This is a genomic window from Clostridium estertheticum subsp. estertheticum (assembly GCF_001877035.1).
In the GTDB taxonomy this organism is placed as follows: domain Bacteria; phylum Bacillota; class Clostridia; order Clostridiales; family Clostridiaceae; genus Clostridium_AD; species Clostridium_AD estertheticum.
Genome location: NZ_CP015756.1, coordinates 1,268,428 through 1,326,098 on the forward strand (window position 1 = coordinate 1,268,428; position 57,671 = coordinate 1,326,098).

Genomic DNA, 57,671 nt, shown 5'->3' on the forward strand with positions numbered 1-57,671 from the left:
TTTTCGTAAAGTAGTTTATCTAGATCAGATATATGATTTTTATTGCTCAGATTTTCTTCAGTATAAAAAGTTTTATTACGAGAAGGTTTATTCTCATAATTTTTGTTACTTAACATTGTAATCATAACACAATTGTTACCTTTTTCAACTTCGACTAGCAAATTTTTATAGGTAGCTACATTCATATTTTTATTCCTCCTACTTTATCGATAGTGTAAACACTATCTTTGTTCAATTAGTTTTATAATTCTAATTGTATCAATAATTATAGAAGTTTTAAACAAAAAACAAATAAAAATAATAAGATTACAAGGTAAGTTGATTAAAAATGTGATAAAATAATCATGTAATAAAGTTAAATTTAGTAATAATTAAAGAAAATTTAATTTTTTGTTCAAAACTGTAAACGATTAGTGATGTTTTTTTATACAAGATATAAAAGTGATGGATTCTAGTAAAGAATATAAAGAAAATGTAGTATTATACATACAATTAAATTCGGCAAATTTTAAAAATGGGGCGATGAAAATGATTAAAACAGCAATATTAACCATGAGTGATAAAGGTTCTCGCGGAGAAAGAATTGATGGGACAGGTCCTGCAATAAGAAGTGAATTAGAAGGCAAGGGATATGTTATAAGTTTCTATAAAATGATTTCTGATGAAAAAGATGAAATAGAAAAAGAATTGATTTATTTATGCGATGATCTTAAAGTGGATTTAATTCTAACTAATGGAGGTACAGGATTTTCACAAAGAGATGTCACCCCTGAGGCAACTCAAAATGTTATTGAAAAATATGTACCTGGATTTGGTGAGGTTATGAGAATGAAATCACTCCAAATTACTTCAAAGGCTATGCTTTCAAGAAGTATTGCAGGAATACGTAAAAAAACTTTAATTATAAATCTTCCTGGTAGTCCTAAAGGCGCTGTAGAAAATCTTCAATTTATAATTGAAGCAATTCCACATGGTATTGATATACTTAAAGGGGAAGCTAATGAGTGCGCTAGAATCTAGCAAAAATAATTGAATTTTAGGAGATGGTTTTGTGAGAGATAGTCATGGGAGAAATATCAATTATTTAAGAATATCAGTAACTGATAGGTGTAATTTAAGATGTATATATTGCATGCCAGAGCAGGGCATAAAAAAATTAGAACATGTGGATATACTGCGGTTTGAAGAAATTTTTAAAATAGTAAAAGTCTCAGAAAAATTAGGAATTAACAAGGTAAGGTATACTGGTGGTGAACCACTGGTGATGAAAGATATAGATAAACTAATATACGAAACTTCAAAACTACAAGGGATAGAGGATATTTCCATAACTACAAATGGTATTTTACTCGGGGACATGGCAAGTGACCTAAAAAAAGCTGGACTTAAGAGAGTTAATATTAGCCTTGATACATTGGATGATGTGAAGTTTAAAAGTATAACAAGAATAGGAAATCTTGATAAGGTAATGAAAAGTATAGATAGATGTTTAACACTTGGGTTAAAACCAGTAAAAATTAATACTGTATTGATGCGAGGGTTTAATGATACAGAATTTGAAGACTTTTTAAATTTAACTCGCGAAATGCCAATAGAAATAAGGTTTATTGAACTAATGCCTATAGGTGAAGGTATAAAGATTTATGATAAAAGCAAAATCAGTTTTATGGAAATACTAAAAAACCATCCTGAGTTAACTCAAATTGAGAATGAAAAAAGTAGCACTGCTCAAATGTACAAGATTAAAGGGGCAAAGGGAAAGATTGGCTTCATTAGTCCAGTGAGTTGCAAATTTTGCGCGGATTGTAATAAAATAAGACTTACATCCACGGGAACAATTAAGCCGTGTCTTCATTCAAAAGAAGAGATAAACCTTAAGCAATACCTAAATAATGAAGAAATGCTTACAAATACTTTAAAACAAGCAATTTTTGATAAGCCACTTGAACATCATCTTGAGGAAGAAAAAATTAGTAGAAGTGAAAAGATGATGTACCAGATAGGGGGATAAAAGAATGGAATTTACACATATAAATGAAGAAGGAAGAGCTAAAATGGTAGATGTATCTGAAAAAATTGACACTGTTCGCGAAGCTATAGCAGTTGGGTCAATTTCAATGAAGACAGAAACTCTAGAAAAAATAAAAAATGGGTCTATTTCAAAAGGAGATGTATTAGCGGTAGCGCAGGTAGGCGGAATTATGGGGGCTAAAAGCACTTCGCAAATAATACCAATGTGTCATGCCATAATGATATCAGGCTGTAATATTAGTTTTAAAATCGATTTCGAAAACAGTAAAATTGAGATAACTGCAACGACGAAGACTGTAGGGAAGACTGGCATTGAAATGGAAGCACTTACGGCGGTATCTGTTGCAGCACTGACTATATATGATATGTGTAAGGCAATTGATAGAGGCATGGTTATAAATAATATTATGCTTGTAAAAAAAAGCGGGGGAAAATCGGGAATATTTGAAAGGAAGGGATTGTAATGGCAAAGGTTATTGCAGTAAATATAAGCGAGAAAAAAGGTGTAGTAAAACATCCTATCGAAAAAGGTTTCTTCAAATTCAATTATGGATTAGAGGGAGATGCACATGCAGGTGATTGGCATAGACAAGTTAGTTTTCTTGGGGTTGAGAGCATTGATAAAATGAAAGCAAAGGGAGCTCAAGGATTAAGTGCAGGAAAATTTGCTGAAAATATTACTACAGAGGGAATAATCTTGTATGAACTTCCTATTGGAACTAAGCTTAAAATTGGAGAGGTAGTTTTAGAGGTAACACAGATAGGAAAGGAATGTCATGCTGGTTGTGAAATAATGAAACTTGTTGGTGATTGCATAATGCCAAGAGAAGGTATATTTGCTAAGGTGCTAGAGGCTGGTTATATTCAGGCCGGAGATGATATACTAGTACAAAAATAAATTTTTTTAAAATAAAATAATAAAGTAGCAGAAAAACTAGAGCGTTAACCCTAGTTTTTCTGCTACTTTATATAGTTTTTTGTTAACAGTAAATTTAAGGACAAAATTACTAAAGAGTGAATTTTTCAATCTGCTTTATCATAGAAGCAGTTTTATCATTTAGTAACTGAGCCGATATTGCGACCTCATTTGATGAAGTTGTCATTTCCTCGGTAGCGGCAGATATTTGCTCAGCAGCTGCAGAATTTTCTTCTGATACTGAAGATGTACTCTCAGCAGATGCTATTATGGTATTTTTACTGCTATTTATACCGAGTATTGAATTATTTATACCTGCTATTTCAGGTAATATATTTTCAATAGAAGTTATTATTTCCTTAAAGGAAGATATAGATGTATCTACAACAGAGATTTGTTTTGTAAGTTCTCCATTTGCAGTATCCGTAGTTTCAGTAACAATTTTAGTTTCTTGTTGTATGGATTTTAATAAATTATTTATATCATCTGAAGAATTTTTAGATTGCTCAGCTAGCCTCCCAATCTCATCAGCTACAACTGCAAAGCCTTTTCCAGACTCACCGGCCCTTGCTGCTTCGATTGCTGCATTTAGTGCAAGTAAGTTTGTTTGACTTGCAATAGCATTTATTAAATTTGTTATTTTTGTTATCTCATTAACACTATTAGTTAAGTTTGATATTTTGATGCTAACATCTTTAAAAGAAACTGCTATATCATTAATTGAAGTAGCAAGATGAGTTAATTCATTATTGCTATTTTGTGCTTTAAAGTTTATAGCATTTGTATTCTTATCAACCCCAGTTATTGATAAAGTAATATCTTCTAGCGTTTTACCAAAAGAATTTAGTGAACTACTCATATCCATAAGCTCTTGGGCTTGGCTAGAGGAACCTTGTGCAACTTCATTAATTGAACTTGATATTTCTTTAGTTGATGCATTCATTTCTTCAGATAGTGAAGATAATGACAGTGCTTGCTCTGAAATATATACCGAATCATGATTAATGTTAGTTAAAATATTTGAAATTGAAGTTATAGTTTTTAATAATGCAGTATTCATTGTACCAAATTCGTTAGTTAGTTCTGTATCAATTTTTACTGTAAAATCTCCATTAGATAATATATGCAGTTTATCTGTAAATTCTTTAATAGAATTTTTTAATACTAAAATAATGAGTAGAGATATAGCAGACAAAATTAAAATAGATAATAAAAATATAATTCCGAATGTAATACTACTACTATGATATAAGTTTCTAGACTTATCATTTTGAAGACCGGCAATGTGTTTTTGATAATCTACAAGATCTGTAATGTTTTTGGCAAGAATTGTACCAAACACACCCATATCAACATTTGTTATTTGTTTATCAGGAACAAGATTTCGTCTTCTTTGATCAATTATACTTGGAATGAATGAGTAATAATGTTCATAAGCATCCTTTGCTGATTTTACTAAAGCAGCTTCTGTTGAATCACCCCTCGATGTTATGACTTGTCTATTAATAATTGTAGTAATCTTACTGTTTAAATCTAACATCCCAGTTTCATTTTTTTTGTCAAAGGGTCTATCAATTATTTTAGTTAAAGTATTTCGAAGGACACCCATATATCCATTAACATCACCCCAATCCTTAAGTTTTGGAATAACGGTACTGTTAACATCATTACTAATAGCATACATTTTACTAGTATTAGTATAACCAATAGCGCCTACTGAGAGTGTTGCAAGCAATGATATAATCCAAATTATTATTATGTTTGTTGTAATTTTTGTGTTTTTCATTCTTTTTAAATTTATTTTCACGTATTATCCCACCTTTTATATATATTATCGTCTAATTATAGAATATCTTAACTATTATGATAATAATTTCTTTAATAGGGAAGCGTTAAACCATGCATTTGTACAATAATAGGAATATTTGGTATAATTAAAATATATATATTTATTTAAGGAGATGAGTAACATGCTTATTGTACAAAATCTTACTAAAAAATACTCTAAAGAAATAGCTGTAAACAATATTAGTTTTGAAGTTAACGAAGGTGAAATTGCCATTCTTTTAGGCCCCAATGGGGCTGGAAAAAGTACTACAATAAAATCTATTGCTGGATTATTAAAATATAATGGGTACATTGAAATTTGTGGGCACCCAAATAAGAGCATTGATGCAAAAAAAATATTTTCTTATGTTCCGGAAGTTTCAGCTATGTTTGATTTGCTAACGGTCTATGAGCATATAGAATATATAGCTGCGGCTTATGGAATAGAAGACTATAAGGATGAGGCTGAAGAATTACTTAAAAGATTTGATTTAAGTGATAAGAAAGACAAACTTGGGAAACAATTGTCTAAGGGTATGATGCAAAAGGTAAGCATTTGTTGCGCTCTAATAATAAGACCAAGGGTAATATTATTTGATGAGCCATTAATGGGACTTGATCCTAAGGCAATTAAGGAATTAAAGAAAGCAATTGTTGAGCTTAAAGAAAAAGGTTCAGTTATTTTAATAAGCACCCATATAATAGATAGCGTTGATGATTTCTGGGACAAGGTGCTTATAATGAAAAATGGGAATATAGTTCTATCTGGTACAAAGCAGGAGCTTAAGAGTAGAAATGAGACATTAGAGGAACTCTTTTTTGATGTAACGGAGGGAAATGTATGAAGCCATTATTTTATATAATAAGAAAATCTATAAAAAATTGGTTGCTTCAGTTAAAGCATGAACCATTAAAGCTTGTTTTATACATATTATGTTTAATATCTTTGTGTTTTGTATTTTTTGTTAATAAAGATACTAGTAGAGCAAAAAGTATTTTGGATCCAATGTTATATAGTACTATTGTCGGATGTGTTATTTTAATATTTACGGCTCCAGATATCTATTCATCAATAAATAAAGGAGCTACTTTTTTTAGAGGTGCGGATATAAATTTTATATTTACAGCTCCTATTAGCCCCCAAAAGGTCTTAATATATGGATTTATAAAACAAATATATTCTTCATTTATAGCAGTGGTTTTTGTTCTATTTCAAGGATACACTCTTAGTCGTTATAGTAACATTCAGTCCTATGGAATTTTAGTAATTGTTTTTGGATTATTTATTATGCTTATTTTCACATCAATACTAAAAATATTATTGTATTCCACAGCTTCTAAAAGTGTAAAAAACAAAACAATGATAAGAAATATTTTTAAAGGCTTAGGAATAGTTATATTAACAGGCTATTTTATAGAATTATATGTAACTATGTCACCAGGTAAGGCTATTATATCAATGCTAAATAGTCCTATAATCCCTTATATTCCAGTATACGGTTGGGTAAGAGAAATTATAATGGCTTCAATGAATGGCATTAGTACAGTGTTTATTATTTATACTATTTTAATAATAGCATTAGGTGCTATTTGCTGTTACATAATTTACTCTATGAAACTTGACTACTATGAAGATGTTTTAGCTTCAACTGAGTATAAAGAAACTGCAATCTCTGCATCAAGGAATGGTGAGCAAATATTTTTGAAATCTGGTAAAAAACCTAGAGTTAGAAAAGTTCAGTATACCAGAAAAGGAAAGTTTGCCTCCGCTATATTTTGGAGACAAATACTAGAGTATAAAAAAACAGGGTTTGGATTTATAAATATAGGGACCGTTATTTATGTTGTTATAGCAATAACTGTTGGCCTATATGGTCCAACTAAGGATCTAGCAATGATCTTAGGGGGAATGATATATCTTCAATTAATATCTAATTTTGCAAGCAAATGGCGAAAAGATTTATCAAACCAGTATATATATATGCTGCCTGATCATACGTTTAAGAAAATTATCTATGCAACTGTAGTTGATAATATAAAAAACCTTATTGATGGGACTATAGTGTTTTTGATAACAGGAATATTATTTAAAAGTAGCATTATGCTTATTATTCTTAATATAGTAGCATTTGAATCAATAGGTTCTCTTTTTATATATGGAGGAATCCTAACTAGGAGACTTTTGGGCGGTGGTGATAATATAGTAACTACGGGATTTATGAGAATTATGATATTAGTTGGGATAGTAACACCTGCTATAATTCTTCTTACCGTATTATATAGTTCGTCTAGTAGTTTTGTTGGAGTAGTTATAGCCTACACATCATTTATAGCATATAATCTTATATTTAGTGCTTTAATAATATTCTTAGGTAGGGGCGTATTTGATAATATTGAATTGTAGATCGCTGGATAAATTTTAAATTGAGGTGGTTTTATGCTACAGAATTATATTAAACAAATTCTAAGTTTACATAATTATATAGATGCTATTGTAATGGTTAATGAAAAGGGTGTTATTGAATATTCTGATAATTTTAGAAAAGATATTAATAATCTTTATGATGAGGAACTGGTTGGAAGATATCTTTGGGACATATATCCTAATCTAAATGATGAAAACAGTACATTGTTAAGGGTGTTAAAAAGTGGTAAAGCTATTTTAAATGAACAACAACATCTTGTGAATTATAAAGGCGTAGCCATAGATGCAATTAATTCAACATTTCCAGTAAAATCAGGTGAAAAGATTATAGGAGTAGCAGAGGTTTCAATATATATTGAACCTGAAAAACAAAGGAAAGATATAACATTAAGATTGAAAGAAAGAGAGGAAGAAAAAAGGCAACTATATGATATAGATCAAATTATAACTAATGATGAAAATATGTTAGATATTAAGAAAAAGATAATAAAAGTAGCGAAATCTGATTCTCCAGTTCTAATTTATGGACAAACGGGCACGGGAAAAGAAATGGTGGTTCAAGCTATACATAAAAATAGTAGCAGAGTTTCAAAGCCGTTTATATCTCAAAATTGTGCAGCTATACCGGCTACATTACTTGAGAGTATTTTGTTTGGTACGGTAAAGGGTAGTTATACAGGCGCTGAAAATAGAAAGGGTTTATTTGAAGCGGCAGATGGTGGTACTCTTTTTTTAGATGAGATTAATTCTATGGAAATATCTATGCAAGCGAAACTATTGAAAGCGATAGAAAGTTTGGAAATTAGAAGAGTGGGTTCAACTGAATGTATAAGGGTAAATGTTAGAATTTTGTCCGCGGTAAACGAATCTCCATTAAAATCTATTAGGGAAAATAAACTGCGACAAGATTTGTTTTATAGAATTGGAGTACTTCAAATTAGTCTTCCAGAGCTTAAGGATAGAAAAAATGACATTGAATTTTTGTCTAGTTATTTTATAAAAGAATATAATCGAAAAATGAAGAAAGAGATTAAGGGGCTTGATGAATCGGTTCTAAGAGTATTTAAAAATTATTTATGGCCAGGAAATATAAGAGAATTAAAAAATGTGATAGAATCTGCTTTTAATATAACATATAGTAATGAAATTGCAGTGGAGGATCTTCCAGACTATATGTTTTCTGTGAAAAGTGAGAAGAATTGTGCGGCAGGTCTTGTGGCGTCTGATAAATCGTTAAGCGAACTTGTAAAAAGTTATGAGAAAGACATTATAGTATATGCTATAAAAAACACGGGAAATGTAACAGAGGCAGCAAAGATGTTAAAAATATCAAGGCAAGCATTAAATTATAAATTGTCAAAATATAATATATAGTATAGCGAAAAAAATTTTGCGTAAAGGCAAAATTTTTTTCGCTTTATTAACTTGAAAATTTTTTATATTCCCTTAGACTAACCTGTTTATAGAATAAGTAGGTTGATAGCATATTGGCATAAATTTTGCTGTGTAAGATGTATAAGATAAAACGAAAGGGGATTTTACTATGATAAAAAATGTAATTGTAAGAAAGTTAAGCAAAAATTTCGCTGAGGGGATTACTACTTCAGATATGGGTAAGCCAGATTATAAGAAGGCTGTAAAACAACATGAGGATTACATAGAAGCTTTAAAGAAATGTGGATGCAATGTGTTGGTATTGGAAGCTGATGAGCGATATCCAGATTCAACTTTTGTTGAGGATGTAGCTATTGTAACAGAGAAATGTGCCATTATTACAAAGCCTGGTGCAGAGTCAAGAAAGGGAGAAGAAAAAGGAATTATTGATGTTTTGAAAAAGTTTTATGTCAACATAGAATATTTAAGTGGAGAGGCTTGTTTGGATGGGGGAGATATATTAAGGGTAGAAAATCATTTTTATATAGGTCAATCTAAGAGAACTAATGCAGAAGGTGCAAGACAGCTCACAGAAATACTTAGCAAATATGGATATACATCATCTACTGCAGATGTACTTCATATACTTCATCTCAAAACAGGATTAGTTTACTTAGAAAACAATATTTTTGTTGCCACTGGAGAATTTAAAGAACACAAGTTGTTTAAAGATTTTAAAGAGTTTAAGGTGATTAAAGTAGATGATAACGAGTCATATTCAGCAAATTGTATTTTAATAAATGGGTATCTTATCATTCCAACAGGATTTAAAAATTCAAAAAAAGCATTATTAGATGCAGGGTTTAAAATTATTGAGGTGGATATGTCTGAATTTGAAAAAATGGACGGAGGACTTACTTGTCTTTCACTTAGATTACCAAAGGATTAATGTTAACATAATTGGGTAAACTATGAAATACACTGGTTATATGCAGTGTAATTTTATATTAGAAGGGAGCATATTTATGAATAAATATAATTTAAAGGAAACAAAACAATCTGATGAACAATCAGGAGATAATGAGGATGTTAGTGGGGCTTCAAACGCTAAGGTAACTCAAATGTATAACATGCCTAACATGACGAGCGGTCCTAGTGATGCTACGGAAGAAGAAAAAGAAAAATTATATGGTCGCTCAATTGCAAACAAAGGTATTAATAGAAAATAACATTAAGGCAGGATGATTATCCTGCCTTAATATTATTTTTGAGATTAAACTAAATCTATATTAAGTTATAGGTAATACAGACTGGTTTATGGTTTATAGGTTCATCAACAACTACGGCATCTATGTTAAATATCTTTTTTAGATTATCATTAGTCATTATTTCTCTAGGGGTTCCACTACAAACTATGTTACCATCTTTAATTCCAACCATATAATCTGCGAACCTTGCTGCGTTATTTAAATCATGAATTACCATGACAATAGTTTGTCCATGTAATTTATTTAAATCATCCAATAATTGTAGAATTTCTAACTGATGTGCTAAATCTAAATAAGTTGTAGGTTCATCTAATAATAAAATTTCTGTTTCTTGTGCGAGAGTCATAGCTATCCATACCCTTTGTCTTTGTCCACCGGATAATGACTCTATAGGCCTATCTTTGAATTCTTCCATGTTAATTATCTTTAGTGCCCAATCTATTTTTTCTTTATCCTTGGCCATTAATTTACCAAATCCACTTTGATGAGGAAATCTTCCATAGGCTACAAGTTCACCTACAGTTAACCCATTTGGTGCCTCGGGACTTTGAGGTAAAACCGCCATTTTTTTTGCTATTGATTTCGAACTTAAACTTTGAATGTCATTACCATTTATGTATATGATTCCGTTTTTAGGTTTTAATATTCTTGCAATAGTTTTTAATATGGTTGATTTTCCACAACCATTTGAGCCTATAATAGTTGTAATTTTTCCTTGAGGTATATTTAAATTTAAATCTTTTACAATGTCAGAATCTCCATAAGAAATAGAAAGATTCTCAGTTTTTATGCTATTCATATTGAGCCTCCTAAGCTAAGCATTCATAATTATTCTTTCATAATCAAATAAATGAAATAGGGTACCCCAATAATTGAAACAACTATTCCAACAGGCATTTCAATAGGAGCTAAAACGTTTTTAGCTATAGTGTCAGACAACAATAAAATTATTGAACTAACTAAGGCTGAAGTTGGTAATAATAATTTGTGCTTTGGTCCAACAAGTTTTCTAGCTACATGTGGAGAAATCAACCCTAAAAATGCTATGGTTCCTGCAACAGCTGTAGCTGCTCCTGCTAAGGCCACGGTATATATTAGTAGTGTCCTTCTCTCTTTTTCTATATTCACGCCAAGTCCGACTGATAACTCGTCACCTAAACTTAAAACATCAAGGTATCTAGCCTTATAAATTATAAGTCCTGTAAAAATGAATACAAAAGGGAGCGTTGCTATAACATAATTCCAATTAGTTCCCCAAATACTTCCTGAGGTCCAAATCATTATTTTGTTAAAATCCTGCGTTGAAAATCTAAATTGAAATAGAACCAATATAGCAGAAAAAGCAGAATTGATACCTATACCCATCAGGATCAATCTAGTGGGATTTATACCTTTTTTCCATGCTAAAGTATAAATAAGGAAGGCCGCAAAGCCTGCTCCAAAGAGAGCTATAATAGGCATAGTAAATATAGTAAGTAAATTTACATCAGAATATGCTTTTCCATTCATAAAATATATATAAATAACTACAGCTAGTGCTGCACCAGAACTTATACCTAATATACCAGGGTCTGCGAGATCATTTTTAGTTATTCCTTGAAGTACTGTTCCGGATACTGCTAAAGCGCTTGCTACAAGTAGAGCTATAATTATTCGTGGAAGTCTCATAGTGAAAAGTACTAGTTCCTGTTTTTTATCTCCTTGTCCAAAGAATGTTTTAATTACATCAATAGGACCTATAGCAAAGGTTCCTATATTAAAGCTAATTATAAATATTGAAAGGAGCAAAATAGATAAAATGCTTATAATCAAAATTAGTTTTTTCTTTCCTTTATGTGTATGTTCTATAATGATTTTGCCTCCTTTCTTACGATATATATGAAGAAAGGTACTCCAAGAAGTGCAGTTAATGCGCCAATAGGAGTTTCATAAGGCTGATTAATCATTCTAGCGGCTATATCGCTAAAAACTAGTAAATTTGCGCCAAGAACTAGAGAACATGGGATTATAAATCTATAATCTGGTCCAACTAAACTCCTTACAATTTGGGGGACAATAAGACCAAGAAAAGCAATATTACCGGCAACTGCAACGGAACTACCACTTAATATTATTACGATTACTATTCCAATAAATCTTATAATGTTAGTTTTTTGACCAAGACCTATGGCAATTTCTTCTCCTAGGCTCAAAATGGTTATTTTAGGAGAAAGAATTATAGCTGCAATGACTCCGAATGTACCAAACGTGGCTAATAATTTTACACCTTCCCATTTCGCAGTAACAAGTCCTCCTGCAATCCAAAAACTAAGTTCCTGAGATAAATTAGAGTACATTGCAATAGCAGTTGCAAGAGATATTAAAAGGGTACCTAAAGCTGTGCCTGCTAAAACAAGTTTAATGGGACTAACTCCTTTAATAGATCTAGAACTTAAAAGAAATACTATTATCCCACTTAAACTAGCTCCAATAAAAGCAAAAATCATTAAACCTGAAGAACCGATATTAGCCTTCATTGCAAAGGCTATAGCTATTGTAAAAGTTGCACCTTGGGTAATTCCCATTATTGAAGGGTCAGCAATTGGGTTTCTTGTTATTCCTTGCATTATAGCACCTGATACTGCTAAAAATGCTCCAACTAGAGCAGCTGCAATTACCCTAGGAAGTCTTATATCGTGGATAATCTTTGAGTTTATATCATTGCTAGGTGAAAGCATGATACTCAAGACTGTATTTAAATCTATATGTTTTGCACCAAGGGATACTGACAAAACAATTCCGAAAAACAGTATAATAAGTCCAATTACAATTATAAATGTACTCATAATAAGTCTATTCATCTTTTTCTTCTTTTGATTAAGTATTATATTATTCATTAAAGTGATGCACCTCACAGATTATTTCACAAATTCTTTCTTTATTGAATCAAGTAATAATTCTCTTCCTATTGGAGAATAACCTTGTGCAAAATATGGAGAACTAGGAAGCAGTGTAACATTTCCAGCTTTTACAGCTCTCATGCTTTTCCAAACAGAACTACTTAATAAATCCTTTTTATCCACATCAGTTGCTATAACTACAACATGATCTGCATCAATTGATGATAAACCTTCCATAGTTACTACTGGTAAACTTATTCCCTCTTGTTTTGGCATGTTTTTAGGTTGGGATAATTTCATATCTGATAATAACATTGAACCTATAGCTGCATCGCTAAAAATGTAATATTTGCCTGCGCTAGCGAGTACGGTAAGGTAAGTTTGTGTGCCATTAGTTTTCTTAATTTCATTACCTATTGTTATAGCTTTTTTATCGTAAGATACTAACCATTTTTGAGCATCTTTTTCTTGTCCAAACAGCTTGGAGATATTTGTTAGTTTTGATCTCCAATCATTAGCATAATCTTTAAGCATTACAACTGGTGCAATAGCTTTTAATTGTTCATATATTTTGGTTTGCCTCTCGCTCATTATAATTAAATCTGGATCAAGTTTTAGGATAGCTTCCATATCCATAGTTTCCATCATTGAAAAACCTACAAGTTTAGAAGAGTTCAATTTATCTTTTAGGTAACTTGGCTTTTCGGTAGTTTTATAAGAATCAGCATTGGCTGTACCTATTGGTGTGTGATTTAAAATTAATAATTCCTCTGTTGATCCAGATATATCAACTATACGTTTAGGACTTGTGGGCACCGTTACATTGCCTTTCATTGTACTAACCACTTTAGTTACACTTACTTTCTTAACCGGTTCTGCAGCTTTTGAACAACCTGCAAAAACAGCAACAGAAATTAAAGCGGATGTTAATACTACGAATAATCTTTTTTTCTTCATGGAAATCCTCCTAAATTGTTTAAGTTAATATGTATAAAAATAATGATTAAGTAAATTATAAATTATCATTTTAAATGAAAATGAAATTAAGAATCATTATCAGTCAAATACAATATTTATTATATCAGAACTATTAAGTATGTCAATAATTTATTTTGAACCTAGAATATATCTAAAAAAGGGCAAGGAACTTATAAATAAAAAAATATTTTAAATAGTTTAATTATATGGTATAATATTAAAGGTAACTTAATATATGGAGAGATGTCCGAGTGGCCTATGGTACCTGCCTCGAAAACAGGCGAACGGGTTATTCCGTTCCGGGGGTTCAAATCCCCCTTTCTCCGCCAAAATCAAGGGCTCTAGCAGATTGTGCTAGAGCCATTTTAGTATGATTTTTTAATAAAAAAGGAGCATGTGACGCCGGTTTGACGACAAAATAGGAAAGACTAAACGGAAATGGATTTTAAGTATTTTTTTATATTATCAAAATGGATGATTTGAATATGAAAAAATAGATTTATAATATGGTACGGTGAACCGTATCACAAATAACGGTGATTTTTTATTGATAGGAGGTTGATGTGTTTCGCATCCACCAGTGAAGCCCTCAACTAATTGAATTTAGTTGAGGGTTTTATTTATTCTATAATTTAGTTGGATTAAAATGATGAAAGGTGAATCGTATCACAAATAACTGTTACTTTTTATTAGGTTGAGTTGATATGCTTCGCTTCAACTAGTGAAACCTTTGATTAGTATTATTTAGGCAAGGGCTATTTTATGTTCTAATTTATTCTTGAAATTTGACATACTGTTTAAAGGATAAAATTGCGCAGCGTATTTTGCAGCCAATAAAAAAAGCGAATAAAATAAAGAAAAAGTATTGCTGCTAAGTAAATTTATATAAATAACAAATAATGTATTGACAATAATTTATTGCAGCAGTATAATTAAGAAAAGTAGAGAGGTGATATTATGAGTTTAAAGTTAAAGAAGAGTTTTAAGAATAAAATAGAAATTGACCCTTCTAGAGAAACAATGATTATGACTATTGAGGATATTTGTAGAAGAGTTGATGAGGGTAAAATTGTGATGCCAATTTTTCAAACAGGGTTGCGATGGACTGAAGTAAAAAGAAGCGATTTATTATCTTTTGAATTAAATGGATTTGCAGCAGTCTCGCCAATTTCAATGTGCCATTTGGACTTTGGATTTGACCCACAAGAAGATATATATGTAAAATATGGTTCTCAAATAAGTCTGATGACTAGAGAAAAATTAATTGGAATCCGCGGAGAAGTATACTCTTTAACAGATGGTCAGCAAAGAATTTCTACAAATTATAAGTGTTATATTGGGCATGAAGATTTTAAAAATTATGTGGTAGATTTAGAGGCTGGCAAAATTGTAGTATTAAAAGATTCTGATGTTCCTATAGAAGGACAAATACCTGTTGGTGTTATATATAATAAGGATTTTAAAATCTTTGATGATTATGTAAGAAAGCATAAAGAATTACAAGATAGTTCATTAAACACATACCTTTCTCTTATTAGAAATAAATTTTTAGGTTATAGATATACTGTGAATTTAGCCAGAAACCTTGATGAGAAGCAACAAATGAAATGGTTTGAGATACTTAACAATGCAGGTAGTAAAATACCACTTAAAGAAATGCGTTTATCTAGATTAAAGATAAAAGATGTTGATTATCATAGTGAATATATTAGTAAATTTATTAAGCAGTTAGTTGACAAGAAATATAACGAAATATTTACAAGTAAATCAACTCAAGTTTCATATCCTTTAGCAGCTTTAAATCCAGCATATGATTATTTATTTTCAAAAATTGATACGAAAAAAATAGCTCCTATTGCTTCTGATGTTAAAGAAGGTAGAATTTGTGATTTAGATACAGAAGAATTAAAAAAATTATTTGAAATGACATTGAATTCTTTAGAATTGACACTTGAGTTTATTGATAGTAATGAACTGGACATTCCAATCAGAATGGAATTTATTACGTTTGCAATGGGATATTTTGTTTATGGTAATAATGAAGAGTTATCAGAAGTAAGAAAAGAATTTTTGATTAATTGGTTTAATAATATCGAATTTACGAATATGGTTAACACTACTAAGAGACTAGAGTATTACAAATTAATTAATATGATTCCAATGGCTGAAGTAAATTAGTACTTGTTCTTTTAATTAAATCTAGAACTGAATTAATAGAGACTTTAATTGTTTTATTAATAGCAGTTAGATAATTAATAAATTCTAGAATAATATAAAAATGGGGTTCCTAGAATGTATACAATTAAAAAAAATGTAAACGCGATATACAATTAGTTTATATAGGGTAGTGTAAAATACTTTATTATGTTAAAGGATAAGAGTAAGTCAATCAGTAGTTTATGGACAAGGTATCATTTAATATGTCAGTATAATAATTTAAAAATCCCCAAAAGAAAAAGAAAAAGCTCAATAGATTGCCGTCCATTGAAGCTTTTCTAAAAACAAATTCATTATTTAAAAATTTAAATTTCTTATCACAAGAAATTATCTTACATTAAGTAGTGAATATTGTCAATGTTTTTAGCGATAAACTAGGTGCAATAGTAGGAGAGAAGTAGTATTGCAATTGTATTTTTCGTGGGTTTATATATAAATATAAGATAAAATTCATTATTTTAAGGAGGATTTATTTATGAAGGCAACTAAAATTAAAATGAAATCTGGATGTGGAACATCTAATAATTTATTAGAAATTGATAGTATTTATTTAATGGAGTGTGAACAGGATGGTTTTTATAAAAAAGATAAAGTATATGATTATTTGGTGAAAAGTAATAAGGGAATCCAAGTAGATATTCACCCATATCCAAACTTAATACCTATGACGAGTCCATCACCTAACTATGAGAAATATGTAAAATCATCACCAAACAGTACATCAATTGACAACTTGTTAAGCCTACCTAGAGAATAGGGGAGGGTAAAGAGATGATAATTAATGGCAAGAGAATACGAAATATTGATAAATACCTTTCTGAGTTTCAAGAAGGGGAGCATCTTTATATTGGACTACAAAATGTAGAAATGTATTGTGATGAGGTAAGAAAATATGGACTTCTAGGAGATTTGTCGGAGAAATATGCTTTCTTACCAAGACCTATTAAAAGTGTTACAAATTTTAATGCAAACGGGCGATGGGTTATCGATAAGTCTGTTCCCAGGGAGGATAGGACTTTTGAGAGTGAGTATCATATAGTGGATTGGCATGGTAATGACCATTATGGCACACGTTATTGTACAAAAAAGTGTTATCATAGCAATCTAATTCCACCACCGGAAATTGAGCTTATATACACAAATGGCTTGTTACTTTCACCATTATTAATATATACACATGAGAATAAAAATATAATAAAGCATACTATAAATATGTATCTTGAGATGTTTGGAGTATGTGAAACATTGACTGAAAAATATACTCCTAAGCAAACAATAACTATGGAAAGGTTAACCTGGACTGTGTTTCCTAAAGGTGAATATCCTTGGAAAAAGGCAAAGTCATATCTTGGTGCAATTCTAAATACGATACCAACTAGGCACAAAGCCATTATAAGCAAAAGACATGAAGCAATTGCAAAAAATGTACCAGACTTCATGGCAATAGGAGACCAAGGATTTTGGGGATACGTAATTTATGGTTTTATTAAAAAAGGTATCTTTATATTTGAGTCCAATAAGCCCAATAATGCTACCTATGTTTTTAGAGGAAATTGGAAACAAGCTTCAAAGCTGACTAAGTCAGAAATATTAAGTGGACAACTTCAAGAAGCAAGAATTATTCATGATAAGAAATGGAATAATGGTATTAGTAAATTAATTAGTTAATCATATTGAGAGTGTAGTTAAAGTAATTGATAAATAAAGTCAACAATGTAACTGCACTTTCAATGCTATTAATTAGTACAGAATTTAGCAAGAAATTTATAGGGTATTTTCTATAGGATACTATAAATCACTGTTCTAGAAGAAGAAATGAGTTGCTACAAGCAATAATAAGTAGGATAACCATAAAAGATAAAAAGAACTACACTTTTACGAAAAGGTACAAAAATAAATATAAATACAGACCTTATAAAGTATCGGTACTTAATAAGGTTTATTTTTCGTTACAGTTTGATTAAATGAGACAATATGTTAAACTTATTAATTACCATTAAGAGGTCAGAAAAGAGAGTATTAAAAGAATTTTAGTAGGAGTAATATAGAAAAAATCGGAATTATTTTTACGCCTTGGACAGGATGAGTGGTATATAATAAAATTATAAATAAATAAGTGGAGGGATTTAATATGTATAGTTGGTCTGAAAATGATGATATTATAGCATTTTACTTATATCTATATAGTACTAAAGAAATTAATTTTACGTATGATAAAATATCTAAGAAACTTGGAATGAGCATAGGAAGCTTAAATATGAGAAGAAAGATTTATAAGCACTTAGATAATAAACTAGGGGGGCTATGTAATGCAGCAGGGCAAACAATTATAGTATTTGAACGGTTTAAAGGAATAAATTGTAGGGTTTATAAAGAAATAGTTGATAAATTATTAGCTTAATATTGATTATATAGGTAGTGTTATATATTTAATAATATATGAAGAAGTGATGCAAGAGAGCATGTGGATAATCTGTTTTCAATGTTCAAAAGGTTCGTAAAAGGGCAAGATTGCCTGAAAAGAGAATATAGGGTAGAGCGTCGTGAAAATGGATCATCTCATGAAGAAAGATATTAAGCTGCAAAACTTTGGGATAATTCACTGCAAAAATATCTAGTAGTAGCTGCAATAAAGCATGTGTTGCTGTATAATGACTACCAGAAAATTAGTTGTAAATATTTCGCTGCATAATCTAAATAGTGCAGTGAATTGTAACAAGTCTAAGATTGAGTAAAATCTGTCTAAGGCTATTTTTTGCACATGTAACAATCCTAAATTTAAATATATATTATTACTTTGAATAATAAAAGTAGAATAGTGGGGGAATTTAAAATGAAAAAGGAAAGCGTAAGCTATGAAATAATGATAGATTTGATTACTAATATAGTTGAAAAATATATTAGTAATGATGGAGAAAGAAAAGACATACTAATACCATTGGAAAAGGAACAGGAGCATCTAACAAAGAGCCTAAGAGACCTAGAAAACAGAAAGAACAGAGTCTTTGAACTATATGAAGACGGCACAATAGACAAGAAACCTCTGGCACAAAGAATGGAAACCATAACTGACGAAATAGATATACAATCTAAGCGTAGGATACAGCTACAATTAAAATTGGAAAACAATGACTCAGTCAACATACAATATGAGGTAGTAAGAGATACTTTGAGAGATTTTAATAACCTACTAGAAATAACTGCTCAAGAAGGAAAGAAAACTTTGCTAAAATTAATTATAAATAAGATAACTATAAAAGATAAGAAAGATATAGAAAGTATAGAGTTACACTTTGACGAAAAGGTACAAAAATATTTCATAAAAGATAAAGAAGGAGAATCCCTAGATAATGGGGGTTCTCCTTCTTTTATTTTGTTTACTATTATAATATGAATAAAAATAAGCTTTATATTTTTAGAGGTTATATAGACTACATGTAATTATGGTATTAATGTATCTTAATATTAAATGAAATAGTAGACTGGAAGAATAGTTTTCAGGAAAATATAGAAAAAAACCGATTACTAGTAATATATGTACTGGGTATAAGAATATTCATAAGTTGAATTGCAATATAGTAGATGATATACTTATAAGTATATAATTAACAATAAGATTGTAGGGTTGTGGGGGGATTTATAATGACAATAGAGGAAAGATTGGATAATTTTAAGGTTGATTTAAAAGATAATACCATGTCAAATTTGCAAATAACTAGGCGGCATTTTAGTTTTGGAACACCATATATTTTTGATAAGGATGAAAGCAAATATTATAAAATAAAAGAAAAAATAGCCGATAAGTTTTTAATACATACTGATAGTGTAAAAATGGTTGGTTCTGCAAAATTAGGATTTAGTATAGCTCCACATAAACTTTGGAAGCCATTAAATGATGAATCAGATATTGATATGGTTATAATATCCAATGATATATTTGATTTATATTGGAAAGAGTTATTTGAATTTAATAATATTGATCATACTTCTAGAACCGAAGAAGAGGATAAACAATATAAAAAGTTTATAGAGTATTTCTTTAGAGGGTGGATAAGACCAGATAAATTTCCATTCAGTTACTCAAAGAAAAAAGAATGGTTTGAATTTTTCAAATCCATATCTTACAAAGAGTTTGGAGAAAAGAAAATAACAGGGGCAATATATCGTGAAAATTATTTTTTCGAAAAATATCATGAGTCGAATATAAAGAATCTAAGAGACGGAGGTTTATTATAAAATGAATGAAATAGGAGTAGCTACAAATAAAAAGTTAATTGAATTATTTAATATGATGAAAAGTGGTAGCCTCATTCTTAGACCACGTTTTCAAAGAAATTTGGTTTGGAATCATGAACACAAAGAAAAATTTATAGAAACTATTTTAAAAGGGTTGCCATTCCCTGAGATATATTTGGCTGATGGTGAGATTGATTTAGAAAAACAAACATCTACCATGGTGGTTGTTGACGGACAGCAGAGACTAGGAACAATAAATGAGTATATTAAATCAGATGAATTTATAATAAGTAATATAAAAAAGTTTTCAGAGTTGACTGATGATGAAAAGAAAAGCTTTTTTGATTATAAAATAGTAGTTAGGGATTTAGGAAGAATAACTGACGAATTGGTATTGGATATTTTTAACAGAATCAATTCTGTACAATACGCTCTAAACTCTATGGAAATAAGAAATGCATTATATCAAGGAGAGTTTATTCAAACTGCAAAAATTATAATTGAAAATGGTAAAGAGTTTTTTGAGAAAACGGAAATTTTTAGCTTAGAAGAATCTTCGAGAATGGATGATATCGAGTATATACTATTAATTATGTCTACATTGGAAGAAGGTGGATACTTTGCAGGGAAAAAGGAGATAGAAACATATGTAAAAATGAATGATGAAAAATATTTAAATAAAGATAATATGATTAAAGATATTAATTATGCAATAAAATTAATAGATGATTGTAAATTACCTAATGATACAATGTGGTACAAAAAATCTAATTTCTTTAGTCTTGTAATAGAGTTAGTTATGTTCAATAAAGATTATGAAGCTATAAATGATGTAGGTATTTTAGTAAGTTTGCTTGAGGAGCTTCAAGAAAAGATATATGATAATAAGAAAGGAAACAATGAGTTTTCTGAATATTACTTATATATATTTCAATCAACTCAAAGTAGAAAAGGTAGGGAAATCAGAGGAAAGCTAATCAGAAAAAATTTAAGAGAGATGAGAATTAGAGCTGAATTAACGAGTATAATTAATGAAAAATTTATTGATGAAGTAAGTAATAAAGCATGTGAAATAGTAATTGATGGAAGTGCTTTAGGTAAGTTATATGGAGATTTCGGATTACAATTTGATTATTTAGATTATGATTGTCTCGAGGGCATAGCAATAAGTTCTATAACATGCACTGAAGATAGTGAAGGTATCATTTATGCTGGGAATATAGAGATGCTTGTATCAATTTCACCTGGAACCCACTATTCTGGTGAACGAATTGATTGGTCAGGTGTAGAAATATTGCTTAGTGGTAATTTTGAGTTAACAAAGGTTAAAATTGGTGAGACCTATGATGGATTTGAAATAAATGATTTGAAATTTATTAAAAGATATTATAGCGAAAGTGGAGATACTATAACTAATTGAGAGATTATGGTTGACTATAATATTTAGTTTAAAAATACAACAAATAGAAATTACTAATGTAAATTAAAACCTAAAAGAAGAACAAATTACGAGTATTTGTAATCTGTTCTTCTTTTAAAAGTCTACGTTATACTTGTTAAGGTGAACCGTACCATAAGTAAATGCAAAAACTGATGTTAGCCACTGATATATAAGGGTAACAGCAGTTTTTGTGTTGAAAACACTGTATCATAAGCAAGGTGAATTTGTTATAATGTTATAAAAAGGATACATTAACAATACTAGGGGGGACTGTATGGCTATAATTAATAATATAGAGGGGATAAAAGACACAACGTTATGGAAGAAACTAGATTGTGGGTTCGGTGAAAGGGATGAAGATGTAGCAAGAATGTTGGCATCTAATTTGTTAATAACATGTAATAATGCAATAACAAGAATGAAAAAGTTTCCTTCGTTACATTCACAGTATACTCTTCATGATGAAGTTCATTTATTAAGAGTTACAGAAATAATGGCAATGATACTATCGCAAGAAGTTCTAGAGTTATTAAACCCAATAGAGATAGCTTTATTAATTTTATCTGCATTCTACCATGATCAAGGCATGATACTCGATGATGATAAGATTAAAACGTTACAAAGTAGTGATGAATTTAATTTATTTAAACAAAATTGGATTATAGAACATCCAAACTTTAATGACATCCAAAAAAGGGTTAATGATAATGATTTTAGTACAGAAGAAAAAGAAAGGTGTATAAGAGCATATACTGAACTACAAGATGCGTTGCTAACTGATTATATTAGAATTAATCATGGTGAGGAATCTAAAAATTATGTGTATGATGAATTTAAAGAGGATTCCTTATGGAAAATTAATGGAACCAATATTGCTGATTATGTAGGGAAGTTATGTAAATCACATAATGAAGATATAGCAAATATAAATGAAGTTAATGGATTTAGGGTAGATGAAAATATAGCTACATATAAAGTAAATATGAAGTTTTTAGCTGTAATATTGAGGTTAGCGGATATATTAGATTTTGATAGAGATAGAACCCCTGACTCTATTTACAAAACGATTCACTTTTCAAATAATGTTAGTTTAATTGAATGGGAAAAACATAGATCAGTATATGGATGGGAAATTAATAAGAATGCAATAAGATTTACAATGAAATGTGAGCATCCAATATATCATAGAGCAGCATTGCAATTTATGGATTGGATAGATGAGGAATTAATAAAATCACATAATTTAGTTAAGAACTTTCCAGCATATGTAGCGAAGTATAAATTAGATACACCTACAAGTGTTGATAGAAGCAGAATAGAAGCTAAGGATAATTGTTATATTTATCATAATTTGGAGTTTTCATTATCTAGAGATGAAATAGTTAAATTACTTATGACAGAAGATTTATATGAATCATCATCAATATGCATAAGAGAATTACTACAGAATTCGTTAGATGCATTGAGACATAGAAAGTGTATTTTCAAAAAAGAATTAAATATTAATTGGATTGATGGAAAAGTCCAATTCAAACATGAGGTCGATGAATATGGAAGAGAAATTGTTACATGTGTAGATAATGGAATTGGCATGGATGAAAAGATAATAACTAGTTTTTTAACTAAGGCTGGGAGGAGTTATTATAAATCGCCAGAATTTTTAAAAGATAGAGAGTCATTAGCTTCTTCTGGTATAAATTTTGACCCATGTTCTCAGTTTGGAATTGGATTTATGTCATGCTTTATGTTAGGCGATACAATTATTATAAAAACAAGAAGAGATTATGGATACAGTATTGGGAAAGGAAAGCCTTTAATAGTCGAGATAAATGGATTAAATGGAATCGTAGTATTAAAAAATGGTAAAGAGGTCCAAGCTGTAGGAACAAGTATTAAAATAATAGGTAGAAATAAGCCGCCATATTTAGACAGATGGTCAGATAAAGTGAAACTAATTGAAATTTTAAATGGATATGCATTAGGGTGTGAGTTTAACATAGACGCTGAATGTTTAATAGATGAAATTAAAGATAAAGTTTCAATACCTAATAGAATAGTACCTCCAAAAACATTTATTGAAAAAGCAAATATAAATGAGAATAGTTATAAAACATTTGAACAAGATTTATCAGAAATTAATAATAATTTAAATGGAATGATGAGAGTAAGTTTATTGGTTGATTATAATGGTAAGTTTACTTTAGAAAACGATGAAGCTAAATGGGATAACAAAGACCCAAATGAAAGAAATATATTTGTAATAAAAAATGATCTAAATAAAAGGGTTTATGCTCAACATTTAGATAAAACATGTTGCGACGGGATACTTGTATGTGGAACTCCTGGTAATGGTGATAAACGATTACGTTTAGGTGAACGAGCTAATGTAGTACATGCTGGTATAGAGTCATTTTTAATTGATATTAGGGGGAATATAAAACCAGTATTAACACCAGCAAGAATTCCAAAAGAAGACCGTTTTAATTTACATCCATCTTGGAAAAGAGTCCAAGAGATGATTGATATAGCACAAGGAATGTTGTGGGGTAAGATATTAAAACAAATAAATACAAAAGAAGAAATGGAAGTATTTATAAAGTTAACAAGTATATACAGAGTAAATTTAGAAAATATATCACTTGATTATATATTTAATAAATTATTTGTTTCATTTCAAAGCAGTAATGAGAAAACCGAATGGATTAAATTATCTGAAGTAGATAGGTTAGAAATGGTACAAGAAGGTGATGAAATAAAATTATATGCAGATAAAGATAACTTTGTTAAAACTAATCAGGATATAAAATCATATGATGAAAAGAGTTCTGGAAGTGTTTCTGATGACAATATAAGAAGAGCAATAATTAGTATATCATCAATAGAGATGGAAAATAATAAAATATTTTTGAAATTAGAAAGACCAAATCAAGCAGAGTTACAGTTAAGCAAATATAAAATAGATAGCTCAATAATAAGGGTTAATTTATTAAAATATAATGGTGAAGCAAGAAATTATATAGTAGTACAGACCCCAGTTTATACTGCTAATAGATATCACAGCCTAGTTAGGTACGTTTTTGAAAATAGGTTTAACAACAATGAAGATATATTACCAGAATTTGCAAGAAGTTTAATAATATTTTTAAATGATAAAAAAGATGTTTTAGATATTATTAATAATAAGGTATCTAGAAGAATGTATAGATTAGGTTGTTTATATAACTCAATAAGATGGGATGATTATAATGATGATTTTAAGCCAACTTATAATATGTGGAATAAGGAGGCTGGTACTATTGCTATAACAAATGATGATTTCGATAAGTGGGCAAAAACAAAGCCGTATGACTTGGATGTTTGGTAAAAATGTAATTAAAATATATAACCTCACTTACAAGTGGTACGGAGAACCTTATCCAATCCTAGTATTATTGAGAATAAAAGAAATAATAAGTAGCAATGTGGCGCCGATATGACGACAAAATAATCGTCACTAAGCCACACCAATAATAATTAGATGAGGATTTGAACTCGAGAGGGTGCAAAGCGTTAAGAAAATGCGAGGTTATCACATTTTTAGCTATGAGTAGACACGGAAAGGGTGGAAACGTGACATTTCAGTTACTTTATGTTTAAATTTCTTATGAACTTACCTCTTTTCTAAAATAAAATATAACAGCTCCTTGCAAACCATTGTTTACATGAAGCTGTTAATATTAAATATTTATTTATGAGTGTTTATAATAAACTTTTTCTAATCTCAAATAAATAGTTTTTTCTTATAATAAGAAAATATATAATTTGAACAATCAACATAATTCCTATGATCTGTAATGTGGGTACAGTTATCTCAATTCCAAAAGCACATTTTAATGAACTAATAGCAAAGAAAAAATGTACAACAGCAATTATATATGGGAGTAAAAATAATACCCCTGTTCCAGTATTTAACATAGACGCCATTGTAATACCCTTAATGGCTCCTTCAAAGCCAAAACCTCCACCAACAAATTTATTTCTGTAAGCTTTTCTTAGTGATCTAAATTCATTACTTTCTTTTGAGTTTGAATTAATTTGACTGTATTCATAATATACTTTATCAAAGGCGGTATTCCATGGTATTAGTATATTATCAATGTTTTTGCTTAGAAATGTTTGTTCATCTATCGTATAGATTTTTTTATTAGATAGAAGTTGCATGGAATGTTCTAATGGATATGCTAATAATTTGTATATCAAAGATTCACCCTCAGTTAGAAATTTATCGAGAGAATTAAAATGTATATATTCTTCCTCAAATAAATCAGAAACTTCCAATGCTATTTTAGAAAATTGAATATACAGCTTGTTATATTTTTCAAAATCATCACCAATTGTTAAATTTGTATCGTAAACTTTGTACCTGATTTTATCTCCTTTTTATAAATTTTTATTAATGCTCAGCGATTAAATATATTTATGTATCTTGATATGTTCCTCACGGGTAATTACATATCCATTAGGTATCATTAGTATAATATACGCTTATAAATATATACAAATCCACTGGCCTATAAGTATAGGGCACATTATACTTGAATATTTTAGGTATGCATATTTATTTTAAGATTCTATACTTGTAGAATTATGATTACCCTCAGTGTATCCTGGCGTTATTATTTTTTTAACTCATAACTATGCTTTAATGGAATCAACAAGATATATCAATAAAATAACTTTTATTACATAAAAAAGAACTATACATATAATTTGGTACAAGCTGATTATATATAAAGTTACAAACATAATCAATACTATGAGTAAAATAGTATTAATATTCAATTGAAAGCATCACAGTAGAGCAGCCTCCAAAATTAAGAATATATATTATTAGTTATTCGATATTTTGAAGTTATTATAAAATAATCTTTAAATTCTGGTTGATCTTGAAGTAGCACAAAAAAATCAGGTGAAGGGAATATTATTAAATTTACAAAAGTATGCAAATATAAAGGTAAAATTAAACAATTAGTAGCATATCCTCTAGGTTGTATCATTGTTGTTATGAGACGATAAAAATCTAGTTAATATTAATCTTTCAACATGATAAAAACTGATTATTATAGCATATAATTATTGTAATACAAAAAAATACAGTAACTAATTAAGTTACTGTATTGATTAGGCCACTCTTTTCAAGTATATACTTTTCTACAGCCATTTTAGGTATTTTCCATTTTCGTCCTTCTCTAAAAGATTTAAGCTCACCACTATTTAATAGATCATATACTGTATTTTTACCAATTCCCAATATCTCGCAAAGCTCTTCAACATTTAACAGATCGTTGTAGTCGTTAAACATAGTCATTAACCTCCTTAATAAATTATCTATACATTTATGTTAATTACCTATATGTAGAACTCTTACTTATTAAAGATAAATAAATTAAATAATACAGACATAAAAGAATAATATATAAGTTACGACAAATTAAGGTAAAAAATAAAGGACACCATTTATACTGATGTCCTTATTTTACTTAGTTCGTCAATTTTTATGAATCGCTGAAACAAGATCTTCTTATTTCATTTGCGGCGGTTAGTACAACTGTATTACCTGTAATAGTAGCTGATGATGTTGTTATTAATCCTACTGTTTCAGCAGCTACTACTGATGTACCTATGCTTGTAGCAGTAATAGCAGCTGCCATACCTACTGTTGTTGCTGCAGTTGTAACTCCTACTGCAATAGCTGAACCTACTATTGGAATTGCAGTGACTGCTGTAGTTGTAGCAGCTGCGGCAACTACTAAGGCAGCAGCTGTACTAGTAACTACTGTGGTTGCAAAAGGTATTGCAGCTAATATTAATGGAAATGGCATTTTTATCAACTCCTTTCAATAAATTTACTTAGTATGTAATATTACATGTTGCTCAATAGGTATTCCATGTTTAGTTTGAATTAGTTTACATATTTTTAAATTTTTCCAATAAAACGTGTCTTTATCCATATAGGTGAAAAGGTTTTTATACATTTTATCAACTTGGCATATTTCTGGCCTGGTGTCATATATAGAACAAAGATTATTTATCAAAAAAGTACATATTCCATAGCCATTATCAAATGCAGTTAACTGAGGTATATTACCAATTTGTCTGCAACATAAACTACATACAGTACATGGAAACTTATTTTCAGCGGTATTATCTTCTTTCATTTGAGCCCCTTACATCTATTTTAGATAGTTTATTATGTTATCTTCCAAAGTTCTGTCTGCGTGCAGATCTCTAATCATTTCATTACATAATAAGCTTAGTGGATTAATTTTAGATTGTTCTAAATAAGTAATGAAACGATTATAAAAGAGGTAGGCATATTTTTTTGATGTGATATCATAAATAAATCTAGTGTTAATCTGTTTTTTATAAAATCCCTTTTTCTTTAAGACTTATGAAGATACCATCTCCTACAATGATATGGTCTACTAGTTCGATTCCTAATAATTTGCCGCATTCTTTAAGCCTATGAGTAATCGAAATATCTTCATTGGAAGGATTTGGACATCCTGAGGGGTGGTTATGATAAAGGAGTATACTAGCTGCGTTACTTAAAATAGCGGTTTTAAAGACTTCACGAGGGCTTACTAAAGATGTGTTTAAGGTTCCTATACTACATAGGTTGATAGTTATGGGTACGTTCTTTGTATCTAAGGAGCATACAAATAGCTCTTCTCTATCAGCAAAATCAAAAAAATCTTTAATAAGATTATAAGCATCTGTAGGGGAATTAACCTTTCTATTTTTATATAAAACACTCGACTCTTTTATCATTTTTATAGTAACTACATTAACTCGTTTTGCAGGAATTAATTTTTTAGTCTCTATAGTATCCTTATCATCAAATTCCATAACGGTTTGATTTTGATTAATTTCGCGTACACAGTAAATACATTTTGGCATAAAAAAACCTCCTATATTTTATTTAGAATAAATAAGAGAAAATTGATTATTTTATTAATTGATTTCTCTTCATTCACTTATATAATATGTAGTTGATTATTTAAATAATAGCAAAAGTGGTTAAGATAAGTAAACTTTGAGGAGATATTGGATAAAAATTAAGACGTTGACACTAAAGAAAAATTAAACAGTTATATTTATTATGTATAAGTAGTATATTATTCATAAATAGCTGAAGAAATTTAACGGTGCTTTATTAGAGTAAGGCTAATAGCACTGTAATTTCAGTAGGTGTAAGATATTAATGAAAATAGGAATACATAAGTTTTTGGATAAATTAAAATAAAATGAACACCACTATGGATTTTGAATTGTAGGGGTGTGCACTCTTTATCAGAAAATATGAAGCAGTATAAGGGCTTTAATTGAGAGTGAACTGCTTTTGTTGGTTTAATATTTTTGTATTTGAATTAAAAAAGCTTCTATAATATCCTTTGCTGAGAGGGATGATCTTTGGGCGAGTTGCAAGAAAATATAATGATTTATTATATGAGGACAGGATTAAAACTGCCTTGTCTTTTTTTATGCCCGTAAAGGGGAAATGCTTCAAGGCACAGAAATTTTATGGAATGAATATTTAGACTACTATTATTTGATGTGTAAGAAGTAGAGCATGGGAGAAAAATCATTTTATAAAGGAATGCAGAATGAACCAAAAGCCTATGAAGCAATTCATAGACTAATTGTTATCATACTATCTAATTTCATCTTATTATTAAAGTGTATTGTTGAATAACCTTTTAATTGCTACTAATTTTTTTACCTGTGTACGGAAACACCAAAACTTCTTTTGTTTTATATTTCTCAGGTTTTTCATCAAACCACCAAAACTTATAAGACATGCTCCATTGAGCACCTGCCCTTTTTAAATCTTCTTTAATTTCATAAGTATTTCTTTTTGTTACAATAAAAAGAGTTGGTGGTTCTATTTCAAGAATTTCTTTATTTTCAACTCTTTCAAGAAACTTATCCTCTGGAATTCTTTCTCTCATACACATTCCTGGTTGGTCAGTATATTTATTACCTGTCAACCATACATTGTACTTTTCATCTTCCAAGCTTTCAACATAATATAAATTATAAAATATATTATCCTCTTCACCTTTAATAAAAAAATATTTACCAATCATAAACAAATCCCTCCTTAGCATACTATCGAAGGATTTGTTATTAAGTTTAGTATTTTTAGTAAATACTTATATTCTTATTTCTATTCATTATGTCTCCATAATTAAGTAATGCCCTGCTAATTTTGAAAGGAAAAGTGGTTTTCAGGATATTATTTCTTTATTTGATGATCACAATGCATTGAATTCTTACCTTGTTAACGAGATATCAGACCATAGAAATGCATACTTGGTTATTGAAAATGAAAAGATTGAGGAAGAAGGCCTTCAAAGAAAATAGTATGGCAATGTAAAACTTATATACAGTAAGGTAAGGATGTTTGTACTGCAAAATATGTTAACGAAAAGGTATTAGAAAAAGCTTTTATAAATGTATTTAGACTTAAAGTTAATAATGAAGGATTTATTTAAACGCTAAGTAAAAATATAGAAGAGGTATTATCTCAAAGAGCCGAGAATACTGATTTAATTATAATTGAAAATGAGATTGAAGCTTCCAAGGAAGAATTAAAGGGCAAATGGATTAAGGAGTTTATAATGAAGAATAGGTAAGGCTTTCAGGTGAACTTGAAGAGTTAAGGCATGAGAAGGTTAAGTCCGAAAAAGGTAATTTGAGTATTGAGCAATATAAGCAGAGAGTAGTTGAAATTATAAAAGTTACAAATGAGCAGGAAGGATCACTTTCAGAATTTGATGATAATATATTTAATGCGTTGGTTGAGAAGATTAAAATTCTTCAACCAACGTATTTTGTTTTTGTGTTGAAGAATGGGCTGAGGGTAGATGCTTAACTAAAATAAAAGAATTATGAAATGTGAAAAAATTGAACAGTTTTTTTAAGAATGTGGTTCCTTCAATAGATACAATTATATAAAGGGTGTGTGTGATGTTACAGGAGAAGTTTTTCTAACACAAGAATATAATCATATTGCATTGAATATTTTCAAGTCATAAGAATTATTATTATTTACATTTAATGTGGCTATATATGAGAATGAAAATTAATTAAACAATGCAATTTTTGTTAAAAATTTAGTTAAATGTAATATAATTTGGTATATATATAGAAATTTAGAATATTATAAAATATAATGTAATTATAATGATTTATAAATATATTAAGAATGCCAAATCATATATTTTTGTTATTAAATAGTTTTAAGATGGAGGAAACAAATGATTTTTTTATATAAATATCGGTTAAAGCGTAAGGATGATTTTGTGATAGTAAAACTAAATTCTTTATTTCATGATGAAAATATTAAAAAAGCTTTGGAAGAGACTTTTGATGAGAATTTAATAAGTGCTACTGTTTATAAAAATTATTATGAGTTTAGGCTAAATAAAAAAGCAAAACAAGGTGAGTTACGAGCAATGGGAAGGAGAATTGCCAAATTAGATAGTTATTTAAATAGTATCAAACAAAAATATGAAGGTAGTAATCAGTTATTTAAAAGAATACATACCAGTAGAAGTAAATACTATGCTTTATTAGAAAGTGTAACTCAAATTGATAAAGAAAATTATCGCTTAATTTTTGATGCTACATTCGATATAGGTTTTTTGAATAATGATAATGATAATTATGATGGTGAAGAAAAGATTAATATTTTAAGGAATTTAGAAGGATTTACTTTGGAATTGATTTTACCTAAATTTAAAGCTGAAAACATTTTAACAAAATATGAAGGTAACATAGATTTTCAATTATATAATTGGTATATCTTAGATGCAAATTATGAAAATAAAGAGCAACTTACTTATGGAGCTAACATTTATTTCAGTCGAAGTTTAGGTGAAATGGAAGAAGAAAATATTGAAGAGATAAAAAAAGTTGAGGATGAAAAATTTTTAACAAAAATAGATAATTATTTTGATTTAAAAAGTTTAGATTTCAAGGTCGTTGAGGGTGAAATCTTTAATGGTTCAAAGCTTAGCCCATTAAATATAGAATCTGTTTCAATATTCAATGTAGGGCAAGGTAGCTGTGCAGCTATATGTGATTCCGAAGCTAGACCAATACTATATTTTGATTTTGGAGAAGCATATGGGCAAGATAAGCAGTATTGTCCCATAAATCAGAGATTTTGCTTATGCAATAATCCCTATGTAATACTTTCACATTGGGATAAAGATCATTGGTTTGGAGCATTAAGATTTAATAAAATAATAGACAACAAGTGGATAGTTCCTTATCAGAAAATAGGAGTAGAAGCATATAAGCTTGCAGATAGTATTTCAGCAAAGGGTAATTTATTTTTATGGGAAGATACAAAAAAAGAATTGAAAACATCATTTGGCTACATTTTTAAATGTAAAGGAAAGGCAAATCATAGGCATAATAATGGATTGGGAATATTTGTAGAGATAAAGAAAGAAGATAATATGGTGAAAAAATATTTATTGCCTGGTGATAATCGATATAGATATATTGATAGTAAGTTTTTGCACGATTTAGATGGTTTAGTAGCTTCTCATCACGGAGGTATCTATTTTGATAAGAAATCAGATATTTCTACAATAATACCTAAAAATACAAAAAACGGGAAAATAGTATATTCTGCAGGCGATAATAGTTCTCATGGACATCCATCACGAGATAATGATTATTTAGGAAGAGGTTGGATTGAAAGATTAGATACAAAAAACGGACATTGTGTATTAGGTTTGGATGCTATAAAGTTACCTAATTGTAAAGGTATGAATTGTGATTTGGAAATTAAACAAATCTAGAAAGGTTTATATTGTGTGTTTATAAAAATATAATATGGTTGAGCAAATCTAAAAATTTTGTGCTGGAGGCTAAAAATGACAACTCTTAATGAAAAATTTCAATTTATTAATAAAAGAGAAGAACTTAATAAAGCAATTATTGATAATGGTGCAGAAAAAATATATGAGGTACTAGCTAATTTATATACAAATTCAACTCATTTTATATATGAAATCATTCAAAATGCTGATGATGCAAAAGCAGAAAATATAGAATTTGATTTATATGAAGATAAGGTAATTATTTCTCATGATGGGAAAAGATTATTTGACTTAGATGATATTAAAGGGATAACGGGAATAGGAAAGTCATATAAGGAAAAGAACAAAGGTTTAATAGGTAAATTTGGTATAGGATTTAAATCAGTATTTTGTATAACGGAAAGACCTGAAATCCAATCAGGAGAGTATAATTTTACTATAAAGAATTTTGTTATTCCAGAAATAACAAAACGAGAGGATAAATTAAATAAGACTGTTATAATATTGCCGTTTAAACAGGAGAATATAAAATCCATATTTGAAAGTATAGAAAAAGAATTTAATAAAATAGATCTAAGAGAAATTATTTTTTTGAATAAAGTTCATAATGTCATATTTAAGTGTAATGGTAAAGTAAGGCGCTTACAGAAAGAATTAAAGGAAAAAATCGATGAGAATATTTCAATAGTTAATCTAAAGTCTGAAAATGAAATTTATAAATATATTTTAATTTCAAAATATGATAATGTAACGAAAAAAATAGAAGTTGCCTATAGTATAGAGGAGGATGAATTTGGTTCTGAAATTATAGTTCCTGATATAATAGATGAAAATAATTATATAAATGTATTTTTCCCAACAAAACATGAAACTGATTTGAAGTTTTTAGTACATGGTGCATATAAGATAAAACAAAATAGAGAAAATATTGATATAAATGATGAATATAATACAAAATTAACTAAGGAAATAGGACAAGTTATAGCTAAGTCTATATTACAAATAAAAGAAATTAAAGAAAGTTTATATTTAAGTATTTTCAATGTCCTTCCGATTACGGAAAGTACAAATTCATTTTATAGCATAATATTTGATAATGTAAAGGAAATACTTGGAAAAGAAAGAATTTGGCTAAATATTGATGGAAAATATGTCTTTAAAGAAAACTTGGTAGTTCCTTATAATAAAGGTATTACCGATCTTTTTTCTCCAAGAGAGTTGTCTTTTGATGATTTTCAATGGGTTAATGCTACTGTTACTCATAATGAAAACACCAAAAAGTATTTATTGAATATTTTAAAAACAAAGATCATAACGGATGAGGTTATAAGGGATAAAATCACACCAGAGTTGTTGCTTTTAAAAGGAGAAAATTGGTTAATTAAATTCTATAAATATGTTTTTGAGAAAAAAGATAATAAATTTATTAGATGGAATAAGTTTAAAGCAGTAGCAATTATCATGTTAGAAGATAATAGTTTTTCAAAAGTAATTGATGAAAATAATGGTTCAAGTCTATACTTTAAACCGAATGAAAACGCAGAAATTTACAAGGGATATAATTTTGTGAAGGATTCATTTAGAAATGATGAAGAGATATGTAATATATTTCAACAAATAAATATTATAGAAATTGACATGATTGTTTTTATAAATGAGTATATTAAAGAATACTATAAAAAAGAAAATATTAGTCTAGGGCTAGATGTGTATTTTGAGTGGTTTGATGAGATTTTGAGTTATTATGAAGCTTTGAATAATAAAACAGCACAATATAAAGGTTTGATAAAATCACTGCAAGAGATACCATTTATAATATCAAGTAAAGATGATAAATATTATCTACACAAAGCAAATGAATTATATTTTGATAAAAATTTAAGCGATCTTTATGAAGGAATTAGTGATATTAAATTTATTGATTATAAATTATATAGAGATAGAGTTAATAGTAATGACTCTTTGTTATTTAACTTTTTAATAAAATTAGGAGTTGTTAATGGAGTTCCTTTTTCTAATGAATATATTAGCGAAGGATTAAAGAGTAGTTTAAGAGCAAAAATGGGATTTACAAAATCTCCATATGGACAGGAAATTAATAATTATTCGTTACTGTATTTAGAAGAAATTATAAAAAAATTAACACCTGAGAACTCGAAGAGATTATGGGAACTATTGAGTGCGATGCTTGAAGATATATCATTTAAATACTATTTTACAGGTGAATACAAATGGCATTATGACGGTTATTGGCATACTGAATATTTTCAATCTAATATGATAGATATTCTAAAAAAGGAGAAATGGTTGTACATTGAAGGGGAATATAGAAAACCTTCGAATGTAACGAAAGTGAGGCTGAAAGATAGTGGGTATAACATTAATAGTAAATTAATAAGCTTTTTAGATATTGACGATAGCATTCCAAAAGAATTAGGGAATATAATTAATGTACTAAAGCCTTATAGCAAACAAGAAGTTTTAGAGTTTATTATTTATTTGAAGAAGGTTTTAGAAATTCAAGAGCAGTATTAAGAATATAATAAGTGATCAATGTCTTTTTATGTTTTTTTACCACTTCAAGGCACGTTGAGACGGTTGTGTTGATAGTGAAGGAATAGTCTGGTATCAAAGGCTTAGATGGTTTTAACAAATAAATAGACTGTGTTTCCATGTTCCCTCAGACTGTTGATATACAAAAGGCAAAAGTCTTTTTTATATAAGTCAAAGGGGATAATTTCAGAATGTCACGACTTTCTATGTATATTGATAAGTATCTGCGAGAATTTATTTTTAGCGGAGGTGTAGATAGTTATTCAGATATAGAAGAACAAGCGATCCCACTTTAAATATTAATTTCTTCCTTGAATAGATATTTTGTATGAGCTTGATAAGTAAACTTGAAAAAACAATGGAAAAGTAAGAGCTGACCACTCTTATTTATTTACCTTACAAAGGAACATACGTTCTAGACAATGTTTTTGGAGGTGATATTATGGTTGAATATGTTTTGAAAAGTTCACTACAAGATCATTGGATTGTAACTATAATGTACAGCAATTACATCAGATTTTAATGCTCATCCAGTTGCTAAAATAACATTATATGCTGTAAAAGTATCGTCAAGTGTGAGCAACACGACACCTTTACAAAATACAGTAGTTAATGTCGCAGTAAATGGCCCTGCAAAATGTTCTGTTAAGATAGTGTGCCATTATAAATCTATAAGTACTACATATAAGGCAATCATTGCCTCAAATGGTAAAGCAGTAATACCTGTTAAGATAAGTAGTGCTACTAAGGAATTTGCGGTAATTATTAATGTAACAGTAACTTATAAAGGAAATGTGTATACTACAAAAACATCATTTAACCCAGATAGGAATAAACCCAGAATTATAATAAAAAATAGGTGCTAGGGGATTAAAATGAAAAATATGAAAAAGTGTCTAAGTTTTCTTTTGATATTAATGTTTACGTTCAGCTTAATTGGTTGCTCGAGTGCATCTCAAAATATCACATCAACAGTTTCGACGCAACAAGTAGGAACTAAGAAGACTATAACTAAAGAGGTGCCTAAAGAGAATAAAAATACAATCTCAATTGGAAATGATAATAAAACTGTAAATGGTACTTTAAAGGTTCATTATATAAATGGTGGTCAAGGTGATTCAATCTTAATACAGCAAGGTTCTAAAAGTATGCTTATAGATACTGGACTTATGGAACTAGTTTTATGGAGCAGAAATGCTCTTTTTTTATGGATTTAACCATAGGTGAAATTATGGCGTGTAGATGGATGTCTTGCCATTAATTTAAAATTAAAGATTAGTCGATATAATGGATAAATGGTTTAGACGTTTATTATTTTATATACAATTTAAAGGAAATTAAATTTATTTGTAGAATAATGGTATAGAAGTAAATGTTATGAAAACATACATATGTCTATATTGAATAGATGAAAAATAATAATTGATTTATGAGTTTTAGGAATTCCAGAGTTATACTAAATTGATATTGAAAGGGAGAAGAAAAATATGATTGGTACGGTTTGGAATAATGGTACATACGATTCTAGTGGAGTAGGATATGGTATAAAGATTCAACAAACGGATAGGGATAAATACTTCAATAAGGATTGGATGAGAAATATGATTAAATCAATCAATTTTATTCATGAGAATATGGTGACATCATGGCTAGCAAAAATGTGTATTGTTTAAGTGGAGTAAAGTAGTAAATAATGAAGAGGAGAATGGTGAACTACAAACATATTTTAAGGATTTTAACAATAGGACAATAGGACAAAGAGGTTGACTATAGGTATAGAAGTGAATTGGCTGAGGAGAGAGAGATTATTAAAAAAGCTTAGAGCAGTGATATTCTGAGTTTTGAAGATTTTAATCAAGGAAACTAGTTAATGTATACAAGGCAGAGCTATTAGACAAAGATTATAATATTAGTGTGGGCTTAAGATTTAATATTAATAAAAGTAAATTTGATGGTAAGGAGATTGACATATGGAGCAAGTTTATATGCCTTTAAAGGAATATTACGAAAAATATTTGAAAGAAGCTAAAGATAATAATTTTATTTGGGTATTGAGTTTATTATCGAGGGAAGCAGATACAACAAAAGTTTATCAAGATATTGAAGAAAAATGGGCATCAATTAATGATTTAACAAATGATCGTATTTTATTTGTTTTTTCAGCAAGAGATATGGAACTATCAACGGTATTACCAACTAAAGAATGTAGTTGGAAGGGATATATAAATCCGTTTATGAAGATATTTAGAAATAATAAAATAGACGGACAAGAATATAAATATGATCCTAAGTGGGTTTGCAAAGCTCCAAAAAGTAATCTTGCGGATTTACATTCGCGATCGATATCAGATATGGTTAGATATCTTGGAATCAGTGAAAATGATATTCCTTGCTTAATTTTTACTAATTTGTTAACAAATAAAAAATTTATAGTTAGAATTTCAGACACGTTTGATGTATATGAATTTATAAAGGAGTTTGTTATTTGTCAAGAAAAAATATCGTCAAAATATGATGATATTAATAGTAAGCGTAGTTATCGAGAATTTATTAATGGGTATTATAAATATTTAGGGTTAGTTGATGAGTTGGAGAAGATCTCAAATGGGAGTGGAGAGTGCATACGAGGGGCTATTCAACATGTTTTGGATGGTGGGTCTTATAAAGATATTAAAAACAGTGTTGAGAGTGAGTGTTTACGAGAAAAATTAAAGAAATATCAACAATGGAAGAGGCAATTTTACGATAAGTATATTACTAATGAAGATTATATACAGTACAATAAAGAGTTAATAACTATACTTGAAAATATGGACAAGATACTTATACAAAAGGGTGCAACGGAATTATTTTCAAAAGGTCAGATTGAGAAAAAAGGAGCACAAATCGATAGAGAAAAATCATATAAAGGAGAAGTGGAAATGAATAAATACTATATATTTATTGCTGATGGATGGGGGCCAAAATATGGAGGGATTAATACAGTAAATTATAACTTTTGTCGAGCCTTGGCAATATCAGTATTAAGTCAAGGAGAACCACATGTCATATGTATGACATGTCAAGTTAATCGTGATGAGATAGCAAAAGCAGAGGTATTAGGTATAAAGTTAATCAGCATGACTGAGCCGGATTTAGAAAATGCTAAAGTTTTATGTGATGAATTGATAAGACAAGGAATAGTTGAAGGAGAAGATATTGTATGGATTGGTCATGATGTTAAAACTGGTGAAATAGCTTTACAATGCAAAAAAATAAGAGATGGTAAGTTTGTGTTATTCCACCATATGAATTATGAGGAATACTATGCGCTTAAAGCCCCCTATAATAGTGAGGAATATAATATCAAGATAAAAGAACAAGTGGAACTGTGTAATAAAGCAGATAAGGTTATTGCGGTAGGACCCAAATTATATAAATCAGCAATTAGTAAAACAGAAGAAGGTAAGGTTCATATGATAATACCAGGTCTTGAAGATATTAATGAGGGAAGGCATGCTGAAAATAAACATAAAGCAATTACTTTTGGGAGAGTTGAAAAGGGAAATGACATTATAAAACAAATCACATTAGCAGTCTGTGCTTATGCAAAAGTTTATAAGGAACGTAGAACAGAGCTTTTTGACACTCTAGGGCATATTCAAGTAATTGGTTACGATGAAAAACCAACAGAAGAACAAATTAATGAACTTCGAGAATTAGGTAACAAGTATGGAGAGAGTGCATTTACTGTTACTGGCATGAAATATCAGGAAAACCGAGAAGAACTATTCAATCTTTTACGAAATAGTGGTTTTTGTATGATGTTATCATTGACAGAAGGATTTGGACTAGTCGGTTTAGAGGCTATTTCTGCGGGACTTCCCTTAATATGTACTAAAAAAAGTGGCTTATATGATTTTTTAGATTCAAAAGAAATGAACATGAGTGGAAATATAATTGGTGTAGATATATTCGGGAGTATGGGGAATGGAGAGAGTGTGAATTTTAAACAAGATGATTTAGATAATGTCATAAAGGCTATTATTGATCTCCTTTCTCATTACGACAAGCATTTAGCTAAGGTAAAGGCGTTAAAGGAAGAATGGCAAAAGAAATTTACATGGGAAAGAGCTGTTAAAGAGTTCGTATTGCTATTAAGGTAGGAAATGATCCTTATTTTAAGTAGCGCTAATATTTTGCAAGCACATGTAAGTTTAAAAATAGTACTGATTATTATAAACAAGAGATATTCGTCTATACGAGAGATTTTCTATTTTGTTTTGTATGGATTGTTTAAATGTATAATTATCCTTATCGGATAAGCTTTATCAACAAGAAATCTTCACTACATTCGAATTTCTTGAAGTCCCTCAGAGGTGCTGACGGAAGCTGGGAATGCAATGAACAACTTATGTTTGCTAAGTTGGGTAGAAAATTGTGATTTGTTCATGGATAACATGTTTTGACATATTTAGGGCGGTGACAGTCACAAGTGTGAACTAAGTAAGCTTGCTAAATATTAATAGATATAAGGAGATGCATATTTTAGATTTACAAAGTGATAAGGAAATAATATATAAAATCATAAATATTCAAGGAGAATAGTATGAAGAAATATGATGATGTACAAAAATCAGAAATGGATAAAATAAAAGTATACAAAAAATATGCTTGTAGAAGTATCAACAAAAAAACATTATAAAATTAAATGATGAGGCAAGTCATTAAACTAAATTGAAATTAAAAAAAATTAATGATACTAAAGATGAGTAATCACAGGCGCTAAAGAGTTTCCGTGAAAGCTCTAATATATATGAGGAGGTAAAAGAATTGAAATCCAATATAAATAATTTTATGCAAGGTTATTCTGATGATTTAACTTTTCTCGAAGAAGTCAGAGAGGCATATCTTACACATCCATTAATGAATGGGAAATCCGTTAAATTCTTATTTGATCGACATTGTTGCAGAATACTTTCGGTAACTATTGTAGGAAATGTTGAATCATTAATATTAGAATGGGAATGTAAAGTGAATTTAGACAATTTAATCGTAAAGTTAAAAGCTGGTAGTGTTACAGATGTAAATTCAAAAATCAATCAACTAATAAAATATTTTTCTGATAATAATGTTACAACGAATAGAGATGTTATATATAATTTTTTTGCATTGAAGAATTTAAGAAATGCAATCATACACAGTGATTTAGATCAAAAGAAAATCGATATTATTAGTGCGAGCTTTATCCCAATGGATACTGATTCATTTGATGAAGACCTATGGAACCAAATGTTGGAAATAAATAATAAAATGATTGGATATATTAATGAGTTAGGTTTAATCAAATTAGGAGTTGATAAAAAGTTTATAAATGAGGTTAATAAAAATAGGAATCCTTGCAGATTATTTGATTTTGTGAATTCAGTAGACCTAACGAAAATTTGTGATTCTGACATGAAAATTATTTTAACAAAACTTAACAACAATTATGAAACAAACAAGCAAAAAAACTTCTTTAGTAAAGATCAATTTACTACAATATATTGGAATAATATTGAAAGCATATGTTCTGAAATTAATGAAATAGATATAACAGATGAAAATATAAAGTTACAATTAGTTGAGTCTTCATTATTCAGCTGGGATCAATACATTAATTGTAATAAAAACAATAAATATAAGCATTTAACAATAAATGATTTGCTAGAATGTAAAGGAATTATGAAGAAAATGATGGAAGATAATTTTGATTATATGCAAAGCGATATCGTAAGGAAAAACTTGGCTATTGCAAGAATAATAGATAATATTATAATTAACAAATCACCATTAGATATGTTTATTAATTTAATTCCAATTGCAAAATATAATAACAAGGTATGTGTAAAAAATGAAGCAATCAAGTTATTAGAAGCTTGGGCGGTAAAGCAATATTTATATGCAACGTTGAGAAATAGGGACTTTGATGAAAGTAGTTTGGAAGGTTATAGAAGTGTAATTAATTGTTAATTGAGTATGGATTAAGTACTTATTTAGGTAATGATTAGAATAAATATAAAAAATAAGTAAATAAGGATTGTAGTGCATATTTGATATGTATGGGAGGGATAAATCTGATTGATAAAAATATTAGTTGTGTGATTGGTGAACATTATGTATTATGTGAATTACTTAGAAATGAATTTCAAGCTTATATTGCTAATGGTTCTACACAAGAAGGCTGGGATATTATTGTAATTTTAAAGTCAAAGGTGTTAAAATTACAGGTAAAGACAGCTCAATGGATCGATAAAGGTACAACTGCAATAAATGGTAAATTTTCTGAAGATAACTATGATTTTTTAGTGATTGTCTTAATTAATTTCTGTAGTGAAAAATATACTACTTTTATAATTTCTAAAAATGAATTAGAGATGAAAAATGAAAAGTATTCTAGAGGATTAATAAATATGAAAAATAACAAGGTATTATATACAAATAAAACAATTACGTTGAACAACTTGAAGGATAATAGCACAAAAAAACTATTTTGTAATTTGTTTCAAAATAAGTGGGGGAAATTTAAATAAGTTAATAATAGTATCAATTGGTTAGCAGATACTTAATGATCACAAAAGCTATTATATATGATTACATATAATTAGAATTAGCTTTTTATAAAGCATCTATTTTCAACACTTTAGAAAACCTAATTCTATATCATTAGTTACTGTTTTAAATAGAGTAATGTCATTCAAAACCGTTGGCTTATTGGAGTAATTAAATTTATAAAAGAGCTTTGGTAGAAGCTAAGAATTATAGGGTTGTTATTCTATACAGCAACGTAAATATTGTAGATACCAATGGTTTATAATGATACAATGATAACATTTTGATAACAAACTGTATGTTTTTAGATGATACTTAATGATGTTAGATATAAAGAAAGCTATCTAGAACCATTGAGTATGCAAGACTATATTGCATTCAAGGGTACTAGCTATCATTAGATGAAAAGTAAATAGCCTAACTCGAAAACAGGCGAACGGGTTATACCGTTCCGGGAGTTCAAATCTCCCTCTCTCCGCCAAATCAAAGAACTCGCTGGAAGGCGAGTTCTTATTACGTTAATTTTATGGGGAGTTGAACTCGTGAGGGCGCAGAACGGGTGGCGACGTAATTGGTACGTAGTAGCAATCAAGTCCCCCTTTCTCTGCCAAGGATTTTAACGGGTTCACAAACCTTTTTCATATTCTATATATAAAAATACATTCAGATAGTACGTATGATTTTTTGAGAGGAAAAGAGAAGTCATGCGTACTTTTTTTACCATTTTTATGGTTTTCCTTATCAATAATATTGAGAGGTGGAACTCTAGTGATTTAACAAAAGAATATTTTCAATCAAAAAACAGATTAAAAGACGAAAAGGATATATATATTGCAGACATAGAAAAGGTATATGATATGAGCATAAAAATACCAAATGCTAAATTTATTTGTAGTCAATGGAATAAGGAGTATAAACGACGACATATTGACCATGAAGGCATTTTAATATAGTTGAGTAATTGAAATAGTAATGTATTTACTATTTTAAGAAATAAATATGTTACTATCCTTTATTTATCTAAATATTCATTTAGAATTTTTATTCCTTCACCTGTTATAAAATACATTTTTGCACTTCCAACACATTTTTCTTTCTTATAAATTATTAAACCTCCACTCAGTTCTGAAATTATATCTCTTACAAATTTCTTCTTTCTGTTTTTAAAAACAAGGTATAGTTCATCTAGATTTGAATCTTGTTGAGATTTGCAGCTAAGTACATTGCATAGTTATATACATTGCATTATTAAGTACTATATGTTAATATGTGGATAAGGGGTGAAAATATTGGAAATAGATAAGGAAATGCTGAAAGGGTATATTGATACAATATTAATGAGTGTACTTAATGACTGCACTATGTATGGATATGAATTAGCAAAAAAGGTAAGGGCGATTAGTGGGGAAACCTTTGAATTAAAGGAAGGCACACTATATTTGTCATTAAAAAGACTAGAAAAGAACGGGTATGTTAAATCATATTGGAGTGATAGTGAAAGTGGCGGCGGTAGACGGAAATATTACAATATCACTGATGATGGAATAGAATATGTTAAAAGAAAAAGAATAGAATGGATTTTTATGAGAGAATTGATAAATAAGTTTCTTGGGGGTGTAAAAAATGAATAGTCAATCAAACATGAGCAAAGAAGGTATAGATTGCATAGAAAAGTATGTATCTAATCTTGCAATTGGTATTTAAGCAAGTTCAGATGAAATTAAAGATTTTAAAAATGAGATGAAAGCAAATCTATTGAGTAGTGTAGATGATTTATTAAGTCAAGGATATGAGGAAATTAATGCTGTTGAACTTGCTATAAAACGATTTGGAGAAGTAGATAGTATAAAAACAGAAATTAAAGAGGTATACAAAACAAAATACTTATATGCCAAAAAACTTTTAAACATAACGATAATTGTAGGTGTATTAGGAATTTTATTATCTTTTGGAGGGGGAATTTGGAAAAATTATTCCGTAGACAGACCAATTAATGATATATACTCAATTATAGAAAAAAACATGGGGAATGGTTCTAATCCTATCACAGATAATATGAAAAATAATCTTAAAGATAAGGTAGATAAATCTTTCGCTATTGACTATGTAACACTTCAAATTTTTGATAAAAACGATAAATATATTAATACAGATACAAATCTAAAGTATGATTATAATTATGCACCAAGAATGACTATTGATGAATTTGGTAATGGTCGTCCAAAAACATTATTAAGATTTGTTGCATATGCACAAAATTCTAAACAAATTGAAATTAAAGGTTCCAATAAGGGCATAATTGTAATTACTGAGACAAGAGATATTGGTTTTATGATTTTTCAGATTGTACCTATACTACTTTTGATTTACTGGGTTCTATTTGCTATTTGGGCAAGTATAAATTCTGTTAATAATAAGAGAAGTATTATTTGGATATTTGTATTTATACTGCTCAATGTTGTTGGGTATTTGATATATTATCTTGATGGACATAGTCTTATTAATAAAATTGATTAAGGAAACTATAATCATACGTACTATTTTATAGAATGTTAAGTAAAAATAAAATATAACAGCTCATTGCAAAACATTGTTTACATGAAGCTGTTAATATTAAATATTTATTTAAGAGTGTTTATAATAAACTTTTTCTAATCTCAAATAAATAGTTTTTTCTTATAATAAGAAAATATATAATTTGAACAATCAACATAATTCCTATGACCTGTAATGCGGGTACAGTTATCTCAATTCCAAAAGCACATTTTAATGAACTAATAGCAAAGAAAAAATGTACAACAGCAATTATATATGGGAGTAAAAATAATACCCCTATTTCAATATTTAATACCTTTTTTATTTCTTTATATGTTAATCCTATTTTATTCAATTGTTTATATTTCTTCTTATCCTCTATAAGATCCATGTAACACTTGTTATATAAGAAACTTGCTGTTGTTACAAAAAATATAAGTCCTATAAATATTGCACTAAACAAAAGTACCCCATAGGCTATTTTATTCTTTTCTAATATATAAGCCTTTAGAAAATTATTATAATATTTATCACCTTTATCATTTCCAAAATTATTATAAAAATTATTACCTATGCTTAATGTATCCTTATAATTATTTACATTAAATGCTCCGAAGTAACACCTAGGCCCCTTCATTTTTTCATATACATCATCTTTAACCACATATGAGCTATCATATAATGCTGGAATTACGCAACTATCACTCCCCCTAGCAATTTGTAATTTTGTTTCATCTAGAATAATATTTTTTCTTTTATTTTTATCTAAATACGAGACTAACATGGCCTCATTTTCTTTTAAATCAATAGTGTTTAGAGATAATGCTCTTGCTAATTTGTTATAAGTATCTTCTTTAATTATAGTCACTTCATCTTTAACACCATTAGGTATAATAAACTTCATTTCGCCATTAACTGTAGTATAAGATATTTCTTCCTTTTTCAATGAATTTTCTATAAAATCAATTTTGTAATCAACTTTAGTTTTATTATTATAGGTATCAACACAGAAAAATGATTGTGGGAAACTTTTATTTATCTGGGTCTCTTTATCTCTCCAATAAGCATATACTGACCCTATTGATGAAAGAGCAACTGTTGAAGTTATTGTAATTAAGAAAAACATTCTTGTATTATCCTTTATTCTATATAACAAATTTGAAACCCATAATACTGTAGTTTTCTTCATATAAAAATCTCTGTTTCTCTTAAGTACCTTAAGTACAAATACACTTAATTGAGAAAATAATAAATAGGTTGCTATAACAACCATTATTGTTACAGGTATTATTCTATAGGGTAGTGTCTTTTCAGTTGATGTAATTGATAGATAATATCCGATAGTAAGCAATACTATACATATAATAGAAAAAATAGCTGATGATTTTGGTTCTAGTTTTGGTTTTTTAGTTCCTTTAAGTAATTTTAGAACCATATCTTCTTTTATAACCAATGAACAAAATATTGAAATTACTATCCCTATTAATATAAATGCAATTAAAGTAATAATCATAGCTTTTACTGGAATATAAAATCCTAGTGCATTAAGGCCTAATAACTTTCCGCTAGCTGCTAAAAGTATTTTTGAAAATACTATTCCTACTATAATCCCTACTACTCCCGATACTGAACTAATTATTATATTTTCAATATTTATCATTTTCTGTATTTGTTTTTTTGATGAACCTATTATATAAAGTATTCCAAATTCTTTATATCTACTTTTGAGAAAAACACTTACTGAATAAAATACAAAGAAACATAAAAACAAATATGCAATTACAGTAGTAACATAAAGTGTATTTGTTATACTATTAGGTAATTTAAGCACCACGAAGTCAGGATGGAAAATAATCATAGTAAAAGAAAATAATAGTGTTGCAGATATGCTGCTGCTTAAAAAATAAGCGAAATACCCTTTTATATTTCTATACACATTTTTAGTGGCAAACTCTCTAAAATTCATTAGTTCTCTCCTCCCATTAACGCAAGCACATCAATAATTTCCTGGTAAAATTGTTTTCTGCTATCTCCCTTATAAATTTCATTATATATAGTTCCATCTTTTATAAAGAGAATTTTATTACAATAACTTGCTGAAAATGCATCGTGAGTAACCATCATCATAGTTACTTTTTCATCTTTATTTATTTTTTCAAATAATTCCATTACATTTTTAGCAGCTCTTGAATCCAAATTACCTGTTGGCTCATCAGCCAGCAGCAACGTAGGGTTATGTATTAAAGCTCTTGCAATAGCTGTCCTTTGGGCTTCTCCTCCTGATATTTCAAAAGTTCTCTTATTAATTAGTTTTTCTATTCTAAGTATCTTTAATATTCTATTAAGTTCATCATCCTGTTTTTTAACTGGCACTCCATCTAATGTAAGTGGAAGTACTATATTTTCACCAACAGTTAAAGTATCTAACAGGTTGAAATCTTGAAATACAAATCCTAATTCTCTCCTTCTAAATAAGGCAAGATCATCACCTTTAAGCTTTAAAGGATCTATATCATTTATTCTAATTTCTCCAGATGTAGGCTTATCTACTGTTGAAATCATATTTAACAGGGTTGTCTTACCACTTCCGGATGGCCCCATTACCCCTACAAATTCACCTTCGTCAATTGTGAAACTTATATTATCCACTGCACTGAATGTTACTTTTTGACCATATATCTTGCTTAAATTCTTTACTTTCATAATTTCCATATTGCCTATTCCTCCTATTATGTTAAAGTGATAATATTAGTTAATACTAGTACACCAAGTAAAATACCTACTACTATTCTATATATTGCAAATACTTTCATTGGCTTCTTTTTTAAGTATTCAACAAATTTCCTCATAACTATTAAAGCTACTATAAATGCCACAACAAATCCAACTATTAATGCAATCCATAATGATAACGTCATTGTAGAATAATCATATTCAAATAAGTCCTTGCCTGTTGCTCCTATCATAGCTGGAATCGCTATAAAAAAGGAAAACTCTGCTGCTATTGGGGTTGATAATCCAGCAATCCATCCACCCATAATTGTAGACGCACTTCTTGACATTCCTGGCCACACACAAAGAAGTTGCAATAATCCAACTTTGAATGATTGCATAGTGGTTATGTTATCTAAATTATCTACCTTATGGTTTCTAGCGCCGAATTTTTTTTCAACTATTAGTAACAATAGTCCACCAACTATAAATCCAACTATAACAGCTTCTGGAGTAAATAATGTTTTTATCTTTTTATATAATACTACACCTACAATTCCCATTGGAATAGATGCTGTAATAACATTTACACCAAATTTGAATCCTTTCTTTCCTTCTTTTCCTCTAGTGAATATAAACTTAAAAAATTCTATTACGCTTTCTTTAACCTTATGCCAATACAAAACAACAACGGCCATTATTGCTCCAAGTTGAATTACAACTTCAAACATTTTTGCAAATTCGCCTTGAAAGCTAATTGCCCATCCAATTAATATCATGTGTCCTGTAGAAGATACGGGTATAAATTCAGTTATCCCTTCTACTATTGCGATTATGATTGATTTTAATATAAATATTATATTGATGATTTATCACTCCTTACAGACTAATTATTACTATATATAGCTTATAATAATAAGGTATAAATTACTATCTGCAAAGCTTACAGGAATGTGACATGGATGTAAGCTTTGCGATTTAAAATAAAAATAGCAAATAAATAGTTAAACTATCCATTCGCTATAAATTAAGCTTATATTTTAAATCTTATTGTAACCATTGTTCCTTTATCAGCAGTAGATGTTATCTCTATTTTATGACCTAAATTTACACAGACCTCTTTAGAAATATATAAACCCATGCCTGTAGATTCTCCATATTTGCGCCCATTCTCTCCAGTAAAGAATAGGTCGAATACCCTTTTAATATCTTTCCTTGGGATTCCAATTCCCTCATCAATAACGCTTAGTAAGATTTCTTTTTCTTTTTCGCAGGCTTTTATAATTAATTCCTTTCCCGTGCCTTTTGAGTACTTTACACCATTAATAATAAGTTGATCTAACACAAACTTTATCCACTTTACATCACTATATACTTCTATAGCATCATCTATTTCTACTCTAGGAGTTATTTTGTTTTTTATGAAAAGCTTCTTTTCTTCATTTATTGTACCTATAACTAACTTCTTTAAAAAAATTCGTTCTACTATAAAATCATTTTGAAAAGAATCTATTCTTGCAAAATGCATTGCCATATCTAGACCTTTATTTAATTTATTAACCTCTTCTTCTATACTTCGTGCCTTTTCTTCTCCTGCATATTCTTGAAGTTGTAGCTGTATTACAGAAAGAGGTGTCTTCATTTGATGTACCCACTGATTGATAAAAGTTAAATGTTCATTATGAACTTTGTTACATTTTTGTATTTCTGCTTCATACAAATTATGTTGCTCCTTTAACAGCTCAGAAATATTTTCACTAAGAGCCGAACTACCAAGTTCTAGGAAAGCATCATTTAAACAAATCAATCCATTTTTTAGCAATTTGTATAGCTGTCTATTTTTATAATATCTAAAAGCCAGAAAGCACACAAGAATAAATGTATTAAAAATCAATATATATATAATTTCACCAAATCCAATGAAATCCATGATATTACAATATATAATTGTAATGGTTAAACTTAATAAATATATAATAATATAACCTCTATTATACTTCAAAAATAAATTCATATTATTCCAACCTATCAGGCTTGTTTAATCTATAGCCTGTTCCTCTTATAGTATCTATGCCCATATCTATTCCTAGCCCCTGCAACCTTTTTCTTATCCGACTAATATTAACACTTAAGGTGTTTTCCTCAACAAACTCAATATCATCCCATATTTTTTCTAAAAGAAAATCTCTACTAACTACCTTGGGATACTTTTCCATAAGACATTCTAGCAGTATGCCTTCCCTTTTAGTAATAACTAATTTTTTATCATAAAACTGTATTTCTGACCTTTCTGGGTAGAACTTAAGACTATCAACTTCTACTATTCGTTCTTCAGCAGTATGTGCATAATCCCCAAAAGCTCTTCTTATATGACTTTTAATCTTTGCAATAACAACATCAAAATAAAATGGTTTAGTTATATAATCATCTGCGCCACTCTCTAAAGCCATAACCTGGTCCATTCCGCTATCTCTTGCAGATATGAATATTATAGGAATCTTTGATTGTTGTCTTATTTTCCTACACCAATAAAATCCATCAAATTTAGGTAAATTAACATCTAACAATACTAAGTCTGGACCGAACTTATTGAAGCCTAACATTATTTCTTCAAAGTTTTCAACTATTGTCACTTCAAATCCATACTTAGCTATGTATTCTTGTAATAAATTGCTTATTGATAAATCATCTTCTATAATATATATTTTGTATGTCATATATTTTAGCCCCGCTATCACAAATAATTAAGTAATCTCTCTTTTTAATATTTTAATTATCTTAAATTTATCGCGATTTAATATTATTGAACCATTCAGTGGTTGCTTTTAGATGATCTTCAGGAACCTTATTATTAACTTGTTCGTGTAACCATCCTAAAGTCTTATTATTCAAATAATGTGCCATTTGTTCTTCTGCTTCTAACATTACAACCTTTATTAAACAAGGACATTTTGTATATGTGTCAGGTAAATTATTTTTATCTAATAGTAGCTCATTTTGTCTAATTTCCGCACATTGAAATAATGGAGTCGTCCCTTCTACTGCTTCAACTATATTCCAAAAGGTTATGTCCTCTGGAAGACGTGCTAACTCATATCCCCCATTAACACCTGGAATTGAATTAACAATTCCTGCTTTCCTTAATTTTGTATATACTTTTGATAAATAGGTTTCTGAAACTCCTTGAAATGCGGCTAAATCCTTAATCCCAACAGTTTTCCCTGATGGAAGATCTACCATATATAATAAACAATGTAATGCATATTCTATTCCTATTGAAAATTGCAATATAATCAACCTCCTAAATAACAAGATAATCTTTCCACATAATACTTCATTACTTTATATTAGTCAATATAGCTGATTTGATCATAGATAATATTTATCCTTAATATATTTATTATATATTGACTTTTTAAAACAGCCAATATATAATAAATACAGACAATACTTATCCACGATACATAGTATCTATGATTATTGTGTATATTGTTTAATAAAAATTATATGAGGAGGAAGTATATAATGCTTACAGAAAAGTTTTTTGATGTGCTAAAAAAGGAAGGTGTAGTTTCAATAGTATCATGGGGGATAGATGAACCACATGTTGTTAACACTTGGAACTCATATTTGGTTGTAACATCTGATGAAAGAATTTTAATTCCTGCATATGCAATGCGTAGAACAGAAAAGAATGTAAATCAAAATAATAAAGTGAAAATCGCTCTAGGTAGTAAAGAAGTTTTGGGTTATAAAGATTACCCAGGAACAGGGTTCGTGATTGAAGGTACTGCAAAATATCTTGAGTTAGGTTCAGAATTTGATATGATGAAAGAAAAGTTTTCTTTTTTAACTAGGGTGTTAGAGGTAACAGTTACATCTGCAAAACAAATGATTTAAATCTCCTTCTCTCCGGCAAAGCAAAGAACTCCACAGATATTATGTGGAGTTCTTTGCTTTGGTTTATGATGTATATATTTAAAAAATAATAACATTTTAATTATATTTTAGCTAAAACCATTTATATTGAGATATTTTTTTGTATCAGTATCTATATAATCTTTAGAAATAACTACCGGTGATACCTCATAATTTCCGTTTAAAGGTCACAAAAGGTCGAAAATTATTAAAGTAATCTTATATATAATCGATAAATAAAAAAAGGCGTTAAAAGATTATTGATTACTTAATACTTTTAATAGCCTTGTTTATTTTAAATATCACATAAGGAGATGTTTTCATGAAAAGAAAATATAGTTTGTTCGTAAAATTTTTAGTAGTAGCCATGATATGTATTATTATACCTTTACTCATTAGTGGCTTTTATTCAGTTAACTCATTTTCAAATTCTTTGGAAAGTGAAGCAAAAAAATCATTGAGCAGTGCAGCTATTTCAAATAAAAATTATATAGATGTAGCTTTTAAGGATCAAATGGATTTAGCGACATCTATTTCAAATGAAAGTGAAGTTGTAAACTACTTTAAAGAATTTAAAAAAACTAACAAACCTAACCAAGCAGTATTAACCCATATGTCAAGTAATTTGGAAACTAAATTCAAGAATTCAAATGGATTATATGAGAATATGATTTTTCAAGTGATTTCTTCTGATTTAAATAAAGTAACAGTAGCTGATGGTATTGGTGGAAAGTCTATTGGGGATAAAAGACCAGTTACCAAAGATTCATTAAAAGCCTTGGAGAAAGAAGGCAAAGCTAAGATTGGGAGTGTTATGGCTTCGCCTGTAACAGGAAGACCTGTTATTACAATAAGCTCACCGATTTTAGAGACTGATACTAAACTGTTAACAGCATCATTCCTAAATTCAATAGATTTAAATACATTAACTCAAAATATTGTTAAATCAAACTCTAATGAATCTATTAAAACTTTTTTAATAGATCCAACAGGTCTTGTAGTTTCATCAGAAAATTCTTCACAAATATTAAAACTTAACTTAAGCAAAGAAAAAGGAGATATGCCGGATTTCTACGGTACAATGAAGGCTAACGATTCTGGTATAGGTTATTTTACTATTAATGGTGTAAAAAATATAGTTTCATATACCAAAAGTGATATTACAAAGTTATATATTGTATCCTTTATACCAGTGGAACAGTATATGTCAAAAATCAATAGTGTTAGAAATGGAATAATTATCGTAATTATTATAAGTCTTATTATATCTAGCTTGTTAATATTATTATTTTCACGAAGTATTACTAAACCGTTAAAATTAGCTGTGGAATATATAAGAACATTTGCTTTAGGAGATTTTTCAAAGGAAGTACCAGATAAAGCAATGATGGTAAGTGATGAAACTGGTGAGTTAATGGTTTCTTTAAATACAATGCAAAAATCTATTAGGACTATGCTTAAAACTGTAGTTAAACAATCTGAAAAAATAGAGAGTTCAGTTATTATAACTAATAAGAATATGTATGATTTAGAGTATCAAATTGAGGAAATATCATCAACAACTGAAGAGTTGTCCGCTAGCATGGAGGAAACAGCAGCTTCATCAGAAGAATTGAGTGCTTCTTCCGATGAATTAGGAAAAGCGGTGACTACTATATCCGAAAAAGCTCAAGAAGGTGCTGAAAATTCAGGTGAGATAAGAAAAAGAGCACAGGAATTAAAAGAAAGTGCAGTTCTTTCTAAAAAGGTAGCTGAAGATATTAGGAATAACATATATAATAGTTTAAAAAAATCAATAGAGCAGTCAAAAGCAGTTACTCAAATTAATGAATTAACGGAGTCTATTTTGCAGATTTCATCTCAAACGAATTTATTAGCTTTAAATGCTGCAATAGAAGCTGCACGGGCAGGAGAAGCAGGGAAGGGTTTTGCAGTAGTAGCTGAAGAGGTTAGAAAGCTGGCTGAGGATTCAAAAAATATTACTAATGAAATTCAGCGAGTAACTAAAATAGTGGTATCTTCAGTAGAAAGTTTAAAATACAATTCGGAGAATGTATTAGATTTCATAGATTCAACAGTAATAAAAGATTATATTTCTATGGTTGATATTGGAGAACAGTATTATAAAGATGCAAACTATGTTGGAAATCTTGTAAATGATTTTAGTAGTAAAGCTCAGGAGGTAAGCTCCTCTCTTCAAATTATGATTAACGTCATAAATGAAATATCAACTGCAAATAATGAAATGGCTATAGGAACTGAAAATATTGCTAATAAAGCATCTATTAGTTTACAAAAATCAAACGATGTATCAGAGGTAACAAGTGATACTAATAAAGTATCTGAAGAATTAAAGAATATTGTTTCAGAATTCAAAATCTAATTATAAGGGGATTTGAACCCGTAATTAGGGGCCTATGTAATTGATGAGTACATAAAAGGAGATAAAGTTTACAATTTATTGTTATTCTCGACATTCTAATGACACATATAATTGTTATTGTTAATACATAGAAAGAAACTAGTAATTGATTTTTTAATTAGAGTCCCCCTTTAATTAAATATATATATAACTAGCAATGGACTGGTGTTATTTAGCCAGTCTATTTTATTTTTTTGTTTATATAATAATATATTTTTAGAGACTACCTTAATGGGTAGTTTTTTTAGTATGTCTCATATATTTAACGACATTTTAGAAGGAAAGTCGCCCACTTCTATAAGTGGTAGTTAACTACCTTATCAAAAACAAAACTTCAGTGGGAGTATGAATCTCCTTCTGAAGTCGTTAATCTGCAGCTCCGCAGGAGATGATTTCATAAAAAGAAAATAAGATTATTAAAAAAATATTGACAGACCAATGGAAAGGTAATATATTATCTATATAGGTAACATGTTACTTATAAGGAGGATATATTAGAAGCACAAGAGAGGAAGTTAATTATGAGTAAGATTGAAAAGATGAGTGATACACAATATTTATTTGGTGTAATTTTTATAGTTGCTAACAGGGTAGATACTATGCTTGAAAGAGAATTTAAACGATTTGGTATTACAACAAAGCAATGGTTTTTATCAGTTATTATAGATAATTTATTTGATAAGCCACCTACAATAAAAGAAGTTGCAAAGGCGATGGGGAGTTCTCATCAGAATGTTAAACAGGTTGCTTTAAAGCTAGAACAAAAGGGATTGTTGATTTTACAAAAGGATAAAAGAGATGCACGTGTAACTAGACTTAAGTTATCAGAGAACAGTTTTGATTTTTGGACAAAGATTAGAGGGGAAGGTACATCATTTACTCAAGAGTTGTTTAATGATATAGATAAAGATGAATTAGAGGTAGCAAGAAGAGTGATGCAGAAAATGCAGTTAAATATTAATAAGATGGATAATAAAAGTGAGGGGAGATTATTATGAGTATGTTTATTAAAATTATTTTAGGTGTTATTTTTTTATTGGTATTGATTATTGTTGGTGGTGGTTTTTATATGACAAGAGGATTAAATTCTGGCAAGAATATGATTATTAAACCCAGTGATGCTTCGCAACTTAAAGATGGAGTTTATACAGGCAAATATAATGGGGGAAGATGGTCTAATGAAGTTAATGTTACTATAAAAGATAAAAAGGTAACCAAAATTGATGTTGTTAAAAGTGTGGTTTTTGAGAAATTAGAAGTATCTAGAGAACTGTTTAACAAAGTTATTAAAAAACAGGATACTAATGTTGATGTTGTAAGTGGGGCTACAGTTACGAGTAAAGCATATCTCAAATCTATAGAAAATGCTTTGAAAAAATAAAAATTAAAATTGTAGATAGTGTTAACTAACTTATGAAAAAACACTAATTGGTAAAATTAGGGCATGTGCTTTCGATTATAACTGAAAATATACCTTATCGCAGAAAATATTAGTAAGAGTATCTTAAAGAATGTGTATTAATTAAGGATTTTGTTCCAGGTGAATAAAAAATTGCATCAAAAATATACCTGATCAGATTGTTCCTTTTTTACGGAACCCTGCCGGGTAAGAAAATTCAAACTATATTAAAAGGTAAATTCACTTATACAACCTGTTTTTCTACTATAAGTTGCTGTGAAAGTTCGATTAACTTTTGCCATTTTGCTGGCATAGTAGAAATGTTTTCAAGTTCAGGTATTGAGTTCAATGGCCCCCAATAAGCGTAGCTATGTGGGCGGAGAAAGTTGTAATATGCTACAAACAACGCCAAGTGCGTGTTGGAACCTTCTTCACTACCAAAGCCATTTGTAACCCTATAGGAAAATTTAAATGTTCTGTTAAGACGCTCTATTATTTGTTTAAGCCAACGATATTCGGTTGAAACAGGATCGGAGTTAGTAAGACCAATTACTTGGATTACATCGAAGTCCATGCCGTTAAGTTTAAACTGTTGCTCAGCGAGCTTATATGCAGTATAGCCATCAGCAACGAATTTAAGTGATTTTCCGGGAAACTCTTTGAACTTATCAAAAGCCATACGCATAGTTAAAATACAAGGGCCAGTATCACGACTAAAAGAGGCTTGGTATCCTAAAATTGATTTCTTGATGGCATCCATAACAAGCCAGATATATTGATGAACTCCTTTTACTTTAGTATAGGTTTCATCAGCAGCAAGATAATTAGTGGGCTTATAATCATAGTTGTCAACATATGGTTTGACAAAAGCGGCAGCTGCAATGGCGTATCTACTAACCATGACATGAGATATTTTCACCCCATGGATTTCCCAAAGAGCAAGTGCCGTACGGCGTGTAGATAGTCCTAAATTAACGTTATATGTTAGACAGAGTCCCATTACATGTGAAGAAAAATTTCTGAACTTGAGGCTAGTAGCACCTTTTGGCATTGAAGATAAATCTACATCAAAATAATTAGTGGTAAACTCACGGTAGATGTAATGTAGCTTAAATTTGTGTTTATCTTTCTTATATTCCTTAATGTCTTCCATTGAAAGATTTGCAAGAGATTGAAGGAAAAAGCTACATTTTTTATTAACGCATTTATGGATATAAAAATTTTTGCGGTCCTTCTTTTTACTTAGGGCATGTCCACAAAATGGACAAATGAGTTTTTCGGTTTTGAAATCATCCTTGTTTTTATTGAAATGCATATCACAAACTTTGCACCAAAGCTGCCCGCGGCCTCCGGCGTTATCGTAGATATAGGTGTGCGGAGCACCACATTGAGGGCATATAGTATCAGAGGATATAGGATGTTTACCGCGAGAATTGACAGGCTTTTTATCCTTGCCATTACTGCGTTTATACTCAGCTAAGAGTTGCCTGTAATCAAGCTTTTCAAAGGTTTTAATAATTGGCAATTTATCTACAGTAAGTTTTTTATATTTAGGACTTGTCATATCGTATTTCGGAACCTTTAATGGTATATTTTTAGCAATAAAAATAAGTAATTGTTTAATTTGAGAAAGTAATACTTGATTATAAGTAACTAACATTGATATAATTGGACTCACAATGACACCTTCTTTCGGGAATTTTTGTTGAGTTTAGATACAACAATTATACCAAACAGAGGGGGTCATTGTTTTTTTTGAGCTAAAAACAGCTACACTCCTTGCAACAGCAGGGTTTAAAATAAATAAAACAAAGATAGTGTTAACACTATCAAATTGTACGGGGGGGAGTAGGTAATAGGAACAATAGCTCAAAGGCTCTAGCAGATTGTGCTAGAGTCTTTTTCCATTGCAGATAAACCAAATTAAATATGGATAATAGCTATATCATATATTTTTGAATAGTATCAATTACTATAGGAATGCCTTTTTTTATTTTCTCCTCATTTACATTACTAATGCTTATTCTAAAATAATGATCATTTCTATTTTGTTCCAAAAAACATAAATTTGTATCTAGCATTTTAATATTGTTATTTAATAGTGAGCTTATTATTTTATCATATTGTAGTGAATCATCTACATATATACAAGAAAAATACCCGGATTTAGGAATGTTCCATTTTATTTTAGACTGTTGAAGCAAAGATATAGTATTTTTTAAATAAGTCATTCTGTCACAGTATAGGGTGCTCATTTTGTTTCTATGTATATCAAATAGACCACTTTTTAAATAGATTTCAAGTGCTCCTTGAGATAGTATTGGACTATTCATATCTGTCCATTTTTTATAATTTAGGAAAGTACTTATTAGTAAGCTTGGCAATATGAGTGCGGCAACTCTTAGTCCAGGCATAAGAATTTTTGAATAACTTTTCAAGTAAATAACCTTTTCAGTAGTGTCATAAGTGAACATGGGGTCGTTTTTTTTATTTATGTCTAAATCGGAAACAATATCATCTTCAACAATATATACATTATATTTTTGCGCCATAGCTACAATAGATTCTTTTTCCTCTTTACTATAAGAGGTTCCAGTTGGGTTATGAAATCTAGGGACGGTATAAAAAAATTTGATATTGCCATACTTAAACGTGTTTTCTAGTTCATATAAATCTATTCCATTAAGCCCCCTTTCAATTCCTAATACGGAAACATTATTTAATTCTAAAATTTTTATAATTCCATAATAAGTAGGTTGCTCAACAAGAATGTTAGATTTACCATTTGGAAATGGCATAATTGACAATAGGGTTAGTGCTTGTTGAGAACTGGATGTAATGACAATGTTGTCTGAACTTGTAAATACTTGATATTGTTGAAAGTGTTTTGATAATACATGTGTTAATGAATTCAATCCTCGGGGATTTGAGTAAGTAAATAAGGTTTCTTTGTACAAGTCTATGGATTTATTCAAACAGTGTTGAAAATCTTTATAAGGAAAGCTTTCAATATCTGGAACTCCTGATGAAAAATCAATAATAGTATTGTTAGTGGAATTAGTATTATGGAAATCCTCTAATAGGTAGTAT

53 protein-coding genes and 1 tRNA gene (2 of these 54 only partly in view) are annotated in these 57,671 nt (G+C 29.2%); 34 read left to right on the forward strand and 20 right to left on the reverse strand.

From position 1 onward, the window contains the following. Window positions 1-185 carry the beginning of an XdhC family protein gene (locus tag A7L45_RS05950; protein ID WP_071611923.1) on the reverse strand. Its footprint begins 895 nt before the window's first position, so the window shows 185 of its 1,080 coding nt (coding positions 1-185); its start codon is at window positions 183-185; its stop codon lies beyond the left edge, outside the window. A gap of 343 nt (window positions 186-528) precedes the next feature. Here A7L45_RS05950 and A7L45_RS05955 point away from each other — a divergent pair, with 343 nt between their 5' ends. From A7L45_RS05955 to A7L45_RS05970, 4 genes are read left to right on the forward strand one after another with little or no spacing between them, the layout of a single operon-like run. After that, on the forward strand, window positions 529-1,020 hold the full coding sequence (locus A7L45_RS05955; RefSeq protein ID WP_071614883.1) for a MogA/MoaB family molybdenum cofactor biosynthesis protein: 492 nt from the start codon (window positions 529-531) through the stop codon (window positions 1,018-1,020). Window positions 1,021-1,051: 31 nt separating this feature from the next. Beyond that, window positions 1,052-2,011 carry a GTP 3',8-cyclase MoaA gene (gene moaA, locus A7L45_RS05960; RefSeq protein ID WP_071611924.1) on the forward strand — a complete coding sequence of 320 codons (960 nt, stop codon included), beginning with the start codon at window positions 1,052-1,054 and terminating at the stop codon, window positions 2,009-2,011. Window positions 2,012-2,015: 4 nt separating this feature from the next. After that, window positions 2,016-2,495 (forward strand): cyclic pyranopterin monophosphate synthase MoaC, encoded by a 480-nt coding sequence (gene moaC / locus A7L45_RS05965; RefSeq protein ID WP_071611925.1) that lies wholly within the window; start codon window positions 2,016-2,018, stop codon window positions 2,493-2,495. Further along, window positions 2,495-2,929 (forward strand): MOSC domain-containing protein, encoded by a 435-nt coding sequence (locus tag A7L45_RS05970; RefSeq protein WP_071611926.1) that lies wholly within the window; start codon window positions 2,495-2,497, stop codon window positions 2,927-2,929. The genes moaC and A7L45_RS05970 overlap by 1 nt, the downstream gene beginning before the upstream one ends. 109 nt (window positions 2,930-3,038) lie before the next feature. On the opposite strand, the gene A7L45_RS05975 is transcribed toward A7L45_RS05970, so the two are convergent. After that, on the reverse strand, window positions 3,039-4,754 hold the full coding sequence (locus tag A7L45_RS05975; protein WP_071611927.1) for a methyl-accepting chemotaxis protein: 1,716 nt from the start codon (window positions 4,752-4,754) through the stop codon (window positions 3,039-3,041). A gap of 163 nt (window positions 4,755-4,917) precedes the next feature. On the opposite strand from A7L45_RS05975, the gene A7L45_RS05980 reads away from it, so the two are divergent. The 5 genes from A7L45_RS05980 (at window position 4,918) to A7L45_RS06000 (ending at window position 9,802) form a co-directional block, all read left to right on the forward strand. After that, on the forward strand, window positions 4,918-5,619 hold the full coding sequence (locus tag A7L45_RS05980) for an ABC transporter ATP-binding protein (protein WP_071611928.1): 702 nt from the start codon (window positions 4,918-4,920) through the stop codon (window positions 5,617-5,619). Continuing rightward, window positions 5,616-7,178 (forward strand): putative ABC exporter domain-containing protein, encoded by a 1,563-nt coding sequence (locus A7L45_RS05985; RefSeq protein WP_071611929.1) that lies wholly within the window; start codon window positions 5,616-5,618, stop codon window positions 7,176-7,178. The genes A7L45_RS05980 and A7L45_RS05985 overlap by 4 nt, the downstream gene beginning before the upstream one ends. Before the next feature lie 33 nt (window positions 7,179-7,211). Beyond that, entirely contained in the window at window positions 7,212-8,573 is a 1,362-nt protein-coding gene (locus A7L45_RS05990; protein WP_071611930.1) for a sigma-54 interaction domain-containing protein, read from the forward strand. Between the two features lie 169 nt (window positions 8,574-8,742). Next, entirely contained in the window at window positions 8,743-9,522 is a 780-nt protein-coding gene (locus A7L45_RS05995; protein ID WP_071611931.1) for a dimethylarginine dimethylaminohydrolase family protein, read from the forward strand. A 76-nt stretch (window positions 9,523-9,598) separates the two neighbouring features. Further along, complete coding sequence (locus A7L45_RS06000) at window positions 9,599-9,802, forward strand: hypothetical protein (protein ID WP_071611932.1); 204 nt, start codon at window positions 9,599-9,601, stop codon at window positions 9,800-9,802. Window positions 9,803-9,857: 55 nt separating this feature from the next. On the opposite strand, the gene A7L45_RS06005 is transcribed toward A7L45_RS06000, so the two are convergent. From A7L45_RS06005 to A7L45_RS06020, 4 genes are read right to left on the reverse strand one after another with little or no spacing between them, the layout of a single operon-like run. After that, a complete protein-coding gene (locus tag A7L45_RS06005; RefSeq protein ID WP_071611933.1) occupies window positions 9,858-10,640 on the reverse strand; it encodes an ABC transporter ATP-binding protein in 783 nt (260 codons plus the stop codon). A gap of 29 nt (window positions 10,641-10,669) precedes the next feature. Continuing rightward, complete coding sequence (locus A7L45_RS06010) at window positions 10,670-11,653, reverse strand: FecCD family ABC transporter permease (protein ID WP_224616746.1); 984 nt, start codon at window positions 11,651-11,653, stop codon at window positions 10,670-10,672. 32 nt (window positions 11,654-11,685) lie between these two features. Beyond that, entirely contained in the window at window positions 11,686-12,717 is a 1,032-nt protein-coding gene (locus tag A7L45_RS06015) for a FecCD family ABC transporter permease (RefSeq protein ID WP_071611935.1), read from the reverse strand. Between the two features lie 21 nt (window positions 12,718-12,738). Then, the gene (locus tag A7L45_RS06020; protein ID WP_071611936.1) at window positions 12,739-13,677 is read right to left on the reverse strand and encodes an ABC transporter substrate-binding protein; all 939 of its coding nucleotides are present in this window, start codon (window positions 13,675-13,677) and stop codon (window positions 12,739-12,741) included. Between the two features lie 258 nt (window positions 13,678-13,935). On the opposite strand from A7L45_RS06020, the gene A7L45_RS06025 reads away from it, so the two are divergent. The 9 genes from A7L45_RS06025 (at window position 13,936) to A7L45_RS06065 (ending at window position 24,956) form a co-directional block, all read left to right on the forward strand. Continuing rightward, window positions 13,936-14,027, forward strand: a tRNA-Ser gene (locus tag A7L45_RS06025). 628 nt (window positions 14,028-14,655) lie between these two features. Continuing rightward, the gene (locus A7L45_RS06030) at window positions 14,656-15,876 is read left to right on the forward strand and encodes a DUF262 domain-containing protein (RefSeq protein ID WP_084647367.1); all 1,221 of its coding nucleotides are present in this window, start codon (window positions 14,656-14,658) and stop codon (window positions 15,874-15,876) included. Window positions 15,877-16,390: 514 nt separating this feature from the next. After that, complete coding sequence (locus A7L45_RS06035; RefSeq protein ID WP_071611937.1) at window positions 16,391-16,672, forward strand: DUF3892 domain-containing protein; 282 nt, start codon at window positions 16,391-16,393, stop codon at window positions 16,670-16,672. Window positions 16,673-16,686: 14 nt separating this feature from the next. Beyond that, window positions 16,687-17,583: a hypothetical protein gene (locus A7L45_RS06040; RefSeq protein WP_071611938.1), complete on the forward strand. Its 897-nt coding sequence runs from the start codon at window positions 16,687-16,689 to the stop codon at window positions 17,581-17,583. A gap of 463 nt (window positions 17,584-18,046) precedes the next feature. Next, window positions 18,047-18,316, forward strand: coding sequence for a hypothetical protein (locus A7L45_RS06045; RefSeq protein ID WP_071611939.1), 270 nt, complete (start codon window positions 18,047-18,049; stop codon window positions 18,314-18,316). Between the two features lie 432 nt (window positions 18,317-18,748). Further along, window positions 18,749-19,309, forward strand: coding sequence for a hypothetical protein (locus A7L45_RS22755; protein WP_151554037.1), 561 nt, complete (start codon window positions 18,749-18,751; stop codon window positions 19,307-19,309). Window positions 19,310-19,557: 248 nt separating this feature from the next. Beyond that, the gene (locus A7L45_RS06055) at window positions 19,558-20,151 is read left to right on the forward strand and encodes a hypothetical protein (RefSeq protein ID WP_071611940.1); all 594 of its coding nucleotides are present in this window, start codon (window positions 19,558-19,560) and stop codon (window positions 20,149-20,151) included. Between the two features lies 1 nt (window position 20,152). Continuing rightward, the gene (locus A7L45_RS06060; protein ID WP_071611941.1) at window positions 20,153-21,571 is read left to right on the forward strand and encodes a DUF262 domain-containing protein; all 1,419 of its coding nucleotides are present in this window, start codon (window positions 20,153-20,155) and stop codon (window positions 21,569-21,571) included. A 295-nt stretch (window positions 21,572-21,866) separates the two neighbouring features. Further along, complete coding sequence (locus A7L45_RS06065; protein WP_071611942.1) at window positions 21,867-24,956, forward strand: HD domain-containing protein; 3,090 nt, start codon at window positions 21,867-21,869, stop codon at window positions 24,954-24,956. A gap of 374 nt (window positions 24,957-25,330) precedes the next feature. On the opposite strand, the gene A7L45_RS06070 is transcribed toward A7L45_RS06065, so the two are convergent. The 6 genes from A7L45_RS06070 to A7L45_RS06095 all read right to left on the reverse strand — a co-directional run bounded on the left by A7L45_RS06070 (window position 25,331) and on the right by A7L45_RS06095 (window position 29,721). Further along, window positions 25,331-25,831, reverse strand: coding sequence for a hypothetical protein (locus tag A7L45_RS06070; protein WP_071611943.1), 501 nt, complete (start codon window positions 25,829-25,831; stop codon window positions 25,331-25,333). 904 nt (window positions 25,832-26,735) lie between these two features. Further along, on the reverse strand, window positions 26,736-26,933 hold the full coding sequence (locus A7L45_RS06075) for a helix-turn-helix domain-containing protein (RefSeq protein WP_071611944.1): 198 nt from the start codon (window positions 26,931-26,933) through the stop codon (window positions 26,736-26,738). Window positions 26,934-27,126: 193 nt separating this feature from the next. Continuing rightward, window positions 27,127-27,453: a hypothetical protein gene (locus A7L45_RS06080; RefSeq protein ID WP_071611945.1), complete on the reverse strand. Its 327-nt coding sequence runs from the start codon at window positions 27,451-27,453 to the stop codon at window positions 27,127-27,129. Window positions 27,454-27,477: 24 nt separating this feature from the next. Continuing rightward, window positions 27,478-27,789 carry a YkgJ family cysteine cluster protein gene (locus A7L45_RS06085; RefSeq protein WP_071611946.1) on the reverse strand — a complete coding sequence of 104 codons (312 nt, stop codon included), beginning with the start codon at window positions 27,787-27,789 and terminating at the stop codon, window positions 27,478-27,480. 205 nt (window positions 27,790-27,994) lie between these two features. Further along, entirely contained in the window at window positions 27,995-28,531 is a 537-nt protein-coding gene (locus tag A7L45_RS06090; protein WP_084647368.1) for a JAB domain-containing protein, read from the reverse strand. An 800-nt stretch (window positions 28,532-29,331) separates the two neighbouring features. Continuing rightward, window positions 29,332-29,721, reverse strand: a complete 390-nt coding sequence (locus tag A7L45_RS06095) for a hypothetical protein (protein WP_071611947.1) — start codon at window positions 29,719-29,721, stop codon at window positions 29,332-29,334. A 608-nt stretch (window positions 29,722-30,329) separates the two neighbouring features. Here A7L45_RS06095 and A7L45_RS06100 point away from each other — a divergent pair. The 12 genes from A7L45_RS06100 (at window position 30,330) to A7L45_RS06155 (ending at window position 44,112) form a co-directional block, all read left to right on the forward strand. Beyond that, complete coding sequence (locus A7L45_RS06100) at window positions 30,330-30,509, forward strand: hypothetical protein (protein WP_224616744.1); 180 nt, start codon at window positions 30,330-30,332, stop codon at window positions 30,507-30,509. Window positions 30,510-30,894: 385 nt separating this feature from the next. Then, on the forward strand, window positions 30,895-32,451 hold the full coding sequence (locus A7L45_RS06105) for a hypothetical protein (RefSeq protein ID WP_071611948.1): 1,557 nt from the start codon (window positions 30,895-30,897) through the stop codon (window positions 32,449-32,451). A 75-nt stretch (window positions 32,452-32,526) separates the two neighbouring features. Further along, window positions 32,527-35,007 carry a sacsin N-terminal ATP-binding-like domain-containing protein gene (locus tag A7L45_RS06110; RefSeq protein ID WP_071611949.1) on the forward strand — a complete coding sequence of 827 codons (2,481 nt, stop codon included), beginning with the start codon at window positions 32,527-32,529 and terminating at the stop codon, window positions 35,005-35,007. A gap of 593 nt (window positions 35,008-35,600) precedes the next feature. Continuing rightward, window positions 35,601-35,891, forward strand: a complete 291-nt coding sequence (locus A7L45_RS06115) for a hypothetical protein (RefSeq protein ID WP_071611950.1) — start codon at window positions 35,601-35,603, stop codon at window positions 35,889-35,891. A 9-nt stretch (window positions 35,892-35,900) separates the two neighbouring features. After that, complete coding sequence (locus tag A7L45_RS23450) at window positions 35,901-36,242, forward strand: hypothetical protein (protein ID WP_071611951.1); 342 nt, start codon at window positions 35,901-35,903, stop codon at window positions 36,240-36,242. Window positions 36,243-36,512: 270 nt separating this feature from the next. Next, window positions 36,513-36,698 (forward strand): hypothetical protein, encoded by a 186-nt coding sequence (locus A7L45_RS06125; RefSeq protein ID WP_071611952.1) that lies wholly within the window; start codon window positions 36,513-36,515, stop codon window positions 36,696-36,698. Between the two features lie 297 nt (window positions 36,699-36,995). Next, on the forward strand, window positions 36,996-39,170 hold the full coding sequence (locus A7L45_RS06130) for a glycosyltransferase family 4 protein (protein ID WP_071611953.1): 2,175 nt from the start codon (window positions 36,996-36,998) through the stop codon (window positions 39,168-39,170). 667 nt (window positions 39,171-39,837) lie between these two features. Next, window positions 39,838-41,016 carry a hypothetical protein gene (locus A7L45_RS06135; protein WP_071611954.1) on the forward strand — a complete coding sequence of 393 codons (1,179 nt, stop codon included), beginning with the start codon at window positions 39,838-39,840 and terminating at the stop codon, window positions 41,014-41,016. Between the two features lie 89 nt (window positions 41,017-41,105). Continuing rightward, a complete protein-coding gene (locus A7L45_RS06140; RefSeq protein WP_170288095.1) occupies window positions 41,106-41,576 on the forward strand; it encodes a hypothetical protein in 471 nt (156 codons plus the stop codon). 723 nt (window positions 41,577-42,299) lie between these two features. Continuing rightward, window positions 42,300-42,548 (forward strand): hypothetical protein, encoded by a 249-nt coding sequence (locus A7L45_RS06145; RefSeq protein WP_071611956.1) that lies wholly within the window; start codon window positions 42,300-42,302, stop codon window positions 42,546-42,548. 336 nt (window positions 42,549-42,884) lie between these two features. Next, window positions 42,885-43,226, forward strand: coding sequence for a PadR family transcriptional regulator (locus tag A7L45_RS06150; RefSeq protein ID WP_071611957.1), 342 nt, complete (start codon window positions 42,885-42,887; stop codon window positions 43,224-43,226). An 88-nt stretch (window positions 43,227-43,314) separates the two neighbouring features. After that, window positions 43,315-44,112: a permease prefix domain 1-containing protein gene (locus A7L45_RS06155; protein ID WP_224617008.1), complete on the forward strand. Its 798-nt coding sequence runs from the start codon at window positions 43,315-43,317 to the stop codon at window positions 44,110-44,112. A gap of 118 nt (window positions 44,113-44,230) precedes the next feature. Here the strand turns inward: A7L45_RS06155 and A7L45_RS06160 are convergent, their stop codons facing one another. From A7L45_RS06160 to A7L45_RS06185, 6 genes are all read right to left on the reverse strand, one after another. Beyond that, a complete protein-coding gene (locus tag A7L45_RS06160; protein WP_071611959.1) occupies window positions 44,231-46,096 on the reverse strand; it encodes an FtsX-like permease family protein in 1,866 nt (621 codons plus the stop codon). Continuing rightward, complete coding sequence (locus A7L45_RS06165) at window positions 46,096-46,842, reverse strand: ABC transporter ATP-binding protein (protein ID WP_071611960.1); 747 nt, start codon at window positions 46,840-46,842, stop codon at window positions 46,096-46,098. The genes A7L45_RS06160 and A7L45_RS06165 overlap by 1 nt, the downstream gene beginning before the upstream one ends. Before the next feature lie 17 nt (window positions 46,843-46,859). Beyond that, window positions 46,860-47,708: an undecaprenyl-diphosphate phosphatase gene (locus tag A7L45_RS06170; RefSeq protein WP_071611961.1), complete on the reverse strand. Its 849-nt coding sequence runs from the start codon at window positions 47,706-47,708 to the stop codon at window positions 46,860-46,862. A 167-nt stretch (window positions 47,709-47,875) separates the two neighbouring features. Continuing rightward, window positions 47,876-48,856, reverse strand: a complete 981-nt coding sequence (locus A7L45_RS06175; RefSeq protein WP_071611962.1) for a sensor histidine kinase — start codon at window positions 48,854-48,856, stop codon at window positions 47,876-47,878. Window position 48,857: 1 nt separating this feature from the next. After that, window positions 48,858-49,559: a response regulator transcription factor gene (locus tag A7L45_RS06180; RefSeq protein WP_071611963.1), complete on the reverse strand. Its 702-nt coding sequence runs from the start codon at window positions 49,557-49,559 to the stop codon at window positions 48,858-48,860. A gap of 67 nt (window positions 49,560-49,626) precedes the next feature. Then, on the reverse strand, window positions 49,627-50,130 hold the full coding sequence (locus A7L45_RS06185; protein WP_071611964.1) for an RrF2 family transcriptional regulator: 504 nt from the start codon (window positions 50,128-50,130) through the stop codon (window positions 49,627-49,629). Between the two features lie 237 nt (window positions 50,131-50,367). Between A7L45_RS06185 and A7L45_RS06190 the strand changes: the two genes are divergently transcribed. From A7L45_RS06190 to A7L45_RS06205, 4 genes are all read left to right on the forward strand, one after another. Continuing rightward, the gene (locus A7L45_RS06190; protein ID WP_071611965.1) at window positions 50,368-50,742 is read left to right on the forward strand and encodes a pyridoxamine 5'-phosphate oxidase family protein; all 375 of its coding nucleotides are present in this window, start codon (window positions 50,368-50,370) and stop codon (window positions 50,740-50,742) included. 340 nt (window positions 50,743-51,082) lie between these two features. Continuing rightward, window positions 51,083-53,143, forward strand: coding sequence for a methyl-accepting chemotaxis protein (locus A7L45_RS06195; protein WP_084647369.1), 2,061 nt, complete (start codon window positions 51,083-51,085; stop codon window positions 53,141-53,143). A 560-nt stretch (window positions 53,144-53,703) separates the two neighbouring features. After that, window positions 53,704-54,180 carry a MarR family winged helix-turn-helix transcriptional regulator gene (locus tag A7L45_RS06200; protein ID WP_071611966.1) on the forward strand — a complete coding sequence of 159 codons (477 nt, stop codon included), beginning with the start codon at window positions 53,704-53,706 and terminating at the stop codon, window positions 54,178-54,180. Beyond that, entirely contained in the window at window positions 54,177-54,563 is a 387-nt protein-coding gene (locus tag A7L45_RS06205) for an FMN-binding protein (RefSeq protein WP_071611967.1), read from the forward strand. Before A7L45_RS06200 ends, A7L45_RS06205 begins: the two co-directional genes overlap by 4 nt. 262 nt (window positions 54,564-54,825) lie before the next feature. Here A7L45_RS06205 and A7L45_RS06210 read toward each other — a convergent pair whose 3' ends face one another. After that, a complete protein-coding gene (locus A7L45_RS06210; protein ID WP_084647343.1) occupies window positions 54,826-56,259 on the reverse strand; it encodes a DDE-type integrase/transposase/recombinase in 1,434 nt (477 codons plus the stop codon). A gap of 262 nt (window positions 56,260-56,521) precedes the next feature. Continuing rightward, window positions 56,522-57,671, reverse strand: the 3' portion of a protein-coding gene (locus tag A7L45_RS06215; RefSeq protein WP_071611968.1) for an aminotransferase-like domain-containing protein. Its footprint extends 188 nt past the window's final position; 1,150 of the gene's 1,338 nt are visible here — the last part of the coding sequence; its start codon lies beyond the right edge, outside the window — the gene reads right to left on this strand; the stop codon is at window positions 56,522-56,524.

Coding starts and splice junctions, on each gene's coding strand:
- A7L45_RS05955 (WP_071614883.1), top strand. CDS start 529: ATGATTAAAACAGCAATATTAACCATGAGTGATAAAGGTTCTCGCGGA.
- moaC (WP_071611925.1), top strand. CDS start 2,016: ATGGAATTTACACATATAAATGAAGAAGGAAGAGCTAAAATGGTAGAT.
- A7L45_RS05970 (WP_071611926.1), top strand. CDS start 2,495: ATGGCAAAGGTTATTGCAGTAAATATAAGCGAGAAAAAAGGTGTAGTA.
- A7L45_RS05980 (WP_071611928.1), top strand. CDS start 4,918: ATGCTTATTGTACAAAATCTTACTAAAAAATACTCTAAAGAAATAGCT.
- A7L45_RS05985 (WP_071611929.1), top strand. CDS start 5,616: ATGAAGCCATTATTTTATATAATAAGAAAATCTATAAAAAATTGGTTG.
- A7L45_RS05990 (WP_071611930.1), top strand. CDS start 7,212: ATGCTACAGAATTATATTAAACAAATTCTAAGTTTACATAATTATATA.
- A7L45_RS05995 (WP_071611931.1), top strand. CDS start 8,743: ATGATAAAAAATGTAATTGTAAGAAAGTTAAGCAAAAATTTCGCTGAG.
- A7L45_RS06000 (WP_071611932.1), top strand. CDS start 9,599: ATGAATAAATATAATTTAAAGGAAACAAAACAATCTGATGAACAATCA.
- A7L45_RS06005 (WP_071611933.1), bottom strand. CDS start 10,640: ATGAATAGCATAAAAACTGAGAATCTTTCTATTTCTTATGGAGATTCT.
- A7L45_RS06015 (WP_071611935.1), bottom strand. CDS start 12,717: ATGAATAATATAATACTTAATCAAAAGAAGAAAAAGATGAATAGACTT.
- A7L45_RS06020 (WP_071611936.1), bottom strand. CDS start 13,677: ATGAAGAAAAAAAGATTATTCGTAGTATTAACATCCGCTTTAATTTCT.
- A7L45_RS06030 (WP_084647367.1), top strand. CDS start 14,656: ATGAGTTTAAAGTTAAAGAAGAGTTTTAAGAATAAAATAGAAATTGAC.
- A7L45_RS06035 (WP_071611937.1), top strand. CDS start 16,391: ATGAAGGCAACTAAAATTAAAATGAAATCTGGATGTGGAACATCTAAT.
- A7L45_RS06040 (WP_071611938.1), top strand. CDS start 16,687: ATGATAATTAATGGCAAGAGAATACGAAATATTGATAAATACCTTTCT.
- A7L45_RS06045 (WP_071611939.1), top strand. CDS start 18,047: ATGTATAGTTGGTCTGAAAATGATGATATTATAGCATTTTACTTATAT.
- A7L45_RS22755 (WP_151554037.1), top strand. CDS start 18,749: ATGAAAAAGGAAAGCGTAAGCTATGAAATAATGATAGATTTGATTACT.
- A7L45_RS06055 (WP_071611940.1), top strand. CDS start 19,558: ATGACAATAGAGGAAAGATTGGATAATTTTAAGGTTGATTTAAAAGAT.
- A7L45_RS06060 (WP_071611941.1), top strand. CDS start 20,153: ATGAATGAAATAGGAGTAGCTACAAATAAAAAGTTAATTGAATTATTT.
- A7L45_RS06065 (WP_071611942.1), top strand. CDS start 21,867: ATGGCTATAATTAATAATATAGAGGGGATAAAAGACACAACGTTATGG.
- A7L45_RS06075 (WP_071611944.1), bottom strand. CDS start 26,933: ATGTTTAACGACTACAACGATCTGTTAAATGTTGAAGAGCTTTGCGAG.
- A7L45_RS06080 (WP_071611945.1), bottom strand. CDS start 27,453: ATGCCATTTCCATTAATATTAGCTGCAATACCTTTTGCAACCACAGTA.
- A7L45_RS06085 (WP_071611946.1), bottom strand. CDS start 27,789: ATGAAAGAAGATAATACCGCTGAAAATAAGTTTCCATGTACTGTATGT.
- A7L45_RS06090 (WP_084647368.1), bottom strand. CDS start 28,531: ATGCCAAAATGTATTTACTGTGTACGCGAAATTAATCAAAATCAAACC.
- A7L45_RS06095 (WP_071611947.1), bottom strand. CDS start 29,721: ATGATTGGTAAATATTTTTTTATTAAAGGTGAAGAGGATAATATATTT.
- A7L45_RS06105 (WP_071611948.1), top strand. CDS start 30,895: ATGATTTTTTTATATAAATATCGGTTAAAGCGTAAGGATGATTTTGTG.
- A7L45_RS06110 (WP_071611949.1), top strand. CDS start 32,527: ATGACAACTCTTAATGAAAAATTTCAATTTATTAATAAAAGAGAAGAA.
- A7L45_RS23450 (WP_071611951.1), top strand. CDS start 35,901: ATGAAAAATATGAAAAAGTGTCTAAGTTTTCTTTTGATATTAATGTTT.
- A7L45_RS06125 (WP_071611952.1), top strand. CDS start 36,513: ATGATTGGTACGGTTTGGAATAATGGTACATACGATTCTAGTGGAGTA.
- A7L45_RS06130 (WP_071611953.1), top strand. CDS start 36,996: ATGGAGCAAGTTTATATGCCTTTAAAGGAATATTACGAAAAATATTTG.
- A7L45_RS06140 (WP_170288095.1), top strand. CDS start 41,106: ATGGGAGGGATAAATCTGATTGATAAAAATATTAGTTGTGTGATTGGT.
- A7L45_RS06145 (WP_071611956.1), top strand. CDS start 42,300: ATGCGTACTTTTTTTACCATTTTTATGGTTTTCCTTATCAATAATATT.
- A7L45_RS06160 (WP_071611959.1), bottom strand. CDS start 46,096: ATGAATTTTAGAGAGTTTGCCACTAAAAATGTGTATAGAAATATAAAA.
- A7L45_RS06165 (WP_071611960.1), bottom strand. CDS start 46,842: ATGGAAATTATGAAAGTAAAGAATTTAAGCAAGATATATGGTCAAAAA.
- A7L45_RS06175 (WP_071611962.1), bottom strand. CDS start 48,856: ATGAATTTATTTTTGAAGTATAATAGAGGTTATATTATTATATATTTA.
- A7L45_RS06180 (WP_071611963.1), bottom strand. CDS start 49,559: ATGACATACAAAATATATATTATAGAAGATGATTTATCAATAAGCAAT.
- A7L45_RS06190 (WP_071611965.1), top strand. CDS start 50,368: ATGCTTACAGAAAAGTTTTTTGATGTGCTAAAAAAGGAAGGTGTAGTT.
- A7L45_RS06195 (WP_084647369.1), top strand. CDS start 51,083: ATGAAAAGAAAATATAGTTTGTTCGTAAAATTTTTAGTAGTAGCCATG.
- A7L45_RS06200 (WP_071611966.1), top strand. CDS start 53,704: ATGAGTAAGATTGAAAAGATGAGTGATACACAATATTTATTTGGTGTA.
- A7L45_RS06205 (WP_071611967.1), top strand. CDS start 54,177: ATGAGTATGTTTATTAAAATTATTTTAGGTGTTATTTTTTTATTGGTA.